The 56,644-nt window shown below is 68.0% G+C and carries 49 protein-coding genes and 14 pseudogenes (1 of these 63 cut by a window edge); 25 read left to right on the top strand and 38 right to left on the bottom strand.

Translation table 11 applies throughout. The features are described 5' to 3' along the window. From ACIHFB_RS45090 to ACIHFB_RS45065, 6 genes and pseudogenes are all read left to right on the top strand, one after another. On the top strand, positions 1-880 hold the 3' portion of the coding sequence (locus ACIHFB_RS45090; RefSeq protein WP_400129916.1) for a cytochrome P450. It extends 320 nt beyond the left edge of the window; the window shows 880 of its 1,200 coding nt (coding positions 321-1,200); the start codon falls outside the window, past its left edge; its stop codon occupies positions 878-880. Positions 881-892: 12 nt separating this feature from the next. Beyond that, positions 893-1,090: a ferredoxin gene (locus ACIHFB_RS45085; protein WP_365287989.1), complete on the top strand. Its 198-nt coding sequence runs from the start codon at positions 893-895 to the stop codon at positions 1,088-1,090. Then, positions 1,087-2,259, top strand: coding sequence for an FAD/NAD(P)-binding oxidoreductase (locus ACIHFB_RS45080; RefSeq protein WP_365287987.1), 1,173 nt, complete (start codon positions 1,087-1,089; stop codon positions 2,257-2,259). The genes ACIHFB_RS45085 and ACIHFB_RS45080 overlap by 4 nt, the downstream gene beginning before the upstream one ends. After that, positions 2,256-3,599 carry an MFS transporter gene (locus tag ACIHFB_RS45075; RefSeq protein WP_400129915.1) on the top strand — a complete coding sequence of 448 codons (1,344 nt, stop codon included), beginning with the start codon at positions 2,256-2,258 and terminating at the stop codon, positions 3,597-3,599. The genes ACIHFB_RS45080 and ACIHFB_RS45075 overlap by 4 nt, the downstream gene beginning before the upstream one ends. A 246-nt stretch (positions 3,600-3,845) precedes the next feature. Next, positions 3,846-5,159 carry a carboxylesterase family protein gene (locus ACIHFB_RS45070; RefSeq protein ID WP_400129914.1) on the top strand — a complete coding sequence of 438 codons (1,314 nt, stop codon included), beginning with the start codon at positions 3,846-3,848 and terminating at the stop codon, positions 5,157-5,159. Between the two features lie 98 nt (positions 5,160-5,257). Continuing rightward, positions 5,258-5,503, top strand: a pseudogene (locus ACIHFB_RS45065) (transposase family protein); the annotation flags it as partial. Positions 5,504-5,611: 108 nt separating this feature from the next. Here ACIHFB_RS45065 and ACIHFB_RS45060 read toward each other — a convergent pair. Further along, complete coding sequence (locus ACIHFB_RS45060; RefSeq protein WP_365288005.1) at positions 5,612-6,007, bottom strand: RidA family protein; 396 nt, start codon at positions 6,005-6,007, stop codon at positions 5,612-5,614. Positions 6,008-6,143: 136 nt separating this feature from the next. Between ACIHFB_RS45060 and ACIHFB_RS45055 the strand changes: the two genes are divergently transcribed. After that, on the top strand, positions 6,144-7,118 hold the full coding sequence (locus ACIHFB_RS45055) for a helix-turn-helix transcriptional regulator (protein ID WP_400129913.1): 975 nt from the start codon (positions 6,144-6,146) through the stop codon (positions 7,116-7,118). Positions 7,119-7,362: 244 nt separating this feature from the next. Here the strand turns inward: ACIHFB_RS45055 and ACIHFB_RS45050 are convergent, their stop codons facing one another. Continuing rightward, the gene (locus ACIHFB_RS45050) at positions 7,363-7,782 is read right to left on the bottom strand and encodes an NUDIX domain-containing protein (RefSeq protein WP_365287979.1); all 420 of its coding nucleotides are present in this window, start codon (positions 7,780-7,782) and stop codon (positions 7,363-7,365) included. A gap of 140 nt (positions 7,783-7,922) precedes the next feature. Between ACIHFB_RS45050 and ACIHFB_RS45045 the strand changes: the two are divergent. Further along, positions 7,923-8,117, top strand: a pseudogene (locus tag ACIHFB_RS45045) (hypothetical protein); the annotation flags it as partial. A 175-nt stretch (positions 8,118-8,292) separates the two neighbouring features. Here the strand turns inward: ACIHFB_RS45045 and ACIHFB_RS45040 are convergent. The 3 genes from ACIHFB_RS45040 to ACIHFB_RS45030 all read right to left on the bottom strand — a co-directional run bounded on the left by ACIHFB_RS45040 (position 8,293) and on the right by ACIHFB_RS45030 (position 10,223). Beyond that, a complete protein-coding gene (locus ACIHFB_RS45040; protein ID WP_365287977.1) occupies positions 8,293-8,832 on the bottom strand; it encodes a hypothetical protein in 540 nt (179 codons plus the stop codon). Positions 8,833-9,223: 391 nt separating this feature from the next. Continuing rightward, the gene (locus ACIHFB_RS45035; RefSeq protein ID WP_365287975.1) at positions 9,224-9,691 is read right to left on the bottom strand and encodes a hypothetical protein; all 468 of its coding nucleotides are present in this window, start codon (positions 9,689-9,691) and stop codon (positions 9,224-9,226) included. After that, a complete protein-coding gene (locus ACIHFB_RS45030; RefSeq protein WP_400129912.1) occupies positions 9,681-10,223 on the bottom strand; it encodes an RNA polymerase sigma factor in 543 nt (180 codons plus the stop codon). Before ACIHFB_RS45030 ends, ACIHFB_RS45035 begins: the two co-directional genes overlap by 11 nt. A gap of 795 nt (positions 10,224-11,018) precedes the next feature. Here ACIHFB_RS45030 and ACIHFB_RS45025 point away from each other — a divergent pair. Further along, positions 11,019-11,212: pseudogene (locus tag ACIHFB_RS45025) on the top strand (ATP-binding protein); the annotation flags it as partial. Here ACIHFB_RS45025 and ACIHFB_RS45020 read toward each other — a convergent pair. After that, the gene (locus ACIHFB_RS45020; protein ID WP_400129911.1) at positions 11,213-12,502 is read right to left on the bottom strand and encodes an MFS transporter; all 1,290 of its coding nucleotides are present in this window, start codon (positions 12,500-12,502) and stop codon (positions 11,213-11,215) included. It abuts the pseudogene before it with no gap. 144 nt (positions 12,503-12,646) lie between these two features. Further along, a pseudogene (locus ACIHFB_RS45015) lies at positions 12,647-13,862 on the bottom strand (IS701 family transposase). 111 nt (positions 13,863-13,973) lie between these two features. On the opposite strand from ACIHFB_RS45015, the gene ACIHFB_RS45010 reads away from it, so the two are divergent. Together ACIHFB_RS45010 and ACIHFB_RS45005 are read left to right on the top strand one after the other, a co-directional pair. Beyond that, entirely contained in the window at positions 13,974-14,378 is a 405-nt protein-coding gene (locus tag ACIHFB_RS45010; RefSeq protein WP_365287969.1) for a type II toxin-antitoxin system PemK/MazF family toxin, read from the top strand. Between the two features lie 1,121 nt (positions 14,379-15,499). Continuing rightward, positions 15,500-16,258: a hypothetical protein gene (locus tag ACIHFB_RS45005; protein ID WP_400129910.1), complete on the top strand. Its 759-nt coding sequence runs from the start codon at positions 15,500-15,502 to the stop codon at positions 16,256-16,258. On the opposite strand, the gene ACIHFB_RS45000 is transcribed toward ACIHFB_RS45005, so the two are convergent. Next, entirely contained in the window at positions 16,193-16,963 is a 771-nt protein-coding gene (locus ACIHFB_RS45000; protein ID WP_365287965.1) for a hypothetical protein, read from the bottom strand. The two genes, ACIHFB_RS45005 and ACIHFB_RS45000, sit on opposite strands and share 66 nt — an antisense overlap. A gap of 136 nt (positions 16,964-17,099) precedes the next feature. Between ACIHFB_RS45000 and ACIHFB_RS44995 the strand changes: the two are divergent. Together ACIHFB_RS44995 and ACIHFB_RS44990 are read left to right on the top strand one after the other, a co-directional pair. Then, positions 17,100-17,335, top strand: a pseudogene (locus ACIHFB_RS44995) (ISKra4 family transposase); the annotation flags it as partial. 340 nt (positions 17,336-17,675) lie between these two features. Then, positions 17,676-18,167, top strand: coding sequence for a nucleotidyltransferase domain-containing protein (locus tag ACIHFB_RS44990; protein ID WP_365288003.1), 492 nt, complete (start codon positions 17,676-17,678; stop codon positions 18,165-18,167). 85 nt (positions 18,168-18,252) lie between these two features. Here the strand turns inward: ACIHFB_RS44990 and ACIHFB_RS44985 are convergent, their stop codons facing one another. The 8 genes and pseudogenes from ACIHFB_RS44985 to ACIHFB_RS44950 all read right to left on the bottom strand — a co-directional run bounded on the left by ACIHFB_RS44985 (position 18,253) and on the right by ACIHFB_RS44950 (position 23,437). Beyond that, positions 18,253-18,957 carry a TniQ family protein gene (locus ACIHFB_RS44985; RefSeq protein WP_400129909.1) on the bottom strand — a complete coding sequence of 235 codons (705 nt, stop codon included), beginning with the start codon at positions 18,955-18,957 and terminating at the stop codon, positions 18,253-18,255. Then, positions 18,954-19,226 carry a hypothetical protein gene (locus ACIHFB_RS44980; protein ID WP_400129908.1) on the bottom strand — a complete coding sequence of 91 codons (273 nt, stop codon included), beginning with the start codon at positions 19,224-19,226 and terminating at the stop codon, positions 18,954-18,956. The genes ACIHFB_RS44985 and ACIHFB_RS44980 overlap by 4 nt, the downstream gene beginning before the upstream one ends. Before the next feature lie 15 nt (positions 19,227-19,241). Further along, positions 19,242-19,425 (bottom strand): annotated as a pseudogene (locus tag ACIHFB_RS44975) (transposase); the annotation flags it as partial. 251 nt (positions 19,426-19,676) lie between these two features. After that, positions 19,677-20,639 (bottom strand): hypothetical protein, encoded by a 963-nt coding sequence (locus tag ACIHFB_RS44970; protein WP_400129907.1) that lies wholly within the window; start codon positions 20,637-20,639, stop codon positions 19,677-19,679. A gap of 3 nt (positions 20,640-20,642) precedes the next feature. Beyond that, positions 20,643-21,212, bottom strand: coding sequence for a TerD family protein (locus ACIHFB_RS44965; RefSeq protein ID WP_365287957.1), 570 nt, complete (start codon positions 21,210-21,212; stop codon positions 20,643-20,645). A 99-nt stretch (positions 21,213-21,311) separates the two neighbouring features. Next, positions 21,312-21,739 (bottom strand): annotated as a pseudogene (locus ACIHFB_RS44960) (ISL3 family transposase); the annotation flags it as partial. A gap of 224 nt (positions 21,740-21,963) precedes the next feature. Further along, positions 21,964-22,533, bottom strand: a complete 570-nt coding sequence (locus ACIHFB_RS44955) for a hypothetical protein (RefSeq protein ID WP_365287955.1) — start codon at positions 22,531-22,533, stop codon at positions 21,964-21,966. Between the two features lie 220 nt (positions 22,534-22,753). Then, on the bottom strand, positions 22,754-23,437 hold the full coding sequence (locus ACIHFB_RS44950) for an NAD(P)-binding domain-containing protein (RefSeq protein WP_365287954.1): 684 nt from the start codon (positions 23,435-23,437) through the stop codon (positions 22,754-22,756). Positions 23,438-23,511: 74 nt separating this feature from the next. On the opposite strand from ACIHFB_RS44950, the gene ACIHFB_RS44945 reads away from it, so the two are divergent. Beyond that, positions 23,512-23,883 (top strand): helix-turn-helix domain-containing protein, encoded by a 372-nt coding sequence (locus ACIHFB_RS44945; protein ID WP_365287952.1) that lies wholly within the window; start codon positions 23,512-23,514, stop codon positions 23,881-23,883. On the opposite strand, the gene ACIHFB_RS44940 is transcribed toward ACIHFB_RS44945, so the two are convergent. The 4 genes and pseudogenes from ACIHFB_RS44940 to ACIHFB_RS44925 form a co-directional block, all read right to left on the bottom strand. Then, positions 23,875-24,486, bottom strand: a complete 612-nt coding sequence (locus ACIHFB_RS44940; protein WP_400129906.1) for an IS5 family transposase — start codon at positions 24,484-24,486, stop codon at positions 23,875-23,877. The two genes, ACIHFB_RS44945 and ACIHFB_RS44940, sit on opposite strands and share 9 nt — an antisense overlap. Next, a complete protein-coding gene (locus ACIHFB_RS44935) occupies positions 24,483-24,641 on the bottom strand; it encodes a transposase (RefSeq protein WP_400129905.1) in 159 nt (52 codons plus the stop codon). The genes ACIHFB_RS44940 and ACIHFB_RS44935 overlap by 4 nt, the downstream gene beginning before the upstream one ends. Positions 24,642-24,777: 136 nt before the next feature. Then, a pseudogene (locus ACIHFB_RS44930) lies at positions 24,778-26,096 on the bottom strand (IS701 family transposase). 91 nt (positions 26,097-26,187) lie between these two features. Beyond that, complete coding sequence (locus tag ACIHFB_RS44925; RefSeq protein WP_400129904.1) at positions 26,188-27,309, bottom strand: FAD-dependent oxidoreductase; 1,122 nt, start codon at positions 27,307-27,309, stop codon at positions 26,188-26,190. Positions 27,310-27,993: 684 nt separating this feature from the next. Between ACIHFB_RS44925 and ACIHFB_RS44920 the strand changes: the two genes are divergently transcribed. Then, positions 27,994-28,608: a helix-turn-helix domain-containing protein gene (locus ACIHFB_RS44920; RefSeq protein ID WP_400129903.1), complete on the top strand. Its 615-nt coding sequence runs from the start codon at positions 27,994-27,996 to the stop codon at positions 28,606-28,608. A gap of 354 nt (positions 28,609-28,962) precedes the next feature. Here ACIHFB_RS44920 and ligA read toward each other — a convergent pair whose 3' ends face one another. After that, positions 28,963-31,074 carry an NAD-dependent DNA ligase LigA gene (ligA, locus tag ACIHFB_RS44915; RefSeq protein ID WP_400129902.1) on the bottom strand — a complete coding sequence of 704 codons (2,112 nt, stop codon included), beginning with the start codon at positions 31,072-31,074 and terminating at the stop codon, positions 28,963-28,965. A gap of 411 nt (positions 31,075-31,485) precedes the next feature. Here ligA and ACIHFB_RS44910 point away from each other — a divergent pair, with 411 nt between their 5' ends. Further along, positions 31,486-31,851, top strand: coding sequence for a hypothetical protein (locus ACIHFB_RS44910; RefSeq protein WP_365287938.1), 366 nt, complete (start codon positions 31,486-31,488; stop codon positions 31,849-31,851). 58 nt (positions 31,852-31,909) lie between these two features. Here the strand turns inward: ACIHFB_RS44910 and ACIHFB_RS44905 are convergent. From ACIHFB_RS44905 to ACIHFB_RS44890, 4 genes and pseudogenes are all read right to left on the bottom strand, one after another. Next, positions 31,910-32,128, bottom strand: a pseudogene (locus ACIHFB_RS44905) (transposase family protein); the annotation flags it as partial. Positions 32,129-32,372: 244 nt separating this feature from the next. Then, positions 32,373-32,966 (bottom strand): cyclase family protein, encoded by a 594-nt coding sequence (locus ACIHFB_RS44900; protein ID WP_400129901.1) that lies wholly within the window; start codon positions 32,964-32,966, stop codon positions 32,373-32,375. Then, positions 32,858-33,187 (bottom strand): annotated as a pseudogene (locus ACIHFB_RS44895) (cyclase family protein); the annotation flags it as partial. The pseudogene ACIHFB_RS44895 and the gene ACIHFB_RS44900, both read right to left, overlap by 109 nt. Next, entirely contained in the window at positions 33,184-34,092 is a 909-nt protein-coding gene (locus ACIHFB_RS44890) for a DMT family transporter (RefSeq protein WP_400129900.1), read from the bottom strand. The pseudogene ACIHFB_RS44895 and the gene ACIHFB_RS44890, both read right to left, overlap by 4 nt. 179 nt (positions 34,093-34,271) lie before the next feature. Here ACIHFB_RS44890 and ACIHFB_RS44885 point away from each other — a divergent pair, with 179 nt between their 5' ends. The 3 genes and pseudogenes from ACIHFB_RS44885 to ACIHFB_RS44875 all read left to right on the top strand — a co-directional run bounded on the left by ACIHFB_RS44885 (position 34,272) and on the right by ACIHFB_RS44875 (position 36,201). After that, positions 34,272-35,294, top strand: a complete 1,023-nt coding sequence (locus ACIHFB_RS44885; RefSeq protein ID WP_365287932.1) for a LysR family transcriptional regulator — start codon at positions 34,272-34,274, stop codon at positions 35,292-35,294. 284 nt (positions 35,295-35,578) lie between these two features. After that, positions 35,579-35,674 (top strand): annotated as a pseudogene (locus tag ACIHFB_RS44880) (IS5/IS1182 family transposase); the annotation flags it as partial. A 200-nt stretch (positions 35,675-35,874) separates the two neighbouring features. Continuing rightward, on the top strand, positions 35,875-36,201 hold the full coding sequence (locus ACIHFB_RS44875) for a hypothetical protein (protein WP_400129899.1): 327 nt from the start codon (positions 35,875-35,877) through the stop codon (positions 36,199-36,201). A gap of 284 nt (positions 36,202-36,485) precedes the next feature. Here ACIHFB_RS44875 and ACIHFB_RS44870 read toward each other — a convergent pair whose 3' ends face one another. The 8 genes and pseudogenes from ACIHFB_RS44870 to ACIHFB_RS44835 form a co-directional block, all read right to left on the bottom strand. After that, entirely contained in the window at positions 36,486-37,499 is a 1,014-nt protein-coding gene (locus ACIHFB_RS44870) for a sugar phosphate isomerase/epimerase family protein (protein ID WP_400129898.1), read from the bottom strand. A 159-nt stretch (positions 37,500-37,658) separates the two neighbouring features. Beyond that, entirely contained in the window at positions 37,659-38,855 is a 1,197-nt protein-coding gene (locus tag ACIHFB_RS44865) for a Gfo/Idh/MocA family protein (RefSeq protein WP_400129897.1), read from the bottom strand. 28 nt (positions 38,856-38,883) lie between these two features. Beyond that, positions 38,884-39,498, bottom strand: coding sequence for an MFS transporter (locus ACIHFB_RS44860; RefSeq protein WP_400129896.1), 615 nt, complete (start codon positions 39,496-39,498; stop codon positions 38,884-38,886). A 109-nt stretch (positions 39,499-39,607) separates the two neighbouring features. After that, positions 39,608-40,195, bottom strand: a pseudogene (locus ACIHFB_RS44855) (PfkB family carbohydrate kinase); the annotation flags it as partial. Between the two features lie 243 nt (positions 40,196-40,438). Next, positions 40,439-41,296, bottom strand: a complete 858-nt coding sequence (locus tag ACIHFB_RS44850; RefSeq protein WP_400129895.1) for a sugar phosphate isomerase/epimerase family protein — start codon at positions 41,294-41,296, stop codon at positions 40,439-40,441. Positions 41,297-41,362: 66 nt separating this feature from the next. Beyond that, positions 41,363-42,283 (bottom strand): ATP-binding cassette domain-containing protein, encoded by a 921-nt coding sequence (locus ACIHFB_RS44845; protein ID WP_365287918.1) that lies wholly within the window; start codon positions 42,281-42,283, stop codon positions 41,363-41,365. A gap of 8 nt (positions 42,284-42,291) precedes the next feature. Then, positions 42,292-43,368, bottom strand: a complete 1,077-nt coding sequence (locus tag ACIHFB_RS44840; protein WP_365287916.1) for an ABC transporter permease — start codon at positions 43,366-43,368, stop codon at positions 42,292-42,294. Continuing rightward, positions 43,368-44,387 (bottom strand): sugar ABC transporter substrate-binding protein, encoded by a 1,020-nt coding sequence (locus ACIHFB_RS44835; protein WP_365287914.1) that lies wholly within the window; start codon positions 44,385-44,387, stop codon positions 43,368-43,370. Before ACIHFB_RS44835 ends, ACIHFB_RS44840 begins: the two co-directional genes overlap by 1 nt. A 266-nt stretch (positions 44,388-44,653) precedes the next feature. On the opposite strand from ACIHFB_RS44835, the gene ACIHFB_RS44830 reads away from it, so the two are divergent. The 3 genes and pseudogenes from ACIHFB_RS44830 to ACIHFB_RS44820 all read left to right on the top strand — a co-directional run bounded on the left by ACIHFB_RS44830 (position 44,654) and on the right by ACIHFB_RS44820 (position 47,552). Then, entirely contained in the window at positions 44,654-45,697 is a 1,044-nt protein-coding gene (locus tag ACIHFB_RS44830; protein ID WP_365287912.1) for a LacI family DNA-binding transcriptional regulator, read from the top strand. Then, a pseudogene (locus tag ACIHFB_RS44825) lies at positions 45,694-47,084 on the top strand (NF041680 family putative transposase). Before ACIHFB_RS44830 ends, ACIHFB_RS44825 begins: the two are co-directional and overlap by 4 nt. Positions 47,085-47,102: 18 nt before the next feature. Beyond that, positions 47,103-47,552, top strand: a complete 450-nt coding sequence (locus ACIHFB_RS44820) for a hypothetical protein (RefSeq protein ID WP_365287910.1) — start codon at positions 47,103-47,105, stop codon at positions 47,550-47,552. A gap of 282 nt (positions 47,553-47,834) precedes the next feature. Here the strand turns inward: ACIHFB_RS44820 and ACIHFB_RS44815 are convergent, their stop codons facing one another. Both ACIHFB_RS44815 and ACIHFB_RS44810 read right to left on the bottom strand, forming a co-directional pair. Beyond that, positions 47,835-48,071, bottom strand: a complete 237-nt coding sequence (locus tag ACIHFB_RS44815) for a hypothetical protein (RefSeq protein WP_365287908.1) — start codon at positions 48,069-48,071, stop codon at positions 47,835-47,837. A 266-nt stretch (positions 48,072-48,337) separates the two neighbouring features. Further along, positions 48,338-49,477, bottom strand: coding sequence for a helix-turn-helix domain-containing protein (locus ACIHFB_RS44810; RefSeq protein WP_365287906.1), 1,140 nt, complete (start codon positions 49,475-49,477; stop codon positions 48,338-48,340). 87 nt (positions 49,478-49,564) lie between these two features. Here ACIHFB_RS44810 and ACIHFB_RS44805 point away from each other — a divergent pair, with 87 nt between their 5' ends. Next, positions 49,565-50,623, top strand: a complete 1,059-nt coding sequence (locus ACIHFB_RS44805) for a ferredoxin reductase (protein ID WP_400129893.1) — start codon at positions 49,565-49,567, stop codon at positions 50,621-50,623. A gap of 7 nt (positions 50,624-50,630) precedes the next feature. Next, on the top strand, positions 50,631-51,749 hold the full coding sequence (locus tag ACIHFB_RS44800) for an acyl-CoA desaturase (protein ID WP_365287902.1): 1,119 nt from the start codon (positions 50,631-50,633) through the stop codon (positions 51,747-51,749). Positions 51,750-52,230: 481 nt separating this feature from the next. On the opposite strand, the gene ACIHFB_RS44795 is transcribed toward ACIHFB_RS44800, so the two are convergent. Next, a complete protein-coding gene (locus ACIHFB_RS44795) occupies positions 52,231-52,602 on the bottom strand; it encodes a DUF2255 family protein (protein ID WP_400129892.1) in 372 nt (123 codons plus the stop codon). Positions 52,603-53,511: 909 nt separating this feature from the next. On the opposite strand from ACIHFB_RS44795, the gene ACIHFB_RS44790 reads away from it, so the two are divergent. Further along, positions 53,512-53,889 (top strand): hypothetical protein, encoded by a 378-nt coding sequence (locus tag ACIHFB_RS44790; RefSeq protein ID WP_365288007.1) that lies wholly within the window; start codon positions 53,512-53,514, stop codon positions 53,887-53,889. Positions 53,890-53,941: 52 nt separating this feature from the next. Here the strand turns inward: ACIHFB_RS44790 and ACIHFB_RS44785 are convergent. Both ACIHFB_RS44785 and ACIHFB_RS44780 read right to left on the bottom strand, forming a co-directional pair. After that, positions 53,942-54,082, bottom strand: a pseudogene (locus ACIHFB_RS44785) (hypothetical protein); the annotation flags it as partial. 1,833 nt (positions 54,083-55,915) lie between these two features. Beyond that, complete coding sequence (locus ACIHFB_RS44780) at positions 55,916-56,350, bottom strand: hypothetical protein (protein WP_365287898.1); 435 nt, start codon at positions 56,348-56,350, stop codon at positions 55,916-55,918. Positions 56,351-56,644 lie beyond the last annotated feature (294 nt).

Genomic DNA, 56,644 nt, shown 5'->3' with positions numbered 1-56,644 from the left:
GCGGATGGAGGGGATGCGGCCGCGTATTCAGCAGATCGTGGACGGCCTGATCGACGACATGCTCGCCGGCCCCAAGCCCGTCGACCTGGTGACCGCCTTCGCGCCGCCGGTCCCGTCGCTGGTGATCTGCGATCTGCTCGGAGTGCCGTACTCCGCCCACGACTTCTTCCAGTCCCGCAGCACCAAGTTGGTCGCCCGCAACACGACGTCGGACCAAGCGGTCAAGGCCGGCGACGAGCTCAAGGCGTACCTGTTGGACCTGGTGGCGGCCAAGGAGAAGCAGCCGACCGACGACATGATCGGCCGACTGGTCACCGACCAGCTCGCCACCGGCGCGCTGACCCGCGACGAGATCGCCGCCATGGCGGTGCTGATGCTCAGCGCGGGCCACGAGACCACCGCCAACATGATTGCCCTGGGCACACTCGCGCTGCTGCGCGACCCCGCGCAGCTGGCCGAGATCCGCGACACCGACGCCCCGGATCTGATTGTCAATGCGGTTGAGGAACTGCTGCGGTACCTCAACATCACGACCGGCGGACGGCGGCGTGTGGCCACAGAGGACATCGAGGTCGCCGGCCGGCTGGTTCGCGCGGGCGAGGGCATCATCCTGGCCAACGAGGCCGGCAACCGCGACGAGGTTCAGTTCCCGGAGCCGGACCGACTGGACATCCACCGCCAGGCCCGGCACCACATCGCCTTCGGCTACGGCGTTCACCAGTGCCTCGGCCAGCCTCTGGCCCGCGTGGAGCTACAGGTCGTCTACAGCACGTTGTACCGCCGGATCCCGACGCTGGAACTGGCGATCCCCTTCGAGGAAGTCCCGTTCAAGCACGACAACTTCGTGTACGGCGTCCACTCGCTTCCCGTCACCTGGTAAGGATTTCCCGCCATGAAGGCTGCTGTCGATCAGGACAGGTGCGTCGGCTCCGGGCAGTGCGTGCTGATGGCCCCCGACGTGTTCGACCAGCGCGACGAGGACGGCATCGTCGTGCTGCGCAACGAGTTTCCGCCGGTCGAGCTGTACGACGACGTGCGCCGGGCGGCCCGGGTGTGCCCGGCACTGGCCATCGCGCTGGACGAGTCGTGATAGCCGTTGTCGGCGCGTCGGCCGCGGGACTCACCGCTGCCCGGACGCTCCGGTCCCAGGGCTACGACGGGCCGCTCACGGTCATCGGCGACGAGGATTCGATGCCGTACGACCGGCCGCCGCTGTCCAAGCAGATCCTGTCCGGAACGTGGGAACCGTCGAGGATCGCCCTGCCGTGCGCCGTGGAAGGCGTCGAATGGATGCTGGGGGTGCGAGCCACAGGTCTGGATGTCGAGAGCCGACGACTCACGCTGTCCCCCGGGGACGAGCTGGCCTACGACAAGCTGGTCATCGCCACCGGGGTCACGCCTCGGCGGCTGCCGTTCGGGCGGGAACTGGCCGGCGTGCACACGCTGCGGACCCTGCCGGACACGATGGCCTTCAAGGAGGACCTCGCGTCGGCCCGGTCGGTGGTGATCGTCGGAGCCGGCTTCATGGGCTGCGAGGTGGCCGCCGTGGCCTCGGGTACGGGCGCGGACGTCACCGTCGTCGATCCGCTGCCGACGCCCATGAACCGCCAGTTCGGACCCTGGCTCGGTGGCCTGGTCGCACGGCTGCACGCCGACCACGGCGTACGGATGCGGCTGGGCGTCGGGGTGACTGGGCTGTCGGGCACCTCTCGTGTCGACGGCGTGGAACTCGCCGACGGCACCGTACTGCCGGCCGACGCCGTACTCGTCGCCATCGGGTCCGTACCCAACACCGACTGGCTCGTGGGCAGTGGGCTGTCGCTGACCCACGGCGTCGACTGCGACTCGTTGTGCCGGGCCGCGCCGAACGTCGCCGCCGCCGGAGACGTCGCGTCGTGGCCGCATCCCGTGCACGGCGGGCGGACTCGGGTCGAGCACCGGATGAACGCCACCGAGCAGGGCACGGCCGCCGCCCGCGCCTTGCTCGGCAAGGGCGAGCCGTACGCGCCGGTCCCGTACTTCTGGACCGACCAGTACGACGTGAGGATCCAGGCGTACGGCGACTTCCCGGCAGGCGCCGTGCCGTCGTTGGCCGCCGGCGACATCCGTGCCGGCCGGTTCGCCGCCGTGTACGCGAGCGACGGCCGGATTACCGGCGTGCTCGGTTGGAACCTGCCCCGCGACACCCGCCGGTTGCGCGCCCGCATCGGTGAAGTCCTCGACCCGCTCAGCCCCGGCGACGAATGGGGGATGTCGTGAGCATCCACACGGACACACCCCGGAGCGTGCGCTCCCCTGGGTGGATCGCCGCTCTCCTCGGAATCCTCTACGGACTTGCCACGACCGGCACGTCCGCGGTCACGGTGAGCCTGCCCCGGCTGGCAGGTGACCTCGGCATCGGCGCAAGCGGTGCAGCCTGGACGATCAGCGTCTACACGGTGGTGCTCGCCATCGCGACCCCGCTGCACGGACGGCTGGCCGACGCGTACGGACTGCGGGTGCCGCTGTTCGTCGGGGTGATCGTGATGGCGGTCGGCGCGGTCGGATCCGCACTGGCCCCGAGCTTCCCGGTCCTGATCGTCGCCCGGGTCGTGCAGGGCTTCGGCGGGGCGAGCATCGCGGTGCTGGTCACCGCACTGGTCTCGGCGTTGTGGGACGGCCCGCGGCGCGGCGCTGCGCTCGGCCGGGTGGCTGGGGTGGGGGCCGCGTTCAGCGCACTGGGCCCCCTCATCGGCGGCGCGCTGGAGGACGTAGGCGGTTGGCGGCTGGCCATGACGCTGCCCGCACTGGGGCTGCTCGCCCTTCCGCACCTGGCCCGGCTCGCGCCGTCCGGCGGGTCCGGCGAACGCATCGACCGCACCGGTGCCGTGCTCATCGCGATGGCCGCGTCCGGACTCGTGCTGCTGCTCCAGTCGCCGTCGTCGGGCCTGATCACGGGGACCGTCGGCGCGGTGCTGCTCGCCGCGGGCGCACCGGCCGTCGTCGCCCGAGTGCGGGCGCGGCCACACGGGTTCCTGCCCCGCTCCGTCGTGACCAACCCGGTGGTGCTGCGCAGCTCGTTCGCGGCCGCCGCCATCCCGGCCGGCTGGTTCGCACTGCTCGTCGGAGTGCCCGGCGTGGCCGCGGGCTGGGGCTGGACACCGCTGGCCACCGGTCTGCTGATGCTCCCCGCCGCGGCCGTCGGGCTGGTGGCGCCGTGGTTCTGCCGAAGGGCGCTCGCCCGGCTGGGCGCACGGCGCGCCATCGCCGTCGCGTGCTCCATAGCGGCCCTGGCCCTGCTCGTCGCCGCGGCCGGAGCCGCCACAGACTCCCCGGCGTTGCTCGCGCTGGGCGTAGGGCTCATCGCGGTGGGGTTCGGGCTGGGACAGCCCGCCATGATGTCGGCCGTCAACGAGGCCGTGACCCCCGCCGATCGCGGCGTCGCCATCGGAGCCGCCACGCTGGTGTTCCTCATCGGCGCCAGCGTCGGCGCCGCCCTGGTCGGCGGTCTTGGGGGAGTGACGAGCCTGTCCACGGTATTCCTCGTGCTCACGGCCCTGCCGGTGATCGGACCGGCCGTCCTGCTGCTGGCCGGTCGCCGACGCGCCGCAATCGCATGACCGCACCGATGCCGAGACGGGCCCTGCCTCCGCCCACAGACGCCGCACGTGGCCGCCGGTGACATCGACACCAGCCGGTAGGCGGCGGTGTACGCGAGCGATTGCCGGATCACCGGCGCGCTCGGCCGGCACCTGCCCCGCGCGGACTGTGAGACGAGTCGCCGAGGAGCCCGATGCCCTTACTGCTCTGGACCACGCCCCGTGCCCTGCCCTACTGAACCGCCCTCAACGACAAGGAGCCAAACGATGATCACCGACAGGGGACCCGTTCTCGCCCGCCCGGAGTCCGGGCCCGTCACCGGCATCCGTGGAGCGGACGATGTGCTGCGGTTCCCCGGGATCCGCTACGGAACGGCCGAACGGTTCGCCCAGCCGGTCCGGGCCGACCGCCACGCCCACACCGTCGACGCGACCCGGCCGGGCCCGATCTGCCCGCAGTTGCCGTCCCGCCTGGAACCGGTCTACGGCCCGCAGTGGAACGAGCCGCCGCAGTCCGAGGACTGCCTCTACCTGGCGATCACGACACCGGATCTCACCGGGAGCCGACCGGTGATGGTCTGGGTGCACGGCGGCGGATACCTGACCGGTGGCGGCACCCTCCCCATGTACGACGGCGGGCGGCTCGCCGCCGACGGCGATGTCGTCGTCGTGTCCATCAACTACCGGCTGGGTGCCCTGGGCTACCTGGTCCACCAAGGGGTCAGCAACGGGAACCTCGGCCTGTACGACCAGATCCTCGCGCTGGAATGGGTGCACGACAACATCGCCGCGTTCGGCGGGGATCCGGCGAACATCACCGTCTTCGGCCAGTCCGCCGGCGCAAGCTCGGCCATCACGCTCCTGTCGGTCCCACGCAGCCGACGACTGATCCGACGGGTGATCGCACAGAGCGCACCGACTCTCGCGACGCTCCCCACCCGTGACGAGGCAGTCGCGGCCGGCCCCTACTTCGCCGAGGCAGCCGGTGGCGATCTGACGACACTCCCGGTGCAGCGGATCCTCGACGCCCAAGCCCGGACCGCACAGTGGAATGCAGACATGTCGATGAAGAGCGGGACGGTGCCGTTCCGGCCCGCGCTGATGGCTCCACTCGCCGACCCCGAGACGAACCGACGCACCTTCCAGTCCGAGCCCATGCCGGACCTTCTCATCGGCTACACCTCCGATGAGGGCAGGGCGTTCGCCCTCAGCGCCCCGTCCCCGGCACCCGAGGAAGCCGTCGCGGCGATGTCCCACAAGGTCTTCATCGGGCCGGCATACGCGATCGGACAACAGGTCCTCGACGTCGGCGGAGCGGCCTTCCTGTACGAGTTCGGCTGGGCACCGGCAGGAGGCCTCGGCGCCGTGCACGGCGCCGAGATGCCCTTCCTGCTGGGGACGCAGGAGGCGTGGGCCGGGAGCCCGGTGCTGGGCAGCACCGACTGGGCCACCGTCGAGGCCAAAGGCAAGCCTCTTCGACAGAGTTGGGCACATTTCGCGCGGTACGGATCGCCGAGCACCGCCGAAGTCGAATGGCCGCAATGGAGTGGCGACGAGATGTCCGTCCAGCGGATCAATTGAGGCACCCGTACACCGGAGGGCTCATACTCCCCGAATTCTCCCCACGTCGTTGGACGGCTTGTCGGAGGCGACTCGGTGGCGAGGTACGGCGATGTCAGATCGCCGGCGGCGGCTATCCAGGCACCTAAATCGTGATGCCGCACCGCCGCCGGGCCGGCGAGGAACTGCCCGGCTAAAAACGGCAATACAACCGCGCCCACCAGCAGATACGCGCTCGCGTCGAGCTCACCTTCGCCCGCATGAAGACCTGGAAGATCCTCCGCGACTGCCGTCTCAAAGGTGACGGCGTCCACCACGCCATGCTCGGCGTCGCTCGCCTGCACGACCTGAACGTCTCCAGATAGGTCGGCCATCACGCCGTGACCGGCCGACACTTACCCGAAGATCATTGCGGGGCAAGCCTTAGTCGTGCTGGTTGAACCGGCACGAGCAGTAGGGGTGGTGAGGTCGTATCACGCGACGGCGGTCCCCTCAAGCTCGACCATCTGGCCGATGATCGCCAGTCGCGTCACCCCGAGCATCGTGGAGGTCGGCGCCACCCCGGCGGCACCCAACCGAGCCGCCAGCGCGCCGTAGTGCTGAAAGAGCTGATCGACGTCGGTCGTGTAGACGTTGAGCCGGACGAGGTTCGCGAGAGACATGCCGGCCTCGGCGAGTACGGCCTCCAGGTTGTCGATGCTCAGCGTCAACTGCGCCGCCATGTCACCGTGATGCTTGGGCTTGCCTTCGCCGCTCATCGCGGTCTGCCCCGAGATGTACAGGGTCCGTGTGTGCCCGGAGACGACCTCACCCTGGTTGAATCCCATCTCCTGCGACCACGTGACCGGGTTGACCGCCGTTCGTTCCACTTCCACATCAGCTCCGTTCGATTCATCGGGAGTACGTACGTCCATCGGCGCGGTTGCCGCCAGCTTTGACGTCGCGTCAACGAGCCTCCCAACAAATCACGACACCCTCAGTCATGTATTCCGTTAAGGTTCTCGTATGCGTGCCGACCGGTTGGTCTCACTGGTGCTACTGCTGCGCCAGCGCGGTCGGCTGACGGCGGACACGCTGGCCCGCGAGCTGGAGGTATCCACCCGCACCGTGCTGCGCGACATCGAGGCGCTGTCCGTGGCTGGCGTCCCGGTCTACGCCGAACGCGGCCGACACGGCGGGTTCGCGCTGTTGCCCGGTTTCCGGACCGAGCTCACCGGACTGAACCACGACGAGGCCCTGGCCTTGCTGACCGCAGGATCGGGGCGCGGCGAGCAGGTATTCGGCCTCGGCTCGGCGCTCGCTTCGGTCATGCGGAAGGTGGTCGACACGCTGCCCGAAAGCCACCGGGTCGCCGCGAGCGACGCGGCCCAGCGATTTCTCGTCGACCCGGAGACCGACCTGCTCTCACGCCGACTGGTCACTGAGCAGGTACCCGGCACCGCAATGATCGAGGTCCGGCGCGCGGTGCTCGCCGGACACAAGCTGCGCATTCACTATGCGGCCGTGGACCAGACCCCGAAGTGGCGCACGGTGGACCCGATCGGCCTGGTCACCGTACGCGACCAGGGCTACTTGCTGGCGACGAGATCGGGCGCGGACCGCACCTACCGGCTGTCCCGGGTCCTGGCCGCCGAGGAGCTCCCCGAAACGGCACAGCGGCCAAGCCGGGTCGATCTGGACCGGATCTGGCGTGAGCGCTCCGCACAGTTCATCTCCGGCGGCGACCACATCACTGTGCTGCTACGGGTGAACCCGGCGCGGCGGGAGGACCTGCTGGACACCGTGCTGGCCGTCCGCGCAGAAGAACCCGACGCAGACGGACGGCTGCGACTGGAGGTGACCTTCCAGGATTCCCGGCACGCCGAATGGGCGCTGTGGCAGCTCGGCACGGACGCGGAAGCCCTGGCCCCGCAGTCGTTGCGCACCTCCCTGCGCAACCGCGCCGCCGCGATTGCCGCCCGCTACGGAGACGCACCCTGAAACGGACTTGACGACCTCTGACATCTTCGAGGCTCCGTCTGCCGAGTTCGAGGAGCGAGATGTACGTCGTGTCGTAGCCGAGGAGCCGCCCGAGTTCGGATCGGTTCATGCCGTGCACGGCGCGGTGGAAGCGCAGGATGGCCCCGAGGTCGCGGGCGGCGAGGACTGCCTCGGCCTGCGGGGTGGCCCAGCGCCACAGGGTGTGCGGCGTACGCCGCACGACCATGGCGTTGTCCATGGTCGGTCACATCCGTGCGTACCAGTCGGCGATGGACTGTTTGTATCCGTCCGGCATGGTCAGGCCGGGCACGTCATCGGCGGTGAACATGCCGAGCTGCTTGTGTTCGTGACTCACCACGGGGGTCACGTCCGGGGTGAGGACCAGGCAGCCGTAGGTGACGATCACGACGCGCCGGTCCGGCATGGTCACGGGCAGAGGCTGGTAGATCCACACGTCCAGGAGTGGGCCGGCCTTGACCGCCCAGCCGGTCTCCTCCCCGATCTCCCTCGCCAATGCCAACTCCGGTGTGCCGTCGGAGGGTTCGAGTCGGCCACCGGGCAGTTCCCACTCCTCGCGTTCGTTCTTCAGCAGCAGGACTCGCCGGCGGCTGTCCACGGCCACCCCTTTGACGGAGACGGGCCAGGTGGGAGGCGTGTACGCCATCGCTCTCCTCGAATTGCGCGTACGGCCGGGGGTGTTCGGAACGTAGCACGCAGCGTGTGGCTTGAGTCGGCCGTGGGCGAATTGCCCGAGTCGACAGTCTGTCGCTTTACCCACGCTCCGGCGGCGCCGAACAGTGAGACCAATCCATCGCCGCGTTCAACGAGCCGCTCGCCTTGCTGCCCACCGTGGATGCACCAGCCTTCTGCCGCACGGGTCTGTCAGCGGTCGGCCGGCTCTCCCAGCGTCACGGCATCCGCACCCTGCTCTGCCCGTCCGACTCCGGTGATACGGCCGCGCTGGTGATGCTTCCCCGCGATGCCGTCTCCGCGACAAAGCCAAGTTGAGCCACGTCGCCACCACGAAGCCCGGCAGTGCCGTAAACGAGGGCCTTCGACGCTCTCCCCGGTCCCTACTGCGGCCCCAGTGAGGGCACGTCGCAGGCCCACAGCGGCTCTGGCGACCCGATAAGGCTGGACTGTCCACGGCCGCCCAGCCAGACCGGACGAGTGGTCACCGGTCGCGCAGCCGGCTGACGAGCGTTTGCGCGGTGATCGTTGCGGTGAGCGCGTCCTGGATGGCACGGCCCTGGGTCCGGGCCTGCGCAAGGGCCGTCGTTCCGCCGGCACCCGCGGCGTCCGGCAGCGCTGTGGAGAACAGCCCGTCGAGATAGGAACTGACCGCGGCGACGGCCGCGTTGACCTCCCGCTCGAACACGGCACCAGGGCAGTCGATTTCGTACTTCAACGTGCGCAGCGCCTGGCAGTCGCTGGTCGTGGCGACCGTGTTCTGGTCGGCGAGCAGCTGAAGGTCTACGTGGATGCGGCGCAGGAGCTGTCCCAAATCGGTGAGGTCTGTTCGGCGGTTGTCACGGCGGCGCCAGCGGGCGACCAGTCTCCAGCCGGTGATGGCAAGGCCGATCGCGACGACGGCGCTCAGGAGGCCCACCAGGATGGGTGTGACTGAGGCGCCCGCAACGGCAAGGTAGTGGTGGCTGGCAACGATGGCCGAGCTGCTGTCGTGCAGCAGGTGGATGCTGCGCGGGCTGGTCACGTCCCCTCCTCTGGATCTTTGATTTGGCGGTGCGGTTCTACTGATGAAGACGACGAGCGATCCGTCATCCGCGGTGGCTGCATAGCCATCCGCGACAGGGCCAGGTGAAACGTCAGATATGAGAATGCGGCCCTCGCTTGCTAGGCGAGGGCCGCATCCCAGGGAGCTCTGCGACGGCCTGCAGTCACGTGCCGCGCCCCGTGTCGCGGGCCCGTATTTTTGCCGCAGCCTCATCCCACCGCTCTCCGGCAGCTAGGCCGGAGAATCGGGTGCTGTGCTCCCATAGGTTGCCTTTCGGCCGATTGCGCCGGCCGATGAAGAGCGTTGTGTCTGCCTGTGCTTGGTCTCCTCTCGAACAGTCGGTGGTGTGCACGTGGTTAACCGATCTGCCTCATGCAGACCGGCGAGACCTGGATTCCTGCCCTGTCCCGGTCTCGTGCGATGAGCTCTGCCACTCCTTCACGGTGAGTGCCGCGAGTGGATCCCCCGCCATGGCCGCGAGGAGCCACCAATCACGCGATTCCCCGGCCCCGTGTCCGAGATACTCGCTGAGTTCGGCGATCCTGCGCAGCAGACGCGGTTCTGTGTGAAGAGTGGTGTTGCTCTTGAGTTCTTCCAGCTCCAGTTCGAAGAACTCGGCGTGACGGGGATTGCCACAGTATCTGCGCCTTCCGCCCTTCTCCGGGCCGGCCTGTGGTGGGCGGCCGGCCCGGAGCGCGGAATCCCCAGCGCAGCCCTCCTGAGATGGCTTGATGCCGAGCCCCTCCAGCAGGTGCTGGACGAAGGCGTCGTCATCGAACCGGAGGGCTTCCCTGTTGAGGGATTCGGCGGCCAGGCGCAGACGCTTTTCAGCGTCCACCCTGGTCCTCCTTAGGTTCGTGGCCGATCATCTCGCGCAGGCGGGACAAAGCGGCCTCGTGGTATCTCCGGGCGGTGGTCTCTGCGAGGCCGAGTTCACGGCCTGCAGCGGCCATAGACAGCTGCCCGAAGTAGATGAGATGGATCAGGTCCTGCTGGATGTCTTCCAGCGTGGCCATGGCAGCCCGGAGATCGCGTTCCATGGCGCGGTAGGTGGCTTCCTCCGCGATGTCGCACGTATCCGGGATCTGGCCGTCCTTCTCGTCGTCCCAGGGGGTTTCCGCCACGCGGCGTTTGAGGGCGCGGTAGCGGTCCACCATGAGACGGCGGATCGTCGTGTGTACGTATCCGAGAGGGACGGCATCCTGATCCGTTCGATTCGGCCACGCCTTCCACACGTTGACGAAGGCGTCCTGAAGGATGTCTTGCGCGAGCTGCCTGTTCCGGCACTGGGAATAGGCGAATGCGTAGAACCGGGTGGCGTTCTCCCGGACAAACGCAGTGAATGCTCGCTCGGCGGTGTCCGTACTCAACAGACCTCGCCGATCTTCATGGTGCGCGGCGTCCGTTTCACGGCAGACGCGCAGGCCGAACCCTCCGCGACACGGCTCCTACGGGCCGTGCGCACCTTCGGCCCTTCCCCGCTGCCCCGCCGCGGCCGTAAAGCACCGTGACGGAACGCGGGTTGAGGCCCTTGCTGTCCTTTTCCAGGTGAGCAGATCTGGAGCAATGCCCACCCCTCTGGTCGGGGTCCTGGCAGGGGGACCGGTAACTGACCCGGCCCACCGGACGATGTCCGGGCAACACAGCGTGCTCATCTCTTTAGACGTCCCGCGGCAGCAAGTCCGCCACACCTGCCAGCAACATCAGGCACTTCTAGGGGCGGTACACGTCCGTGACCTGTACAAACACAAGGAAAAGAGTTATGGAAGTTCCAGCCTGGTGCCCCCGCGTCCCACCTTCGAACCACAGCCTCGACGATGCCCACGAGAGCGGCGAACTACGCCCTGCCGCAACACCCGTAGCGCAGACCCCGCACCTACACCCCGACCGGCGCCACGAGCCTGTCAGTGTGCGGATCTGGTTGCGCGTACGCGACGTGTTGGCGCCTTCGAAGGAGTGTGCGGCGGCCACGCAGTTCATGGCGGTCGTGGCCGGGAAGCCGAACAGGTACATGTGCTGGACCGGATCAGCGCTGTGGTGTGCCGTGTATCCCGACACTGGAAGACCCTGCACCGGCTCGTCCGGCTTACTTCTCGTGGCGAAGCCACACGCCGATCACGGCGACAGTGACGGTGCCGTGGAAGACGTGGGCCCTCTTGTCGTAGCGGGAGGAGAGGAACAGCGTCGCCATCGCCTCGAACGAGTTCGCGGGGTGGAGAAAACCTTCGCCGATCCGCGACTCTGAGCGGCCATCGTCGACCGCTTGACCTTCGGAGGGAACATCATCGAGACCGGCAGCGACTCCTACCGTCTCGCCGGCACCAGGGCCGCCCAGGCCCGAAATGCCACCGCGAGCTGATCAGTCCTTGCTCTCCCCGGCAGCGGCTTCTGCGCCGTGCCGTGTCAGGTTAGCTGTCGAGGGATCGAGTTCGTCGGCAGTACGGGCCTTCCGGGTGGGCGAGAACGTCAGCACGAGTGCCTGGATGACTGCTCCGGACAGTCCGGTCCACAGGGCGAAGCGATAGCTGACCTGGTCGGCGAGTACTCCGCCAAGTGGTGCCCCCACCGCTACCATTCCCCAGTTCATCGAGCGGATCGTCGCGTTCATCCGCCCGCGCAGCCGATCGGGTGTCACCGCCTGGCGGTAGCTCATCTCCACCGGGCTTTCTATGCCGATGGCCAGGGACACGATGAAGAATGCGAGCGACACGGAGGCAAGCGCCCACGGTCCACGCACGGCCAAGACCAGGGGCAGCCAGCCGATGGCGGCGAGCAGGCGGAAGGCGATCAGAGTGGCGCCGACGTCCAGTCTTCTGGCCACGCGCCCTGAGAGCGCACCGCCGAGGATCGCGCCGGCACTCGCAAAGGCGTAGGTGACCCCCAGACTGAATTCCCCGATCTTGAGGCTCTGCAGGGCGAAGACCACGAAGACCGTGCTCACTATGCTGTTGAAGAGGAGCATCGCGTGCGAGGTCAGGGCGATGGACGCCAGGGTGCGATGCCGGTAGACCCATGCCACGCCTTCGCGCAGCTCGCTGCCCAGGCTGCGCCGTGCGCCTCGATCGGGGACGGGGTCGGGCGCTTTCACTGAGGCGAGGAGCACGCCGGATATCAGATAGGTGAGGGCGTCCACCAGCACGGCCAGCGGCGCTCCCATGAATTTGATGAGTACCCCGGCGATCAGCGGACCGGTCGAGCCGGCCACCGCGTCGGCCTGTTGCACACGGGCGTATCCCGCGTTGAGCAGTTCTTTCGGTACCAGCTGTGGCACATACGACTGGTTCGCCGCCTCGAACAGCAAGGACAGCACTCCGAACACGAAGACGAACATGCACAGAGCGGGGATGGTGAGCCGATCCAGCGCATACAGCACCGGTATCGCACCGAGCAGGACTGCTCTGCCGAGATCCGTGGCGACCATCATCGGCCTGCGCCGCCAGCGGTCCACCACGACCCCGGCTACGAGTCCGAAGAGCAGATACGGAACCCAGCGGGCGGCGTTGACGATGCCTACCTCTGTGGCGGATGCTCTCAGCGCCACGGCGGTAAGGATCTGCAACGCCAGCCCCGTGACCTGAGAACCGAACGCAGACACAGCCGAGGCGGTCAAGAAGCGTACGTACCCAGGGACTTCCACCAGGCGCGGCATGATCGGACCGTATCAGCCAAGATCACTGGCAGACGATGTCGGAACAGGTCACCCAACGACGGCAGGCATACGCCAGTGTTGTCGGCTCTCATCGATATTTCCGAGCGATCTGATCGTTAGTACTACAGCCGTAGGTCGTGATCTTCATGCTTGAGCGGCTTGACGCCGGTAGTGGCTGGTCTGGGATCGGGCCTGGTGGCGGCGTCGCCAGACGGACCAGCGAAGTCGGTGGACAGGGTCAAAGACGGTCCGGTTGACGAGCGTGATGAACAGTCGTTGGATCTCGTCACAAGTGAGCGGCATCAGCTCGTGGGGCGAGGGATGACTCTCGTGTTCGTTCGCGCGGAGGACAGCGAGGAAGGCATGCGCGAGCATGGTCAGGGTGACCCAGCGGGACCAGGACGGGTAGCGGCGGACCTGCTGCTCGTCCAGGGCCGCCAGGCCCTTGCCGGACTGGAAGAACTCCTCGTCCCGCCACCTTGATCCAGCGACGCGCACCAGGGTGGTCAGCGGCACTGCGGCAGGCGAGTTCACCGGTGCTGCGGTTGCGGCGGATCAGCAGCTGCCGGCTCCCGGGCCGGGGATCGGTGAGGTCGATGACGGCCCAGTCGTAGAGGCGGTGGCCCTTGGCTCCGGCCCCTGCGGACAGCTTCTGCCAGGCCCTCTTGGGCACCTTCCTGGCCAACATGTCGGCGCGAAACCTCCCGGCGCCTGTGGTGACTTCGTGCGAGCAGGCCACCGCGAGGACGTAGCCGGCGCCGCGTTCCTCCAGCGCGGTGCGCAGCTTCGGGTTGCCGCCGTAGACCTCGTCTCCCGCGCCCCAGGTGGCCCGATGGCCGGCGTCGAGGAATCGGGTGACCATGCGAGCGGCCGGCTCCGGCTTGGTCGCGAACTCCGTATTGTCACCGAGGCCGGCGGCCCGGCAGCGGTCGGGATCGGAGGTCCAGGAACGCGGAACGTAGAGTTCCCGGTCTACTGCGGCGTACCCGCCGCGGCCGGGGTAGACCAGGTAGGCGGCGACCTGGGCGTTCGCGATCCTGCCCGCGGTTCCGGTGTACTGCCGCTGGACTCCAACGGTGTCGGTGCCCTTCTTCACGTCGCCGGTCTCGTCGACCACCAGCACCGCCTCGTCGTCGTGCAGATGCTCCACCACGTAGTCACCCGCCTCGTCGCGGACCTGGTCGGCATCCCACGTCGCCCTCCCGAGCAGGTGCTGCATGCCGTGCGGGGTCCTGTCCCCGGCCCACTCGGCGATGGTCCGGCAGTTCTTGCGCGGCAGGTCCGGCAACAGGCCGAGTACCAACTTCCGGGCCCGGCGTCGGGATTCGACTCGTGTGAAGCGTCCCGCTATCCGGCTCATCAGGCCCTCGAACGCCTCCTGTCGGCAGGCAGGGCCTACGCTGTGACACCCGTCTCTACACCGCGTCAGGTCGCGCAGCGTCCGCCTGCCGTCCTGTGTATCGGAGGGCTTGTGCAACGTGGCGAAGTCTGGTGGGTCCAGTTCGACGAGCGGAGGTTGGTCGTGCTGCTGTCAGGAGACGACGCGTCCGGGTTCCAGGTGATGCAGGTCGTCGCTCCGGCGGGCCTCGACATCAGCGGTCTGGGCATCGAAGTGACGGTCGGTGCCGGTGAAGGGCTGCCGCTCGAAGGCGTGCTGCGGCTCGCATTCCCGCGTCCAGGCTTCACCCCGTGCACGTGGCTGACCACCGTGTCCCGGGACGACCTGATAGAGCGGGCGGCCGTCCTGTCCTCCGGGAAGCTCAGCGAGATCGACGATGCCCTCCGACTCGCTGAACAAGCACAGGAGCGGACCCCGGCAACGACGGCGAAGCTCAGCGAGATAAGGGACGCCCTCCGTCGCGGTGAACTCGGGTAGACGGAGAAGGACCCGACGCCCGCGACGGCATGGGCGATCCCGGGCGAGATGATCCACGCTGGACACCTGCCGCCTCGACGCCCCTCACCATCGAGATCACGATCTACGGCTGGAGTACTAGCTGCCTGAACCAGATGGTGCGCGCGTGAGGAGGAAGGTATGTTCGTCCAAGGGATTTGGCTCCACCGCGTCTGCCGTGACGCCGGCGCGCTGGAGGAAGTCACTGCCGGCACGGATCGCCGTGCGGGACGTATGCGAGCATGTCTCGACGGTGGGCTCGACATCGTTTCCTCCCCTGCAGACGCCTCGCGGTCAGCTGTGGCCCAGGCAAGCACCTTGGCCCAGGATCCACCAGCCGCCGGGTCTTCCGGGCCCACGCGCTCCGCTTGAGGCCCGTCAAGCCTGCCGGAACGCTCCACTCCGGCAAATACGCGGCAATCCCACACGCCACAGCGGGTTCTCCAAGGTCAGTGTGCAGGTCAGCTGCCTACTCACTCGAAAGCGCGCTACTACTCTCTTCTAAGCACCTGCTCTGTCGGTTCACCCCGCGGGCCGCGGCGCCCCATTGGAAACCTTCTATCGCTGTGCACTCATACGGACGCGGGGGAACGCTGCAGACGACGTGGCGAAAGGGCCCATCGCAACGATGAGTTCTCTCAATACCCCACGCTTCATAGCGCGTTCGCCGCATTTTGGCGCCTACAAATCGAAAGTTGCCGGGCTGCGGCCTGTCTTCTCCCCGGCGGACAGACGGGTGCGGAAGGTGCGGGTCGCACGCTCGGCCGCCTTGCGCGTCGCCTCCCGCAGATGGCCGGGAGGTGTGCTTCTTCCTGGCGGGCACGCAGGTCCAGGTGGCCCTGCAGGAGCAGACGCGCCAGTTCCCTCGCCCCGTTCTCCGCATCCTGCTCCACCTGGTCATGAGGCAGGAGCAGTGCCTTCACCGGGTGGGCTACGTTCCTCAGCGCTGAAGTTGCCAAGGATCAACTACAAACCCGGCGCCGCGCAGGCCGCATGACATCATCGCCCCGCCGGGCGGCCGCGCCACGGGCCGCGTCCCGAGAAAGGGGCCAAGAGCCCGCGCGAAGTGGCTCACCGCTTCCGTCGAACACGACGCCGACCAGGTGTTTGCCTTCGCGTTCGACGAGGCAGAAGCCCGTGACCCGCAGCACCGCCGGTGCTGGGTGGTGCTGGTCGACGGCGCCGCCCATCAGCTGGAGTTGATCCAGAAGGAGGCCGACCGCCGGGGCATCACGATCCATATCGTCCTCGACATCGTGCACGTCATCGAGAAGCCGTGGGCGAGCGCACGGTGTCTCCACACTGCTGCCGATCCCGCCGCCGAGACCTGGATCGGCTTCAAAGCCGCCCGGATCCTGGCCGGTGACGCCCTGGGCGCCGTCCGTGACCTGCGCGACGAGGCCGCACGCCGCCGCCTCACCGACGGACAACGCACCACGATCGACAAGACCTGCCGCTACCTGGAGAACAACGCCGCCTTCGTGCACTACGACCAGGCCCTCGAAGCCGGCTGGCCCATCGCCAGCGGCATCGTCGAAGGAGCCGCACGCCATCTGGTGGCCGACCGCCTCGACATTACGGCAGCAGATGGAGCGTCCTCGGCGCCGAAGCCGGACTCACCCTCCGTGCCCTCATCAGCAACGGCGACTTCCCGCAGTACTGGATCTTCCATACTCAGCGAGAACGCGAACGCCTCCATCCCCACCCCGACCAGCACCACTACGAACTCAGAGCCTGACCCTCAAGCTCACTCAAAAGGAGCCGCGCCCATCGGCGGCTGGCACCTCACAGCTCGGTCAGACGCATTCTGCACACTCGGTCAATACGCGCAGCTCGCTGGCGATCAGATCGAAAGTGGCTGAGTACTGGGCGTAGTCTTTTGCTGGCGCGGTGAGTTGCACGGCGATGAAGCGGTTGCCCACCAGGGCGAAGCGCTTGAGCGTCTTGGTCATGACACCGGTGTCCGCGTCTTTTCCGCTGTACCGGAGCCTCCATCCTTCCACATCGGTTTGCGTCGGCTGGCTCCGTGACAGGTCGAACAGCACCAGCCCCGCCTCCTGGTCTTGGTCGATGCTGCCTCCGCCGTCCTCAATGAACGAGCGCTCCTGGGCGACCTGGTCCTCGAAACTTCCTGCGGCGTAGAGACTTCCGTAGGCGGCGACTCGGACGGCGGGGTTGTCCGGATCGACGTATGTGTTCCCGTCGCCGTTGGCGACGTCCCGACGTGACCATGCGGCCGGGTACTGAAATGAGAAGCCGTAGCGCGGATTGACCTGCTGCTTGAGTTGTTCTGTGGGGAAAGTGACCGGCGGGGAACTCTCCGCCGGCTCGCTGAAGAGCGGTGTGATCTGACCTGCCAGTCCGAGAATCGAGCTGAGCGCTGCCACGACGACCATGAGCGCTGCCAGGACGGCGACGACGGGATGCTGTTGAAGGTGTCGGAGCCAGTCGGGAGCTGCGCCGGACATGGCTTGGTCGTCGGGGGGAGGGGCAGGCCCAGTAACGGCGGCCTCACCGTTGGAGCCGTGCTGGCTGCCGGTGCCCTGGTCGTCATTGGTGTGCGCCACGATCCCTCCGAAACTTCGTGTGCGTACGATCCTCCGACGCATCTCACCGGTGCATCCACCCCTTTGCTGTGGTTTACCGCAAAAGGGCGACGGGTGCCGGCTCTTCCTCCGGGGGGGGTGAGCTGGGTCGTTACAGGCGCTGGGCCACGGCTGGCCCCTCGCCACCAGCGGCATCGAGGGAGCAGGACGCCACCTCATCGCCGACAGACTGGACATCACCGGCTCCCGCTGGAGCGCCCCGGCGCCGAAGCCGTCCTCACCCTCCGCGCCGTCATCAGCAACGGCGACTTCGGCGAGTACTGGAACTATCACGTCCACCACGAGCACGAACGCCTCTACTCCCACGCCGACCAGCGCGACTACCAACTCACCGGAGCAACGATCTCACTGCAGCAGTGTCCCGTCTCATTAGATCTTGCCGAGACGGGTCTGTTGACCTGCGGGGTGACAGGTTGGAGTGGGATTAGTGACAGGTCTGGCAGGCCGTCTCGACTGGCGGTTCACGGAGTCCGGGGACGCGTCTCGTCGATCAGGTCAGGGTCGGTGGGCCTTGAGCTGGGCTGCGTCGGGATGTTGAGACGCTGGCTTCCGGCCTTCTCATTGAAGGTGGCAGTTTCCTGGCTGGCTCGGGAGGCATGTTCTGACCGGGCTTGGCCGCCGTCGAGGAATTCGTTCGCTGTCCGAGGTGATCGCTTCTAGCCTGCGTCGCGTGATGACGGCTGAAGACGTGTTCTCTGTCCTGACTCTGCTGCGACGGGCAGGGGCAGATTTCTGGATCGGTGGAGGATGGGGGATCGATGCTCTGATCGGCGAACAAACCCGAGATCATCGCGACTTGGACCTGATGCATCGGCAAGACCAGGAAGCTGCTGTGGTGGCAGCTCTCTGTGAGGTGGGTTTCGTGGAGAGCCTGAGCTGGAGGCCCATCCGGTTCGTCGTCACGGCTCGGGATGGCCGAGAGATCGACCTTCATCCCCTCGTCTTTGGCGACGACGGCTCGGCGGTGCAGGCGTCCCCCGAACCGGAGCGTCCTTTCATCTATCCCTCCTCGTGCTTTGTGACGGGCACTATCGAGGGGACGGCTGTCCCGTGTCTGTCAGCCGAGCAGCAGGTCTACTTTCATCAGGGATACGAGCCCACGGACCGCGATCGGCGTGACATGGCTCAACTCCGCCGAGTCTTTGGGATCGCCACGCATTTCTGAGGAGCGATGCCAAGCCGCCGCGGCGCTTCGGCGGGCAGGTGGCTGTGGTCTCGCCAGTGCGGGGAGGCGAACAGGCCGGTGAGCACTACGACTTCGGGATAGGTGACCAGCTCGATCCGGGCGTCGGATGGGCGGTAGGGATCACCGAGCGGGTCCTCACCCAGCACGTCGAGTCGGCGGTCCCACCGCTGCCGAAGAGGTGGGCAGCTGGTTTCGGACGCGACCCAATGAGCGCGCGGTCGTGCGCAGCGATGTAGGCCAGGTCTGTGGAGGGTAGGGTGCCGCGGCGGACAAGCCGCTGATGTGGGCGGTTGGCGCAAAGCACTTCGGGCAGCCTCGTCAGATCGTACTGTTCGTCCCCGAGGAGCCAGCGGCGATGGCGATGGCAGACGCCTTGCTGGGGTGGGGTGCTGCGGACGACGAGGCCGCGGATGTGGCGGCGGGCCATGCAGAGCCGGCAGGCGGGACGCAGTCGGGGCTCGGTGACCTCCTCGGTGACCGAGTGGGGAAGCCGCAGACTGGGGTCGCCGATCGCGCCGAGCGGTGGCATCGCGTGGACCAGCAAGGACGCACTTCGACCGGTCAGGAAGGCGAGCCGGGACAGTGCGGCGGGGGTCCAGTAGCCGACTCGGTTGTCGACCCGGCCGTGCTGTCGCGACGGGCCGACCAGGGACGAGAGGTGTCCGATGGTGAGGTGGTTGGCATCGGCAAGCCTGTTCAGGTAGGAGCCGATTGTCTCGCCGTGAACGGGCGGCGGCGTGAGCGGCAGCGCCCGCAGCCGGGTGGTCACGCGGTCCGTTTCTCGATACGGGTCCGCCGCCGGTGTGCGCGCGGGAGGTTCTGCTGCTCGGTGCTCTCGTCCAGGTCGACCCGTTCCAGCGACGCCCGGGTGATCCTCTCGCTGCCGTCGAGGAGGGCGTCCAGGGCGGCTTCGCCGACGAGGTGGGACAGGCTTCTGATCATGCCGCCGGTGCGGTCGTGCAGGTAGGTGCTCAGCTTCAGCAACGTGCCCGGCCGGTGGGCATGCAGTCGCAGGGATTCCTCCAGCGTTGCGACCACGTCTAGAACCCAAGCTCACAGACGGGGCCAGTACCCACTGTTAGAGCCATTCACGGTCTTGCCCACGTCGTAGCGGGTTGCGGACAGCCGGTTCTTCGAGCCAAGTGGCCTTCCAGGTCCGGGCGTTGAGGGCACGGGCCGGACAGTGCAGGTGCGGGCGGAGATTCCGAAACCCCCGGCGGACTCTGGCCGGGGTGAGCGGCCACACGGGCGCGCGGATCGAAGACCCGGCTCCTGCTCATCAGACCCGAGCTGGCCGACGTGCTGTCCACAATGACGTTGATGTCGGAACCACCCCCGCGGGCGCGGGGAACAGACGACGCGGACCCAGCACTGGGGCGCGGGATCACCCCCACCGGTGCGGCGAGAGGAAGCAAGGGCGCCGAAGCAACTACCTGGTCGGTGGTCACGAACGTTGCTCTCCTGCAAGGGCACCCAGAGCGGCACCCTTCACGCCCCCGGGCCATGAACTGGCGGCTGCAGTGGACAGTTCGGACCTGGTGGCGCGGCCCGGTACGGTGCGAACGCGTGGTCTGCAGCATCCCGGTAGGGACGCCGGGACATCCGGGTAACGAGCTGCCACATAGCGCGTTCCTCGGACAGTTGCTGAGGCAGTACGAGCCCAAGCGCGTCGGCCAGTGGCTTGCGGCCCAAATTCACCACGGCCCGCACTGCGGCGGCCCACTCATCGGTGGCGTAAACCGCAGAGCGGTACCACAGGGGAATGAGCGCGCACAGCACGATGCTAGTGAAGATCAACAGGGTCCGTTCGGCCTCGGCTGACGCCAGAGCCGTAAGAGCAACGGCCGCCACGACCCCGTGGCCGTAGAGCAATGCCACGAAGAAATCCACGCTGGTACGTGCCGTCTCCACCTGGCGCCGCGCCTGCACTGGTGCAGCTGCGCTCAGTTCGTTCCACAGCACCTGAGAATCCAGGCAGTAGCGATTGTGGCCGTACTCTTCGAACCGACGGATCGCATTGCCGAGCCGAGTCGGGGCGAGCTGGTCGTCGTCCACCGGGTAGCGGACCAACTGCTCGTTTAAGAGTGCACGCTGTACCGGAGTACGGCCGTCAGGGCGAGCGATCAAAGCAGCGATCCCTTCTTTGCGGGTCCGCTGTCGCCGACATCCACGATTGAACGCTCTGCGCGGCCACAGCAGATAACCCTCCAGGATCCGGTAGAGGGGGGTCTGGAGAGCATTGAGCACGAAGCCGAAGAGAACGGCGGCACACAGGAGCAGCAAAGCTGTCTGGCTGGCCGTGTCGGGCCATACACGCTCGATGGCCGCGGTCTGCCGCAGACTGGGGGCCACAGCGAGGAAGAAGACCGCGAGATTGAGCGCGGCGGGTAGCACCCAGCCGACGACCAATGCCCATCCGCCCCCAAGGACGCCCTTGGCGATGTCACCCACGGATCAGGACTCCTGTGGCCAGTCGTCGTCCGGATCGTTCTCCGGTCCGGGAGATGTGTGCCCGACGGGGTGATGACCTATGCCCTCCTCGAAGCCGCCGTGGATGCCGGGGTGGAAGTCCCAACCGCCAGACGCGTCGCGTACGAACTCCCCGACAGCCGCGGCCGTCGCCCCCAGGACACCGCCGAAGTCGTCCTCGGACAGGACGGCGTAACCTTCGCGGATGCGCACGCGTGGGTTGAGTACGCTGACAAAGGTCCGGTGCACCGAACGCTGGTGGATGACGACGCCCACCACTACGCGCGTGTACCGGCCCTCCAGCCGGTCGAGCTCCAGCGTCATGACCTCGTCCCAGCCGAAGCCCTTGCCGTCGTTGCTGTCCCGGTTGAGATAGATGGTGCCGTCGGGAGAGCGACTGTCGAAGTGCACCACATAGGCGGGCTCGCCGTACGGGTCACTCGCCAGGTAGGTGGCGGCGACGATGCCCAGATCGGTGGGCGGCTGCCCCGTCGGACTCGGGTCCCACTTCAGTGCGACTTCGACTTTGCGGATCCCATTGCTGACACCGGTCACCAGGCTTCCCCTTTCCTGTGCACTGCCTCCGCCCCGAACTGCCGGACGGACAAGGCGGGTTGCCCATCCTGCCACGCGCGGCGTTGGTCAGGACGGTGGCCAGCGGTGGCGGCGCTTGAGGGCAACGTCGTCGACACCACGGACCCGTGGGCACCCGCAGCGCAGGTAGTTGCAGCCGCGTCAGCAGCGACAGGGAGGTCGAGCGGGAGATCGAGGCGTCAGGACACGCGAGAGGCGGGCGCCCGCCCGGCCCGCTAACTCCATGACGACAGCCACGAGCTGTCCGGCCTACCGGTTTGCGCGGCGCAGGTATCACTCCAGGAGTCCAGGGACCTGCTCGCGGAATGTCTGCCGCGGGCCCCCAAGCACCGGGCAGACCAGCCGCCGACCTGTACCGACACCCGTAGGCCGTCCGTCGGCACGTCTGCCACCGTGCGCCCGTGGGAGCCTTACGCCCTCGCGGTCGGCGTCCCACACATCGGACATGGCACCGGCTCCTCCTGGGTCCGCGCAGACAGGCGGATCACCTCACCCGCGTCTACCCACGACCGTTTGCGTTGGCGGGACCATCCCCACGGCTGCGGGGAGCATTACCACGCCAGACTCATGATCTGGTTACGCCGGGGCCCGCCCGGAGCGTCCGGGCGGGCGCCAGGCCCTTTTGCGTTTACGGCGGGAAGGCGAACAGGTCGTGTCCGTACGCGCGGATTCATGCCTCGTTACCGCACCCGTGCGCAGAGCGAAGGCCGCGTCAGTCGCAGTTACGAATCCGCGACACGATTGCCCAGTTCACGCCAGTGTCCCGCTTGCTGTACGCGGGAGGCAGCAGTTCGCTCCCAGTGTTTGTGTAGTACATCATCGGCCTAGTGCCCGTGGTCTGGTTGTTCACCCACGAACCCGTGCTGACCCATGGAATGGAATAGTGGCCGCACGAATACATGCCGATGTTGTCGCCGGTCCGGTTCTGGTACTTGTATGCGCAGAACCATCCGTAGCTCGTCCAGCCCGTGCACTCGTAGGCGTTGTACACCTGCGCCGACACGTCTCCCAGCGGGCGCGGACGGTTCTCACCCGGTACGGCGACATTCAGAACCGCACCGCCGAGGTCGATCTGATTGGGCGACACTTGGGCGCCCCGCCCGTCCAGCTCGACCAGGTAGTCGTTCACCTTCTGCTGCAGGCCGGTGGCCTGCACCGTGCTCAGCCCCGCCGCACGGGCATCCGCGACGAACGCCGAAGAGCCGGCTGCGCTCGCCGGTGAGGCAAGCCCGAGGGCTGCCAGCATGGCGACCACGAGAGCTGCGGTTGCGGCGAGTGTCATCAGCGCTCGCCTTGCCGACCTTACAGACCTACGCATGATCGGGTCCTTCCCCCAGAGAGGTTGCCCGGGCTCCGTGCCTTGTTCGGTCAAGGGGGCGGATGCCCCTCGGTGCCACGGACCGGTGTCCCCACCGTGTGGCACGAATGTGGGCAGAAACCTTGCGTAAACCTTGCTCCACAGGCCGACGTGGGTCAGCGCGTTCTCGGGCCGCTAAGAACTCCTAACGGAAAGCCTCTTCGGCGGTTTGGGGTTCCTCGTCTCTCGGTCCGGCGGCATAGGCCAGCGGGGGTGCGATGGCCTGGGCATCGGCTCCCTCGCCGACCCACAGCCCGATAAAGAGTGCCGCGGTCGCTTCCAGGAGTCCCGCTCGTTCGAGAGAGCCGCCGGCCACGGGTTCGCAGCCGACATGCCGCACCAACTGGTGCACAAGTGCGAGAGCCGTTTCGTCGTCGCCACAGACCGGAACAGCCAGTCGCCGCCCGTCGAAGATGGGCGGCGACATACGCCACACGTCCTCATGGCAGACATTGAACGCCTTGACCACATGAGATCCCGGTGCCGCCGCGGCCAATTGCTGTGCGGCTGAGAGGCCGCTCTGGGTCAGCAGCCGGAAGCCCGGACCGACCGGGTTGGAACAGTCGATCAGTACTTTGCCGTCCAGGACCGCCCGCAGTTCCCGCACCACGCTCGTCCCTGTACCGAAAGGCAGCGCGGCCAGCACCACCTGACCGAACTCCGCCGCCGCACGCAGACTGGCGGGCTTCGCGCTGCCCCCGAGGCGCGTCGCGAGCCGCTCCGCCTTGTGCACGTCCCGCCCTCCGATGGCCACGTCGTGCCCGGCCCGAACCCAGTGCGTGGCGAGCGCGTCAGCCATGTTGCCCGTGCCCAGTACGCCGATTCTCATCACTCATTTCCTCCCAGGACCTGCTTGGACCGTTTACGGCGACGTTAGAGGGCCTGTCGGGCACCATTTGGTACGTGACGACCGACGCTTTCCTCGCCGACTGCCGTGCCCGCCTGGCCTTCGACCTCCTGTCCAACACCTGGAACGCCGTCGTGCTCTGGGCCCTGCGAGACGGCCCCAGACGCCCGGTCGAATTACGCGAGCAGATCGGGGGGATCAGCTCCAAGGTCCTCACCGAGACACTGCGGCGCTTGCAGTCCAACGGACTGGTGGACCGGCAGGCACACCCCGGAGCGCCACCACGCGTTGAGTACCGACTCACCGCCCTGGGGCGGACTTTGCTGGCACCCATCGACGCTGTGGGAGCGTGGGCCTTCGAGCATGGCGATGAGGTACTGGCTGCGCAGGAAGTCGAATGCACCGTCACCCAGTCCCCATCAGAGTGAGCGCAGACGTCTCCAGCAGATGAGTGCGCAGCCGAGGGTGAGGAAGGCTTCGTGGATGTGGCCGCGGATCTCCCACCGGATCCGCAGGCGGCGGAACCAGCGCAGATGGGCAAAGGCGCCCTCCACGACCCAGCGTTGGGTGCCGAGCCCGGATCCGTGCTCGGTACCGCGGCGGGCGATCAGCCGCTTCACGCCGAGATCCCAGACCAGGCGGCGGTACTTGTCGTGGTCGCAGCCGAGGTCGGCCAGCACCACGTCCGGGCGGCGCCGGGGCCGGCCACGCTTGCCCCGCACGGGCGGCACGGCCCGGAGGAGCGGGATCAGCTGGGTGACGTCGTTGCGGTTGCCGCCGGTCAGAGTGGCGGCGAGCGAGATGCCAGTGGCGTCGGCGATCAGACAATGCTCGCTGCCCGTCCTGCCCCGGTTGACGGGGATTCGTCCAGTCTTGGGTCCTCCTTTAACGCCCGGATGCGGGAGCCGTCGACCGCCGCACGAGAAAAGTCCAGGGCGTTCGCACCGCGCACCTTGGCGAGCAGAACCTCGTGCAGCCCGGGGCCACACCCCGGCCCCGGTCCACTCGGCCAGGCGCCGCCAGCAGGTCATGCCCGAGCCGAAGCCGAGTCCTGCGGCAGGTGTTCCCAGGCGATCCCGGTGTGCAGCACGAACACGATGCCCTGGAACACCAGCCGGTCCGGATGACGCTTCCGTCCCGGATGGCGAGTTAGCCGTTCAACCTTCGGTAGCAGCGGCTCGATCACTGCCCACGGCTCGTCGTCAACTTCCCACGGTTTCGGCCGCGCCACCCCGACCCCCAGAACAACGATCCCGGAGTGATCCAACCACTTCGAAGATCATTTCGTTATAAGTTCTAATACTCCAGTGCGGTTTCGTGATCTATTCAGCGGGTTCGCTGGCGGCTCGTCGTCGGTAGTGGCTGCGTCGGGCTGTTGCCTGGTGGCGTCGGCGCCAGTCGGACCAGTGCAGCAGCCTGGCCGCGGTTACGGCTGGTGGGTTGAAGACAGCGGCGATCAGGTGGCGGATCTCCGGGACGGTCAGCTTGATCGGATCGCGGCTGCGGGCGGGGTGGTGCAGATCGGGGGACGGGTTGGGGGCCGAGGCGGCGGCGAGGGCGGTCAGGAAGGCCAGGGCGAGCATGGCGAGGGTGATGTGCCGGTGCCACGAGGTCCAGTGCCTGACTTGGTAGTGGTCGAGTCCGACCTGGCCTTTGGCGGCCTGGAAGCATTCCTCGACGCTCCAGCGGACGCCGGCGACGCGGACCAGCTCCGCAAGGGTGACCATGGCGAGTGACCAGCACAGGTAGAAGGCGAGTTCTCCGGTGGTGCGGTTGCGGCGGATCACCAGGTGACGGTGTTCGTCGGTGCCGATGTGGATCCAGGCCCAGTCGTAGTGGCGCCGGTGCCCGCGCTGTGCCGCTGCCAGGCAGTGGCGGGCAGGCGTCCGGCGGCGGTGTCCGCGCGGGTAGGGGTGCGGCCTGCGTTGATCCGCACCCGCATCGAGCAGGCGACGGCCATCACGTAGCCGGTGCTGCGCGCTTCCAGGGCGGCACGAAGCTGAGGGCCCTGTCCGTAGGCTTCGTCGCCAGTCACCCACCGTGCCTTCACTTTGGCGTCCAGCCAGGCGGCGATCATCTCCCAGGCCAGGCGGGGTTTGGTCGCGAACTGCACCTCCTTGGGTATCCCGGCTGCGTGGCGGCGCCCGGGATCACCGCACCAGGACTGCTCGGGCAGGTAGAGCCGGCGGTCGACCAGCGCCCGCCCCCGGCTGGTGGCGTAGGCGAGGAAACCCCGACCTGGGAGTTCCCAATGCGCCCGGCAGCGCCGGTGTACTGGCGTTGCACGCCCGCCGAGGCGTAGTCCTTCTTCACAAAGCCGGTCTCGTCCACGATCAGCCCCCCACCGTCGGTGCCGAGGTGTTCGACGGCATTGGCACGGACGTCGTCGCGGACGGCATCGGCGTCCCAGCGGGCGTAACGCAGCGGCCGCGGCATCGGCCCCGGCCGGGCCGGCCTCTTCGGCCAGCTGCCGGCAGTTCTTCCGCTCCGCCTTCGACAGCAGACCGAGCAGATGGGCACGGGCACTCACCCGGGGCTCGACTCGGCCGAAACAGCCCGCGATCCGGGCCCTGACTTGGTCGACGATCTCCCGCCAGCGGGCGGGGTCTACGCTGTGGCCCGCGGCCACCCGCGCGATCATCGTTTGTCCACACACCAACCGATGATCACGCCGTGGCCGTACCCGTTCCCAGGCGGGTACGGCCACAAGATCGCGAAACCGCACTGGAGCATTAGGAGCGATCGAACAGAGTGACTACGCTCTGCGGTGCCTCCCGGCCGAAGAAGACCTCCAGATTCTGCGCCGACCGGTCGGCGGCGTCGCCACCACGCAGGAACAGCCGCTCTTCGTAGGCGGTGAGCGCGGCCTCGATGTCGAGTTGCTCAACCAGCTCGCTCGCTAGGTCGGCGCCGTCGTACATGGCGAGGTTTGCGCCTTCGCCGGCAAAGGGCGACATCAGGTGCGCGGCGTCGCCGACGAGCGTGACGCCGGGCACCCTGTCCCATTCAAGCCCGACGGGAAGGGCGTAGATGGGTCGGAGCCACGGTTCCGCGTCGCTCTCTGTCACGAAGGCGGTGAGCAGCGGTGACCAGCCGTTGAACTCATCGGCGACGTGACGGAGGCCGGCAGACGGGTCGCCGAAGTCGATCGATCTCATCCACGTCTCGGGCTTGTTCAGCGCCACGTATCCGCGCACGTGCCCGTCGGCGTAGCGATGGGCGATGATGCCTTTGCCCGGCGCGACCGCCATCAACGTGCCGCTGCCGATCGCTGCCACGCTCGCCCGATGGTTCTGGCCGCCCGAGGTGAGGGCGGTCTCGAGGAAGCAGGTTCCGCTGTAGAGAGGCTCGGCGGGGGTGAGCAGCGGACGCACCTTCGACCAGGCACCGTCCGCGCCGATGACGATGTCGGCGCGCGTGGCGGAACCTTCCGTGAAGGTGAGGGCGTAGCCGCCTTCTGGACGGTGCCGGATCGAGGCGAGCTTGTGACCCCACCTGATCGTCCCGGGCGCGAGCGAGTCGATGAGCAGGCGCCTGAGTTCGCCACGATCCACCTCTGGACGGGCTGAACCGAGGTCCGCAGGCATGTCGAGAAGGATCGTGCCGTGGCGGTCGACCACGCGCTTGGCATCCTCGCCCGGTCGGACCAGAGTGAGGAACTCGTCGTAGAGACCAGCTGCGCGAAGCGCGACCTGTCCGGTCTCTTCGTGGATGTCAAGCAGGCCGCCCTGCGCGCGGGTCGTCGCCGAAGCCTCACCCTCGTAGATCGTCGCGGCGACGCCGTGAGCCTGAAGTACCCGGGCGAGCGTCAGCCCGCCCAGTCCCGCTCCGACGATGGCGATGGTCTTCTGCATGCTGCGCTCCTCTGTAGCGCCGACACGCGTCGGCGACGGTCAGCGCCGGGAGCGGACGGGATGTCCGGTCTCGGCAAGGAGACGCTCACCGATCAGAACCATCTGCATCGATGTACGAGCGATGCCCGGCGGGTGGAACCGCGGGACATCGTTTTTCGCGACTCCGTGACTATAGCCCGGCATCCACCTCGCAGTGACCGGGGCCGCTCACGCTTTGACGCACCGCGCCCGCCACGTTCATCCCCGACAGCCGCCTCGATCGGCTCGGCGGTGTCGTTGGGCGTGGTTGTGCGAGTGCTACCCGAAGTGACGGCACTGACTCGCCGCCCGGGCCGTTTCCCGCCCGGCGGGCACGCTGAGCCAGGGCGCTCGGCAGGCGAGTGAAGATCACCCGCTTGCCGTGTCCACGGCCAGGCTGCTGCACTGGTACACCTGGCGCCGACACCACTAGGCGACAGCCCGTCGCAGCCACTGCCGACGAACCCTCGACGAGCCTACTGGATAGATCACGAAACCAGACTGGAGTACTAGTACTCCAGCAGCACTTTGACGTTTTCCCTGTTCAGGGGCGGATTGGGTGAGTGTATTGGGCTGGTTGTCGGGACCGTGCTCTCTTTCCCGCGTCGCCCCTCGATCGTGTGCAGTCGTCGCTGATAGTGGCAGCGGCCCGGGCAGCCTCCCGGCGTGAGCTTCATCCGTGCGGTGAAGTCGGAAGCCGGACTGACGTACGAGGACCTGGCCCTGCTGGGCAAGGCGTCGCGCGCCACCTACCAGCGCGCCGCCTCGGGCAGGACTCTTCCCCGGCTGGAGACTGTGCAGGAGATCCTGACGCTCTGCGGCAGGAAGAACCTGGTCGCCGATTCGGAGAGGGCAACGCAGCTCTGGCGGAACGCCCGGTGTGCTCTGCGGGGAACCCAGAACCTCCCCCTGCCCCGTCCTCAGTTCATCGCGGATGAAGCAGGCATGAGCCGGGCGCTGCGGGACCTGCACCAGTGGGCCGGCTCCCCGTCCGCAGGAGCGATCGAAGCCATGTCCGGGCCTCATCGGGTGCCGCATACCACGGCCCACCGCATCATCCAGGGATACGCCCTGCCCAGGAGCGAGCGAGTGCTCAAGTCCTTCCTTCTCGCCTGTGCTGCTCCGCCGAACACCTGGAGTGCGTGGAGCGACGCCTTTGACCGAGTCGCCACCGCCCGGACACGGCGTCAGACTGTCGGCCGCACGTACGAACTGGTTCATCGGCTGCACCTGTTCAAGGCCGTGAGGAAGCTGACTGCCGGCACAGATCATCCCCTCTGAGCAGCAGGGACGCTCTGTCGTTCTCGCCCGGGTCGCGCACGACGCTTTCGTCGCTGTACGGCCCGCGAGTAGCAATCCAGCGACACACTCCAAGAGGACCGATCACAGGCAAAGCCCCGGCTGGACGGGGGAGACCTGCCGGGGCCGTGTGTGGTGGGCGTGCGGAGGGTGGTCGCCTCTCGGCGGGGGGCTCCATGGGGCTTCAGCCGGACGACCGTCCCCATGGGCTGTGGGTGAGGCCCGAGGACAGTGTCCCCTGCGCAGCCAAATGCAGGTGAACGGTCAGCCGTCTTGGGTTGTTCCGTGTGCTGCCCGGGTTCTGCTGCGAGGTGGGGCACCCCGGCTTCCAGGGGGTTACTTGAGGAAATCGGCGATGAGGGTGGCGAATTCGTCGGGGCCGGCCAGCCGGATGCCGAGGGTTTCGGCCTTGGCCCGTTTGGATCCGGCGCCGTCTCCGGCGACGACCAGGGTGGTTTTCTTGGAGACGCTGGAGGAGGAGCGGCCGCCCGCGCGTTCGATGAGTTCGTTCATCTGATTGCGGCTGAGGTTCTCCAGTACGCCGGTCATCGCGCCGGTCACGACCACCGTCATTCCGGCCAGGGGCCCGCCCGCCGCGTCCGCACTGCCCGTGCTGCTGTCGGCGTCGGCGCCGGCGTCGGCGCCGACGGCAGTGGCTGCGGGGTCGGGTGGGGTGGCGCCGGGTTCGGTCATGTTGACCCCGGCTGTGGTGAGTTTGTCGATGAGTGGGGCGAGTTCGGCGAGTTCGGCGACGATGGACGGGGCTTTCTCGGTGCCGATGCCCTCGACCTGCTGCATCGCTTCCGCGTCGGCGGCGCGGATGTTGTCCATCGTGGCGAAGTGCCGGGCGATCCGGCGGGACATGGAGCGTCCGGTGCCGCGGACCCCGAGCGCACACAGCACCCGCGACAGCGGCTGGTCCTTGGCCGCGGCGATCGCGGTGAGGAGGCTGTCGGTGCTGGTGGCGCCCATCCGTTCCAGGCCCAGGAGTTGGTCGCGGGTGAGGGTGAACAGGTCGGCGAGGTCGGTGACCAGGCCGGTGTCGACCAGCTGGATGACGCGGGTGTGGCCGAGGCCTTCGATGTCGAGCTGGTCGCGGCCGGCGGCGTAGGAGAGGGCGGCGACCAGGTGGCAGTTGCGGCCGTTTTCGCAGCGCCAGCGCTGCTCGCTGGTGTCGATGCCGGCCCCGCAGCGCGGGCATACCTCGGGGAAGACGATGGGCTGTTCGTCGCCGGTGCGCAGGTGGGCGACGGGGGCTTCGATGCGGGGGATGACGTCGCCGGCCCGGTGGACCATGACGTGGTCGCCCAGGCGCAGGTCGCGGCGGGTGATGTCGGCCGGGTTGTGCAGGGTGGCGTAGGTGATGGTGGAGCCGTCGATCTCGACCGGCTCCAGCACGGCGCGTGGGGCGATGATGCCGGTACGGCCGACGTTCCACTCCACATCGAGCAGCCGGGTGATCTTCTCGACGGCGGGGAGTTTGTAGGCGATCGCCCAGCGCGGGGTGCGAGAACCCGATCCTGCGGCCTGCTGGTCGGCGGCCAGGTCGGCCTTGATGACGATCCCGTCGATCCCGAACGGCAACTCGGCCCGCAGTGCGGCAATCTCCTGCACCCGGGCCAGCACCTGCTGGACCGTGTCGGCGGTGATGCCGGGCACGGCGGTAGTAGCGGTGGTGTTCACCCCGAGCTCGCCGACCTGGGTCATGAGGTCGCTGTGCGCGCGCTCGCCCAGCCGTGCGGCGAGCGCTGCCTCGGTGTCGGCCAGAGGCAGCAGGCCGTAGCCGAAGAACGTCATCGGAACGGTGTAGCTGCGCTCCTTGGCGCGCAGGGTGCCCGCGGCGGCGCCGCGCGGGTTGGCGAACGGCTGCCCGCCGTGCGCGGTGCGCACCTCGTTGGCGTGCTCGAACTGGGCGGTGGTCATCAGGACTTCGCCGCGCACCTCCGTCGTGACCGGCTCCGCCAGCTGATCCGGCAGGCCCTCGATGGTGCCGATCGCGTGCGAGACGTCCTCCCCGGCCGTCCCGTCGCCTCGCGTGATCAGCCGGGTGAGGCGGCCGCGGGTGTAGCGGGCGGCGATCGCCAGCCCGTCCAGCTTCGGCTCGACACTGAACTGCTCGACGTCGTGGCCGATCCGCCGGGCCAGCGATGCGGTCCAGGCGGTGAACTCCTGAGGCGAGAACACGTTGTCCAGGCTGAGCATCGCCACCGTGTGCGGGACATCCCCCTCCACGGCGCCGCCGGCGACCTTCCCGGTCGGCGAGTCGGGCAGCACCTGATCGGGATGGTCGGCCTCCCACGCGGCGATGCCGCGCACCAGCCGGTCGTAGGCGTCGTCGTCCAGCACCGAGGTGCCGCCCTGGTAGTAGGCGGCCGACGCTTTCACCGCGTCCTCGATCGCCTGCGCGTAGGCGGCGGCATCCACGATCACTGCAGCTGGTGTTGTCATGCCCGTCATCCTGCCTGCCACCACTGACAACGTCCCCGGCACTGGGGCGCCGGGCTGCACGACCCGCAGGGAGGGCAGAGCGGACCATCGGCCAGTCCGGGAAACCGGTTCACGATCACGGCCGCCCTTGCCGTAATGGGCGCGGTGTCGACAAAGCGGCACAGGGGACGACCGATTGGTTGTAGCGGCATGTTTGAAAGTGCTGTGCCGGTGGGCATTTCCGACTCCTGCCGGAGCACCATCTCTCCTCGTCGCAAGGGAGTGTCCTGCAGGATGGTGCAGGAATCTTCCGTGTGGGAATGCTCCCGATCCGCTGACGGAGGGGGCCAGGTGCTAGCCACAGTCACAGCAATCGGGGGCTTCGTAGGTCTGATCGTCTCGTTGCTCTTCCTCGGTGTGCAGACGCGGTCCATGTCCAAGCAGGTCCGTATGGCGATGGACCTGAATGGCACGAATGGGATGGACCAGTGTCTGAACAGTCTGCGTGACATCTATTTCAAGATGATGGAATACCCCGGGCTTCGGAAGCACTTCTATGAGGACGTGCCATGCCCCAGCGATGAGGTGGAGTGCGAGCGTGTACAGCTCATGGCCGAAGCGATGGCGGACGTGCTGGAGACGGGCCTCATGGCAACGCGCCGTATCCCAGAGACGGAGTCGTTCGACGACTGGCGGGACTACTGCCGTTTCATCCTTGAGCGCAGTCCGGTGTTGCGCGACCTGACGGATGAACACCCCATGTGGTGGCCCGAACTCCGCCAAGTTCGTGCTTCCTGAAGCGTGTTGCACAGGGCCGGGTGTGGGCAGGTCAGAGCGCGTGAGCAGGGTGGTCTGCTCATGACGCGAGGGCGAGGTTGTGGATGCGGGCGACGGCCTGGACCGCGTGATGAAGGCCGTCGCCGCGCTGCCGGCAGTCGCGGAGGATCTTGTAGTTCTTCATCCGGCCGACGACATGTTCCACCCGGGCGCGGACCTTGCGATGCTCGGGGTTGTCGTCCTCCTCCGCCTGCAACAGAGCCCGCCCCGGACGTTTGCGGTGCGGCACCGCCATCCCGCGAGCGGCGGGGACGTGGCGCTGCGGGCGGCGGCGACGGGTGGGCTCGACGCGGTGGTTCGGCTGACCTCTGCCCAACTGACGCTTCACGGGCAGTCGCTCGACCGGCCGGAGGCATCGGGGGGGTACCGCACTCCCGACGACAGGAGGCTCCCGTCCTGCGGGCATGACAAGCTTGTCATGTCCGTTCGCGGCTGGCTCAACTGCCGTACATACGAGACCGATTCAGGCGTACATGGCCGTTTCAGGGTGCCGGGTGCCGGGTGCCGGGTGCAGGGTGCAGGGCGAACACTCTTGCCGGGAAGCCCGAGCCGCCGTACGGCTTCGGCCAGGTCGCGACGATCAGGGCGCCCGCCTCCGGGACCCGGTCCAGGTTGGCCAGGAGTTCGATCTGCCAGCGGTCCCGCTGAAGGGCGTACAGCTCACGGCTGTAGTCGCCCGTGGAGCCGGGCAGGCCGGGGTCCGTGTCGGTCTGCTCGTGGCCGATCGCGGTGACGTCCGCGTCCTCGAACAGGTACCGCAGGACGTCCGGCGACCAGCCCGGCGTACGGCTGATGCCCGCCTCGTCGCGGTTGGCCATCGCCACCGGATCCGGCAAGCGCCGGCTCCACCCGGTGCGCAGCGCGACGAACGACCCTGCCGGTACACGGCCGTTGCGGCGCCGGGGCGCTCCCAGCCCTGCACGTCGTCGAGGGTGGGCACGGCGTCCGGGTCGGCCTCGACCCGCCCCGTGATGTCGAGGACCACCAGCGGGAGGATCATCTCCTCCACCGGAATCAGGTCCAGGGTGCGCCCGCCGGCCACGAAGTGCGAGGGCGGGTCGACATGGGTGCCCCACTGGCCCACCAACGTGTGGCGGTGCACGGTGAATCCGTCGCCGCGTTCGGTGTCGAAGAGGGTCTCGCGGCCTTCGTCGGGGAAGCCCGCGAAGTGCGGCTGGCCGGGGTGGAAGGCGTGGGTGAGGTCCGTACGGACGGTCTTGGCTGCCAGTTCGCGGTACGCAGCCCACAACCCGGGCTCAGGGAGCCCGGGTTGTGGGTCGGGAGCGGAAGGAGTCATCGTGCGGGTGCCATCACGGCGGGTGCGGATCCGGGCTCCTCAACGGCCGGCGCCGGCTTCAGGGCGCCCTTGCGGCGGGTCAGGCCGACGCCGACGAGGACGACGACCATGCCGGCCGCGACCCGGAGGCCGACGCTCTCACCCAGGAAGACCGCGCCGAGCGCCACGGAGACCACGGGCAGCAGGTAGCCGACCACGGCGGCCTGGGTGGCGCCCTCGGCCGCGATGATCCGGTAGGTGAGGTGGAAGGTGACGCCGGTGCTGAAGACCCCGAGGACCAGGACCGCGACCAGGGCCGTCGTGCTGAGGCGGATCGCGTCCAGGCCGCCGACCGGCACGGCCATGGCGGTCAGCCCGGTCGCCGCGACCAGCTGGGCGGCGGAGAGGGAGAGGGTCGGGATGCCCCGGCCGACCAGGGTGCGGCCCATGTAGACGAAGGCGACGGCGTAGCTGGCCGCGGCGCCGAGGATCGCGAGGGCGCCCCAGCCGAGCGAGCCCGACCGCTCCCAGGGCGCGAAGATGACCACGACCCCGCCGAAGCCGAGCAGCAGCCCGGCCAGCCGGACCGGGCGCAGACCGTGCTCGGTGCCCAGGGCGAGCCCGAGGGCGAGGGAGAAGAACGGGGTCGTCGCGTTCAGTACGCCGGCCAGGCCCGAGTCGACGGTCTGCTGGCCGATGCTGAAGAGGGCGAACGGCAGGGCGTTGCAGAGGAAGGCGGCTATGACGATGTGTCGCCAGACCATGAGGCCGGTCGGCAGGCGCCGCCCGGTGGCGTACAGCGCGCCGGTGAGCACGACTGCCCCCAGCACACAGCGGGCGAGTGTGACCTGGAGCGGGGACAGCCCCCGTAGCGCCAGTTCGATCCACAGGAAGGTCGATCCCCACAGCAGGGCGAGCACGGCCACTCGTGCTGCACCCCTCAGACTCTGCGTGCTGCCACTGTTCACGATGGTGTCTCCGTATCTGCGTCTGGATCCGCGTCTGGTCCGTGGCTGGCTCGGTCCGGCATCCCTGTTATGAAGGTGCCCCAGCCAAGCTTTGAGGACAAGCAAATGGTTCTACACCTTTTGTTAAGCTGTACTGCATGCTTGATGTGAGGCGCCTCCAGGTCCTGCGCGCGGTGGTCACCAGCGGCACGGTGACGGCTGCCGCGGCCCATCTCGGTTACACCCCTTCCGCCGTCAGCCAGCAGGTGGCGGCTCTGGAGAAACAGGCGGGTACGGCGCTCCTGGAGCGGGTCGGCCGGGGGGTCAGGCCCACTGCTGCGGGTCTGCTGCTCACCGAGCACGCGGGTCTGATCAGCGCGGCCGTCTCCCAGGCGGAGACGGCCCTGGCCGATCTGCGGGCCGGGCGGACCGGCCGCCTCTCGGTCCGCTACTTCGCTACGGCGGGCTCCACGCTGGTCGCGCCCGCGCTGGCCCGGCTCCGGCTCGACCACCCCGGCGTACGGATCGACCTCGAACTCGCCGACCCCGAGGACCCGTTCCACGAGGTGGTCAAGGGGCGGGCCGACCTGGCCGTGGTCGTACAGGCCCGGGACAGGACCGGCGACGGCTCCATCCGTTTCGTCCATCTCCTGGACGACCCGTACGCCGCCGTACTGCCCGCCGACCACCCGCTCGCCGAGCGGCAGGTGATCAACCTGAACGAGCTCGCCGGCGAACAGTGGGTGGGCAGCGAGCCGCCAGGACCCTGTCTCGAACCGGTGCTCGACTCCTGTGCGGCGGCGGGCTTCAGCCCCGACTTCGTCATCCAGACCGAGGACTACGCGACCGCGCAGGGCTTCGTGGCGGCCGGCCTCGGCATCGGTCTGATGCCTCGGCTGGGACTGCGTACCCCGCACCCGGGCGTGGTCGTGCGCGAGGTCCGCAATCCCGAGCCGGTGCGCGTCATCTCTGCCGCGGCCCGCCGCACCGCACCGGAGCAGCCCGCGCTGCGCGGCCTGGTGGACGCACTGCGGGAGGCGGCCGGCACAGTCGGCACAGGTGCCGCAGCCAACACAATCGATGCAGCCGGCACAGTCGGTACGGCCGGCGCGGGCGGGCGGTCCGATGTGCGGCGCGAGCCTGCCACCGCCGGTCCGGCCGATGTGTCCCGGTCGCGATGAGCGGGGCGGCGGGCGACGGGTCGGCGGTGGCGGCGCATGTCAGACGGCCCAGGGGCGCGGAGGTCGCCCTCTCAGAGACAGTCCAACCAGCGATAGCACCACAGCTGTTGCACTAGCTAGAGTTCGACCACGAGTGGCTGAGCTGCACAAACCCGAGGTGCACACCACTACGACAGCCTCACTTCCCCAGAGAATCGGCCGCGACGCCCGCGGCGTCACCGAACTCAGCCAGCTGCCGGCCCTGGCGTACTTACGGGCTGTCCAGCGCGGCCGCCGTCGCGCCGAACCGCCGGGCGGTAGCAACGAGGTTCGCCAAGCGGGCCCATGTCTTTTACGGCACCGTGACCGTTGCCGCCATTCGCCTGTGGCTCCGCGCCTGACCCGCCGGACACGGCCCAGGGGCAACTCGCACCTCGGGGAGTATGCACACCTACGGCACGTGCCGGTATCGCTTCCGCAAGCCCCCAAGATCACCCCTACACGCCGAGACGACTCCTCGAAGGCTCCTACCTTCCAGGTCATGCTCCGGAACGGATCGCCGACCGCTGGTGGGCGTCCGTCGAGCAGAGAGACCTTCTTCATGCGACGTCGCCATACCGTCGGTGCCGTCCGCGGTGCCCTCGCCCTCGTCCTGACCATTCCCACGTCGGCCAGCGCGGTCCCTGGCGACCTCTTCTACAAGTACGGTGACCCGGAAAGCCCGAAGCTGGGAGACTTCGAGCAGCCGGCCTTTGGCGAGTGCCTCAACGTCCCCGAGGCCGAGGGCAAGAACGACACCGCCTTCGCACCCGACAGCACCATGCAGGACCACGACGCCCTCGTCTACACCGAAGAGGACTGCCAAGGAACGATGACGAAGGTTCCCCCGGTGACCACGCTCGGGCCCGAAGTCAAGTTCAGTCGGTGATCATCGAGACGGCCGCCTGAACCCCCCACTCCGCCCCGGTACGAGCCCTCGCTGCCCGCGCCGAGGCGGAGCCATGTCACGATGTGAGCCGACCGATACGCCTCGCACCGGGATCTGACGGTTGACCCGTCAGACAGGCCCTAGCTAGGTGACGTCGCGGGCGCAATCGAGAGCGTGCCCGTGGTCGCCCGTTGCGGCAATGCGCGCGGTCGCCCGGCCGATGCCGGTGCGTGCACCCGTGACGAGGACGGCCTGTCCCCGGTCGGAGTACTTGGCCCGGGCGATCACGATCGCAGGGACTCCTGGAGCGCCGCGTCGGCCGACTTGAGTACCTCGGCAGCCACGGCGACACCCTCGACGGGACCGAGCTCGGTGTCCTCGTGCTCGATGTTGACCAGCATGTCCGGGTCGACCTCGTGGAGGGCGCGCAGGAACTCGGTCCAGTAGGCGACGTCGTGGCCCTTGCCGAGGGCGACGAAGTCCCATGCGGACTCCTTGGGCCATTCGTTGGCCCATTCGTCGCCGCCGAGGTTGGTACGCGGCTCGTCCGGCGACAGGCGTCGGAAACTGTTGTCGAGCACCCCGTTGAGGGCGGCGTACTCCGGATTGACGCGGACGTCCTTGGCGGCGGCGTGGAAGACCAGCTCCCCGAGGTGGCGTACGACCGCGACGGGGTCCATCTGCTGCCAGAACAGGTGGGAGGCGTCCAGTTCCACACCGACGTGCGTGACGCCGGTGAGTTCGATGAGCTTGTGTATGTCGGCGGAGTTGAACACGACGTTCTGCGGGTGCAGTTCGAGGGCGACCTTGACGTCGTGGTCACGGGCGAGCCGGTCGGTCTCGCGCCAGAAGTCCGCGGCGACCTTCCACTGGTGGTCAAGGACGTCCAGGGCCGCGGAGTTCCATGCGTTGACGATCCAGTTCGGGCGGGTCGCGCCGGGCTCGCCACCCGGCAGCCCGGACATGGTCACGAGGCGGTGCTGTCCAAGCCGCTCGGCCAGGCGAATGGACCGGCGGATGTCCTCCGCGTGCTTCTGACCGATGGCCGGGTTCGGGTGCAGCGGGTTGCCATTGGCGTTCAGCCCGGCGATGGAGACCCCGGTGCCCTCGAAGAGGGCGAGGAAGTCGTCCCGCGCGGTGTCACTGACGAGGATGTCGTCGAACGTCGGTACGTGCACCGCCGGCAGGAAGCCACCGGTGTTGATTTCCAGGCCGGTCAGCCCCAGGTCGGCGACGACTTTGATCGCTTCCGGTAGCGGCCGGTCGTGCAGGATCGCATTGTAGAGGCCAAGCTTCATGGTCTGCTTCCTCAGTTCTTCTCAGAGGCCAGTGGTGCCGACGGGCACGAGTGCGGCACGGGGCTCCTGCGGACACCTCGGCAGCCGGTTCTCTCAGCGAACGTGCCCCGTTGCTCGTGCTCGTGGCGCCAGGCTTACGTGTTCTGTCTGTATGGACGGTCAGGTGACGGACGGAACGGCGGTGACCGCACCGTTGTTGCGGGACGAGGCGACGACAGCCTGGATGATCTCCAGCGTCCGCAGACCCTCGGCGAAGGTGGCACAGGCCGGCAGCGGCTCGGCGACCCCGGCGATCTGGTCGAGGAACGCGCGGGCCTGGTAGGTGAAGTTGTCGGCGTTGCTGGCACCCACACCCGGCGCCTCCATCGGGACGCCGCCCGCAAAGTACGGCAGCTGCGGGCCGGCGATGATCTGCCGGGCGCCACGGGTACGGGCCTCGGGCTGGGCGTCGTCGAAGAGGTACTCGGCGGGCCGATGCTGGTCGAAGGCGGCCCGGCCGCCGACGCCCAGGATGTCGAAGGAGAGCCCGTTGGGCAGGCCGAAGCCGGTGCGCGTCACCGAGAAGGTGCCGACGAGACCGGACTCGAAGCGGGCGGTGAAGGTCGCCGTGTCCTCGTTCTCGACCTCGCCCATCTCGTCGGAGACGGGCGCGGCGTTGTGTCCGACGATCGCGCCGAGTGGCACCGGCCGCTTGGGGATCTGCGTCGACAGCGTGGCACCGGACACGGAGACGATGGGTCCGGCGACGTACTCGGCGGCGTCGATGACGTGCGAGCCGACGTCCCCGAGCGCACCGGAACCCGGGCCGCCCTTGAACCGCCAGCCAAGCGGCCCGTTCGGGTCGGTCGCGTAGTCGCACCAGTAGCGGCCGCTGAACAGGGTCAGGTCGCCCAGTTCGTTGCGCTGGACGTGGTCGCGGATGGCGGAGATGGCGGGGGAGCGGCGGAAGGTGTAGCCGACCGCGGTCACGACCTCGGCGCCCCGTTCCAACTCGGCCATCGCACGGGCGTCTTCGAGCGAACCGGCCAGCGGCTTCTCGCACAGCACGTGCTTGCCGGCGGCGACCAGCGCCTCGGTGATCGGACGATGCAGAGCATTTCCTACGACGATGCTGACCGCGTCGATCGTCGAGTCCTCGACGACGGCCTCCCAGCTCGGCACCGCCTTCTCGTACCCGTAGCGGCGAGCGGCGTCGTCGCCGAGCGCGACGTTGGCGTCGGCTATCGCGGCCAGCCGGATGGGTGGAAGCCCGGCCCCGAAGACCGTGTTGGCGTTGCGGTATCCGGCGGCGTGGCTGCGGCCGGCCATGCCGGCGCCGATCACCGCGACGGAGAGGGGTTTGGCGGACATGGCCATGGGGGTGCCTTTCGAGAAGAAGGAGTGATCAGGCGGCGTACTGCCGTCGGAAGTGGGTCTCGATGTCTTCCATCGAGCGGCCCCGGGTCTCCGGAACAGTGCGGATGTAGAAGACGAGCGTGGCGGCGTTGACCGCTGCGAAGAGCAGGAACGTGACCCCGCCGATCGCGTTGATCAGCGGCGGGAACACCAGCGTGACCACGAAGTTGGCCATCCAGGTGCCGAACACCGCCGTACCCATCGCGAAGCCGCGCAGCCGCAGAGGGAAGATCTCCGAGAGCATCAGCCAGAACACGGTCGCGATGCAGCCCTGCATGAACAGCAGAAAGGTCAGCATGGATGCCAGTGCGAGGTAGCTGTGGACGGCCGACTCGGGCAGGGCCAGGAAGCAGAACGCGATCAGGACCAGCGAGACGGTGACGCCAACCTGCCCGGTGAGCAGCATCGGGCGCCGGCCGTACCGGCCGAGGAGCCACATGCCGGTCGAGACCGCGAGTATGGCCACGACGCCGTTGGCGATGGTGGCGGTGAGGGCGGCCTGGGTGCCGAGGCCGGTGTCCAGCAGGATCGTCGGCGCGAAGTACATGATCGAGTTCACGCCGGTCAGCTGGGTGAGGGCGGCCAGCCCGAACCCGAACGTCACGATGCGCCGTACCCAGGTCCCGCCGGCCTGCCCGCGGCTCTCCGGCGTCGGCGGTGACCCGGCGCTTGATCTCGGCGAACTCCTCGTCGACGACCTGCGCGTCGCGGATCCTGCCCAGGGTGGAGCGGGCGTCGTCGAACCGGCGGCGGGAAGCCGGCCAGCGCGGAGACTCGGGCACGAACAGCATCCCGAACCACAGCAGCGCGGCGGGGACCGTGGCGATCACTAGCATCCAGCGCCACACACCGCCCTCGCCCACGGTCCTGGCGATGACCGCGTTCGAGGTGTAGGCCAGCAACTGGCCCGTCACGATCATCAGTTCGTTCTGGGTCACCAGCCGGCCGCGGCGGTCGGCCGGAGCCAGTTGGGCGATGAAGACCGGCACCGTTGGGAAGTCGTCCGGCGGGAAGATCTCGCAGAATGTCACCGGCGTCGGCGCGATGTCCGACGCGCCCACGAAACGGGCGTCCACGCCGTAGCCGGTCAGTGCCGTGCGCACGAATTGCCCGAAGGGGTCCTGACCGGTCTTGGTGATCACGGCGGAAGCATGGCCATAACGGGCAGCCGCCACGGCCACGTTGGTCGGGCTGCCGCCCAGGTATTTGCCGAACGACGTGACCTCCGCCAGGCCCACGCCGGTCTGGAGTGGATATACATCCACTCCCACGCGGCCCATGGTCAGCACTTCGAACGGCATAACAGCTGGTTCCCCTTCGCTTTAAAGCGCTTTAAAGACGTCTTGACGAGCACGATGCCCTGCGAGCAAATGTCATGTCAATAGATTGTTTGGGCAAGGCTTCCCAGGTGGCCGGGACTGCCGCTGCAAGGGGCTGTCACGCGGGGAGAGCGAGGCCCCGCCGGAGACGTGCGCGTGCGGCAGGGCCACGATCCCTCGGTGCCCTGCCCCCACCGGCTACCCGATCCTTCAGCCCCGCTCCACTCAGGACGAGGCGGCCAGGTACTTGCGGATCTTCTCGCGCATGAACACCGAGGACTCCTTGGCCCGTTCCTCCCAGGCGAACACGCAGGCGGTGAGAGTGCCGTCGAAGCCGTTCGCCCTCAGCTCACGGAAGAGCTCGTCGAAGTCGACCTCGCCCTCGCCCATGTCCAGGTGCTGGTGGATGCGGGCGGCTGTGCCGGGCGGGTTGAGGATGTAGCGGTTGCCCGAGGAGGCCGTGTGATTGAAGGCGTCGGCCAGGTGGACGTGGGTGAGCAGGTCGCCCGCGTACCCGATGATGCCGGGGGCGTCGTTGCCGATGTGGAAGGTGTGCGGGGCGCAGTAGAGGAAGGAGACGTTGGGGTGGTTGATGCCCCGGATCAGGTTGACCGCGTCGTATCCGTTCTCGATGAAGTCGTCCGGATGCGGTTCCAGGGCCAGCTTGATGCCTTCGCGCTCGAACACCGGCAGCAGTTCGTCCAATGACTTCCAGAACTGCGCCTCACTGCGGTCGGGATCCTCCGGGCGCCCGTTGAACTCCGAGATCATGCTGTCCACGCCGAGGTCGGCGGCGATCTGGATCGAGCGCTTCCAGTACCGCACGGCGGCCTGCCTCTCGTCCTCGTCTGGGCCGGACCAGCGGAACAGCGGCAGCATGGAGGAGATGCCGACGCCCGCCGAGTCCAGCGCCTTGCGGAACCTGCGCACCGACGCGTCGTCCACACGCGGGTGACGGAAGAAGGGGACGAAGTCCTCTCGGGGGGACAGCTCGATCCACTCGTAGCCCAACTCGGCTACCAAGGCCGGGAGTTCGAGGAGGGGGACGTGACGAATCATGTACGGGTCGAGGGCGATCTTCATGGGGGAATGCCTTCGGATCAGGGGGAGTGGGTGGAGTGACGCTGTATGCGTGCGCTGACGCCGCCGTCAGGAAGGCGAGACCTCGGACGAGGCCGCCAGCGGTGCGATGAGGTCTTCCTCCTCGGGAAGTCCCTCCACGTCGACGCCGCGGACCTGGGACAACTCGTGTTTGAGGGCGGCGAGTTCGGCGCCGCCGGCCATGTGGTTGGTCAGTTCCTCGAGGCTGACTTCGCTGCGGGAGGCGGAGAGTTCGAGGGTGCCCAGGCGCAGCACGCTGAAGTGGTCGCCGACCATGTAGGCGTGGTGCGGGTTGTGGGTGATGAAGATGACGCCGAGACCGCGGTCGCGGGCGGCTGCGATGTACTTCAGGACCACGCCGGACTGCTTGACGCCGAGGGCGGCGGTGGGTTCGTCGAGGATCAGGACGCGGGCGCCGAAGTAGACGGCGCGGGCGATCGCCACGCACTGCCGCTGGCCACCGGAGAGGGTGCCGATGGGCTGTTCCAGGTCATCGAGGATGATGCCCATGTTGCGCAGTTCCTCGTCGGCGGTCTTCTTCATCTGCTCGATGTCGAGGCGGCGGACCGGCCAAGGGCCGCGGGTCATTTCGGAGCCGAGGAAGAAGTTGCGCCACACCGGCATCAGCGGGACCACGGCGAGGTCCTGGTAGACCGTCGCGATACCGCGGTCCAGCGCGTCACGAGGGGTGGTGAAGCGGACCGGTTCGCCGTCCACGAGGAACTCTCCCTCAGTGTGCTGGTGCAGCCCGGAGACGATTTTGATCAGCGTGGACTTGCCGGCGCCGTTGTCGCCCAGCACGCAGGTGACCTTGCCGGGGCAGACGGCCAGGCTCACGCCGTGCAGGGCACGGATGTTGCCGTAGGACTTGCCCGCGGCCTGCAGCTCGACGACGGGGGCGTCGTCCTGCTCGGAGACGGTGTACGCGAGGATCTCGCCGTGGGCACCGGCGTTGGTGGTGGATGTCATGGGGTCGGTCACCTCCTGGTCGCCGCGCGGCTGACCCACAGATTGATGAGCGTGGCGCCGAGCAGCATCACGCCGAGGAAGGCTTTGAACCAGTCGGGGTTCCAGCCGGCGTAGACGATGCCCTGCTGGACCATGCCGAACATGAACGCGCCGAAGACCGGGCCGATCGCGGAACCGGAGCCGCCGGTCAGCAGGCAGCCGCCGATGACGGCCGCGGCGATGTAGATCAGCTCCTGGCCGACGCCCTCGCCCGACTGGACGGTGTTGAAGGAGAACAGCTGGTGCATGCCCACGAACCAGGCGCTGAAGCCGACCAGCATGAAGAGGGAGATCTTCGTGAACGTCACGGGTACACCCACGGCCCGGGCGCTGTCCTTGTTGCCGCCGACCGCGAAGATCCAGTTGCCGTACCTGGTGCGCAGCAGGATCCAGGTGGCGATCCCCGCAAACAGCAGCCACCAGAACACGGTGATCTTCACCTGGACGCCGCCGATGTCGAACGAGGACGCGAAGATCTTGTGTGCCGTCTCGAAGCCGTCCATGTTGCTGATGTCGTCGGTGGCGACGTTCCCGGTGACCAGCTTGGTCACCGCGAGGTTGACGCCCTGGAGGATCAGGAAGGTGCCCAGCGTGACCAGGAAGCTCGGCAGGCCTGTCTTCATCAGCAGCCAGCCGTTGAAGAAGCCGACTCCCAGCGAGACGAGCAGGGCGACGATCACGCCGGCCCAGACGTTCATGGTCAGCTGATAGCTCAGCATGGCCGCGGTGAGCGCCGAGGTGATCACCCCGACACCGGCCGACAGGTCGAACTCCCCGCCGATCATCAGCAGCGCCACCGGCAGTGCCATGATCCCGATGGTGGAGGACTGGTACAGGATGTTGGCCATCGCACCGCCGTCGCGCACCGGCGGCGCGGCCACGAGGAAGAACACCCAGACCGCGAGGGCGCCGAGGAAGACGCCTATCTCGGGGCGGGCCAACAGACGTATGACCAGGGGACGTTCAGCGGTCCGGCCGTCGGTCTGCTTCGGGCCGGAAGCCGGCGGTGAAGTCACCGCCGGCTCGGCATGCTGGGTCGTGCTCATCACCGGGTGCCCTTCGCGGCGAACTTGGCGACGGTCTCGACGTTCGACTTGTCGACGAAGGCCGGGCCGGTCAGCACGGGCTGCTCACCGCCGCCGCTGAAGTTGCCGTTGGCCTTGTACAGCCACAGGGAGTCGACGGCCAGGTAGCCCTGCAGGTAAGGCTGCTGGTCGACCGCGAACTGGATGGTGCCCTTCTCGATGGCGGAGACGAGGTCCTTGTTGAGGTCGAAGGTGGCGATCTTCGCCTTGCTGCTGCCCTCGGACACGGCCTGGACGGCGGTCAGGGCGATCGGGGCGCCGAGCGTGACCACCTCGTCGATGGAGCTGTCCTGCTTGAGCTTGGCGGTGATCGTCGACTTCACGGAGGGCATGTCGGTGCCGTTGACGTAGAGGATGTCCGTCTTGCCGCTGAAGGTCTTCTTCACGCCGGCGCAGCGCTCTTCGAGGTTGACGTCGCCCTGGGCCTGGATCACGCACAGGGCGTGCTTGGCGCCGGTGCCGTTGAGCTTGCTGCCGAGGGCCTGACCGGAGACGGCCTCGTCCTGGCCGAAGAAGGACAGCAGGCCCTGCTGCTTCCAGACGCTCAAGCCCGCGTTGAGGCCGACGACCGGGATGCCGGCCTTCTTCGCCTCGGCGACCACGGCCTTGAGGGCGTCCGGCTTGGCCAGGGTGACGGCGATGCCGTCGACCTTCTGGTCGATCGCGTTCTGCACCAGGTTGGCCTGGTCGCCGGCGTTCTCGTCGTTCGAGTAGATCAGCTTGACGTTGTCCTTGGCCGCCGCGGCCTCGGCGCCCTTGCGGATGGTGTCCCAGAAGGTGTCGCCGGAGGGCGCGTGGGTGACCATCGCGATCGTCATACGAGGTGTGCCGGCCTTGCCCGCGGAGACGTTGCCGGTGTCCTCTTCGGCCTTCTTGCCGCCGGAGCTGCTGGAACAGCCCGCGAGTGTCAGGGCGGCCGCCGCGGCCAGGGCCACGACGGGGACGATTCTGGCGGGACGGGGAAGGGGCGTGCGCTTCATACTTCGTGCACCTCACTGTGCAGGAGGGGTGGATCGGCGGCTACTGGCTCATTCCTGTGCTCGCGTCGCGCAGGTGGGGCGCGGATTGTTCGCGGTTGCGTTGCGGTGTTTCGTGGCCGAGTCGAGGGCGAGCACCTTGTGGGCGTCGGGGCTGACTTGGTTGGAACATCAGGACAATTTAAAGCGCTTTAAGTTCTGGTACTATCGGCTTGTTTCGCGAGCGTGTCAAGGGTGCTGCGCGAGCAGATTGCGGCGGGGAGGCACAGGTGGACGAGGGCGACGTCGCGGGTCACCGGAATGGCGCGCACAAGCGCCCCAGGCTGGAGGACGTGGCCGCGCGGGTGGGCGTCTCCACCGCCTCGGTGTCCCTGGTGCTGCGCGGTGTGCCCGGCCCGAGCGAGCGGACCCGGCAGCGTGTCCTGAAGGCGGCCGCCGATCTCGGTTACCAGGTGGACCGCACCGCCAGCACGCTGGCGAGCAGGCGCAGCCGGTTGCTCGGCGTCATGGTCGACATCCACAGCCCGTTCCAGGCCGAACTGGTCGAGCACCTGCACACCGCCGCCGAGGAGGTCGGCTACGACCTCGTCCTGAGCACCATCACCCGCACCCGCGACGAGCACACCGCGGTGGAGACCCTGCTGGCCTTCCGCAGCGAGGCCCTGATCCTGCTCGGCCCGACCTCTCCCGCCAGCACGCTCGCCACTCTGGACAACAAGGCCCCCGTCATCGCGGTCGGTCGCCGTATCGCCGACGCCGCCCTCGATGTCGTACGCACCGCGGACGACGACGGTGTGGGCCAGATCGTCGACTACCTGGTCGATCTGGGACACAGCGAGATCGTCCACGTCGACGGCGGCAAGGGTGTGATCGCCACCGACCGGCGCCGCGGCTACCGCACGGCCATGCGCCGCCGCGGCCTCGAGGCCCACATCCGGGTGCTGCGCGGCGACCACACCGAGGCGGCCGGCGAACAGGCGGCATACCAGATCATCGAGGGCGGCGACCTGCCCACGGCCGTCGTCGCCTTCAACGACCAGTGCGCCATCGGCGTCCTCACCGCCCTCGCCCGGGCGGGCGTCGCCGTCCCGGGACAGGTCTCCGTGGTCGGTTACGACGACGACACGCTCTCCCGGCTGAGCTGCTTCAACCTGACCACCGTCAGTCAGAGCGCTCGAGAACAGGCCCGGTACGCGGTGACCGCGGCTGTCGAACGCCTCGACCAGGACCGCACCGAGCCCCGCGAGGTCGTCCTCGCCCCGCACCTCGTCCTGCGCGGCACCACGGCCGAACCCGCCCGACGAGAGCTGTGACGTCAGAGCCGACGAGGGCCGACGCGCTGTTCGAGCTCACGGACGCACTGTTGTGCACGGACGGGCCGGTGCGGACGTTGGTCGGGCTGGCGTTGGCACCCGAGCACCGACGTGGGCACGGCGCACTGTATGGCGGTCGCAACCAGGGCCCTATCGACATTGCCCGCCTTCGGCGCGCACTGGTCGGGTTGCCGCTGCCGCGCGCCGCCGATGGCCGCCTGGTCCTGGCCGCGGACGTCAGCCCGTGGCTGCGGCCCGATGCCGCCACCTCGCCGGACCGCTCGTTCTGTCACACCTATGGGCGTGGCGAGCAGAAGCATCTGATGATCCCCGGCTGGCCCTACTCGGTGATCGCCGCCCTGGAGACCGGCCGCACCTCGTGGACCGCGATCCTGGACGCACAACGCCCGGGCCCTGGCACGGGTGTCGCTACCGTCACCGCTGGGCAGGTCCGCGACCTGGTCACCCGTCTGATCGATGCCGGGCAGTGGGACGAGGGCGACCCGGTGATCTGGGTCGTGGTCGACGCCGGCTACGACGTCCCGCGCCTGGCGTATCTCCTGCGGGACCTTCCTGTGGAAGTGCTGGGGCGGTTGCGCTCGGACCGGGTCATGCGCCGCCCGGCCCCGCCGCGGTGGCACGGCATCAACGGCCGCCCGCCCAAGCACGGCGGCGAGTTCGTCTTCAAGGACCCCGTAACCTGGGGTGGCACCGTCGCCACCACAACCACCACGACGAGGCGTTACGGGATCGCCGTCGCGAAGGCGTGGGACAGACTTCACCCGCGGCTGACGCGCCGGGTGCGTGGCTGGGGCACGAGGGCGAACTGCCGATCATCGCCGGCACCGTTATCCGCCTGCAGGTCGAGCACCTGCCCAGTGGCGGCGACCCCAAGCCTCTGTGGCTGTGGTGGTCGCGCACGGGCGCCACAGCGGTCGAGATCGACCTGGTCTGGCAGGTTTTCCTGCGCAGATTCGATCCCCAGCACACCTTCCGGATGATCAAGCAGGTGCTCGCCTGGACCGCTCCCAAGCTCCGGGATCCCGAGGCCGCCGACCGATGGACCTGGCTCGTCATCGCCGCTCAGACCCAACTCCGTCTCGACCGACCCCTCGCCGCAGACCTGCGCCGGCCCTGGGAACGACCTGTGCCCTCGAACAAGCTCACCCCCGCCCGCGTCCGGCGGGGGTTCAGAAACCTGTGCACGATCACCCTCACCCCGGCCCGAGTACAAGAACCCACCAAACCAGGCCCGGGACGCCCGCTCGGCTCGAAGAACGGCCGTCCGGCAGCGCGACACGATGTCGGACGCGTCCTTGCCGCCGGCGAGGCGTACAGCCGCCCGGCCCACCACCAGACAGGCACCAAACCCCGCCGTACCGCATAAAAGCCGTGGTCCTGCCGTTTGCCGTCCGACCTGGTTGCTGGGACCAAAAACGGCGAGGTCCGGACCATTGATGTCGGACAGGGCGAATATGTAGTCGTGAACCTTGCTACATGCGGTCCCGCGTTCCTGGTGGACTACTTCGTCATGGAGATCGGCATCCGGCAGGCCTGGCCCTTCGTCACTTTCGCCAACAACCAGGAAGGAGCTGACCTCGCAGAAGTACGGCTGTACATCGACGGCGCCTTCACAGTGGAATCAGCCGGCTCTCCTCTCGACGGTGCCGAGCATGACGACATCCAGCTGTGGCTGCTTCGATTGGCCAAAGTGCTCAACCTGACAGTGGAGGAGGCCGTCATGAGGGAAGACACCACGTTGTTCCTCCGGTTCGACGGTGATCTCTGCCTACAGATCTCGGGCAGTCCAGCGACCTGGACAACCGCTGACGTCTGGTGGTTCGGCACCAGCTGATGGTGGCACTAGCCCACGCCGCTCAACGCGCAGGATCAACAAACGGCTCCTCCACGCCATCGGCGCGTCGGCCGGCTCGTTTGGCCCGGCGGACGGCCGGGCCATAAACGTCAAGCTCACCCGCGCCGCCGCCTTCGCTGTCCTGACTCTCGCCGCCACGCTGACGGCCGCGTTCGCCCAACTCCTCACCTGATCGCTCGGGTGTGATGGTGATGGGGTGCGGAGCGCGTCTACTGGCGGCGCCAGTGATCGTGAACCTGTTGTACGTCGGCTTCGAGTACGTCACGCAGGTCGTCGTCGCCCGCGGGAACATCCAGCCCGAGCGCGCCCGGCGATCTTGCGGTAGGACGTCGTCATGTCCGGGTCGCTTGCGGCGACCAGGGACGACAGGAGTGCCTGGTCGGCGGGAGTGGCCTGGTCGACGAGGGTGAGGACCTGGACTCGGTGGGCGAGTGTCATCTGGGGCAGTGCGGAGCCGAGTTGCTGCTTGAGCCGGGACCAGGTGGCGGCCCAGGTCACCGACCGGATGCTCGGTGGGCGCGTCGACGAGCGGGCCGGTGCGCATCGTCCGCCGGATCGAGTCGAGCCGTATCCGCCCCCGCGCCTGGCAGAGACAGCGCCTCCGACGGGCTTCCCGAGGCCTTGCCCGGTCTCCACATCACCCCCCGGTCTCAACTGGCTGATACTGCTCTTCCCCTGGCCGCATGAGGCAGCTGATGGCACCGAGAGCGAGGCACGATTCCTGGGCTGCTCGCGGACGCGGGCGTGGACGGTCGAAGTACGCGTCAGCTGACCCGAAGGCCGAGCGCCAGCGTCAGTTCAAGGACCCGCTGTGGCGATGCGAGATCCGGAAACAGCTCCCGCAGCTGTGACATCCGGTACCGGACTGTCTGGGGATGGACGAACAACTCCGCCGCCACCTCCTCCCGCCTGCCCTGGTGCAGCAGCCATGCCCGCAACGTTTCTTCCAGCCGCCGTGCGGTCGCGACAGGCAAGGTCTGCAACGGTGCGAGGGCTCGGGCACGCAGGTCTGCGAACGCGTCCGCGTCAGCGCTCAGCACCAGCTCGGGCAGGTGGTCCTCGGTGTCGCGAATATCAGGAGAAAGGGAGCGCGCGCGTACGGCTCGTGCGTACGAGGCGGACGCACGAGTCCATGGCCGGGCCGGGCCGACCACGGCGGTGCGGTCGGTCAGCTGCCGCAAGAGATGTGATCGGTCGGCATCGGGGACGAGCAGCACACCGGTGGCGTCCGGGAGATCGTCGAGGACGAGGGTGCCCGGGTCGAGCGTGCGGTAGGCGGGCCGGGCCTGGTCGGCGGGCAGCAGGACTGCGGTCAGTGAAACCGGAGGCTGCCACCCGGCCCGTTGAACAGAGGCCAGCAGCACGTCCGGGCTCGCGCCGGCGAGGAGGTCGCGGGCCAGGTGTTCCAGGTGGCGCTCCTGGGCCCGGCCCCGGGCGGCCAGTTCGTCGGCGTGGCCCGCGGCGCTCGCGGCGGAGAGCTCGTCGATATAGGCGAAGGTCAGCTCGGCGAACTTGGCGACCTCGGCGGCGGGCAGACCCGCGGGTACGGCACCCGCCGCCAGGCATCGCCAGGCCACGCGGGCGCCGACGCGGTAGGCGCTGAGCAGAGAGTCCATCGAACGGCCGTCGCGCACCTCGCCGCGGCCCAGCTCGTAGGCTGCGTCACCGGCGTCGCCGCCTGTTGCGTTCCCGCTCGCGAGGTCCAGGTAGTGCCCCAGGGCGGTGCGGACGGCTCGGCGGATGGTGCCGCCCATGCGACCCGAAAGGGCATTGGCGTAGGAAGGGACCTCGTCGATGATCGCCTCGACGACCTCGTCGGCGGTGCTCTTCAGCGCGGCCCGAAGTGCGGTGACCGTCGTCTCGTCCAGGGCCAGCTCGCTGGCCCTCCGGATTGCATGGCTCACGTTTTTGTTCCCTACGAACAATTCAGCCGACCAGATTTACGTCCTTCGGTCAGGACTTTACGTCTTCAGGCGCAGCAAGCTGGAGCCATGACGAGTGCAGCCCTCCGCACCAGGGCGTGGAAACTGCTGGAGATGGTCACGACGCCGCTGCTGCCGTCGGACTACCTCGACCTGGTCAGCCCGCTGCGTGCGGGCGCCGATCTGCGTGGGCGCATCGAGGCCGTGCACCCCGAGACGGGTGACGCCGCGACCATCGTGATCAGGCCGGGACGGGGCTGGCGCGGCCACACGGCCGGTCAGTACGTGCGGATCGGGGTCGACGTCGACGGCGTACGCCTGTGGCGTGCCTACTCCCTCACCTCGCCGACCAACCGCCCAGATGGCCGCGTCACGATCACCGTGAAGGCGATCGAGGACGGCAAGGTCAGCAACCACCTGGTCCGCCGGGCCAAACCGGGCACGCTGATCCAGCTCGACCACCCGACCGGTGACTTCGTGCTGCCGCAGGCCAAGCCCGCCAAGGTGCTCTACCTGACGGCCGGCAGCGGCATCACGCCCGTGATGGGCATGCTGCGCGACACCGAGTTCGACGACGTCGTCATGGTCCACTGCGCGCCACAGCCACAGGACGTGATCTTCCGCAACGAACTGCACGACCTGGTCGCGGACAAGAAGCTGCGGCTCACCGAGGTGCACACCGACACCGACGGCAAGCTCGACATCGCCCGCCTCGACGAACTCGTACCCGACTGGGCCGAACGCGAGACCTGGGCCTGCGGGCCCGCGGGCCTGCTCGACGCCGCCGAGGAGCACTGGACCGAGCACGGTGTCCAAGAGCGCCTGCACACCGAACGCTTCCGCCCCAGCATCGTGGTCGCCGGCGACGGTGGCGGCGAGGTCACGTTCATCGCCACCGGCAAGACCGTCGACGCGGACGGCGCCACGCCGTTGCTGGACGTCGGCGAGGAGGCCGGCGTGCTCATGCCCTCCGGGTGCCGCATGGGCATCTGCTTCGGCTGCGTCACGCCGCTCAAGGCGGGCGCCGTCCGCGACCTGCGCACCGGCGAGATCACCGAGGCCGAGCCGGGCGTCCTCATCCAGACCTGCGTGTCCGCCGCGGCGGGCCCCTGCGACATCGAACGGTAGGAGCACCTTGACCGCCATCGACCCCACCGCCCACCTGACCGCGGAGCAGATCGAGGAGCTCGGCCACGAGCTGGACGCGATCCGCGACGAGGTGATCGCCGGCCGCGGCGAGAAGGACGCCGCCTACATCCGCAAGGTCATCTCGGCGCAGCGCACGCTCGAACTGGCCAGCAGGGGCGTGCTGCTGTTCTCGATCTTCCCGCCCGCGTGGCTGCTCGGCACCGCCGGGCTGTCCGTGGCGAAGATCATGGACAACATGGAGATCGGCCACAACATCCTGCACGGCCAGTGGGACTGGATGCGGGACCCGAAGATCCACTCCACCACCTGGGAGTGGGACCACGTCTCGCCGGCCGACCAGTGGAAGCACTCGCACAACGAGCTGCACCACACGTACACCAACGTGATCGGCAAGGACAACGACCTCGGCTACGGCATCATGCGCGTCGACGAGGACCAGAAGTGGCACCCGTTCCACCTCGGCCAGCCGCTGTGGAACTTCCTCAACGCCTGCTTCTTCGAGTACGGCATCGCAGCCTACGACCTGGAGCTCGGCAAGAACCTGCACAAGCGCCGCCGCAACAACCCGGAGTTCCGCGCGCGGGCCAAGGCCGTGGGCCGCAAGATCCGCAAGCAGGTCCTCAAGGACTACGTGATCCACCCGCTGCTGTCGGGCCCGTCGTTCCTCCCCACGCTCGCCGCCACGTTCACCGCGAACCTGGTCCGCAACATCTGGACCCACTCGGTGATCATGTGCGGTCACTTCCCCGAGGGCGTGCAGGTCTTCGAGCGCCGGTCGATCAAGGGCGAGACGCGCGGCCAGTGGTACCTGCGCCAGATGATGGGATCGGCGAACATCAGCGGCAGCAAGGCCATGCACTTCATGACCGGCAACCTGTCGCACCAGATCGAGCACCACCTGTTCCCGGACCTGCCGAGCAACCGGTACGCCGAGGTCGCGGTGAAGGTGCGTGCGCTGTTCGAAAAGTACGAGCTGGAGTACGTCACCGGGCCGCTGCCCAAGCAGGTGTTCTCCGCGTGGCACAAGGTCTTCCGGCTCTCACTGCCGAACAAGAAGCCCAAGGTCAAGACGCCGGACCGCGAGCAGGAGCTCGTCGCGGCCTGATTTCCCGGTATTGGTTCAGATCCTTCGGCCGTACCGGCGGCACCGCCGGGTTCCGCGAGCTCCGTTGCGGACGGTGGGCGGCCCGCGGCATCAGACCGGTCGAGCACTGCCATTGGATCAACAACACCCCGGCAGCTCTCCAAGCAGGCTCGGTTCGTCGCACACAGATCAGCGATCACGGCACTGCCCCCGTCCCTCTTCGAGTACCTCGCTGGCTCCGGATGCGTCCACCATCCCGGAGCCGAAGCGCGGGCGCCTTCTCCGTGCCCTTGGACCACTAACGCCGGTGATTTGCCAGCAGATGAGGAACTGTTGATGAGACAGATGTGGTGGCTCACATAGACGGCGAGGCTGTGATCTACGCCCACGGGAAGATCGATTCCGCGGCAACGCAGTCGCGTGCCCTGCCCACCCCGGCCCGGGCACACCGTCTGCCGTCCGGGCCGCGTCCATGAACACGTCCGCGGGCGGTTGGCGGGGGTCAGCGCGGTTCGAGGCGCAGGGTGGAGGCGCGGGCCCCTTCGGTCAGGACGTGCTCGACGATGCTCGGGTAGTGCCCGTACTTCTCGCGGTAGGCCGCGTCCACGCCGGCGTATTCGTCGGGGTCGGCTGAGCGGAAGGTGACGTCTTGGCCGACGCCGCCGGCTTCGATACGGCCCTGCCGTCGGGACTGTGTACCCCGGTACCAGGGGCCGTCGCTGCCCTTGACCGACCGGACGTACAGCTGACCGCCGGAGCGGACCACCCACATGGTCACCGGATCCCGCAGCGTGCCGTTGGCCTGTTCGGAGGCAAGGTCCAGTTCCTCGGCGGCGGTGATCTTCTCCAGGCCCGTGCTGTTCCAGTCGGCCATTGTTCTTCCCTTCCGGTATGCAGGGCCCAAGGCCAGGACGGCCAGGGGGCAGGTGTCGTGGGTGCTGGCTTTCGAACATGAGGCGACACGATCAACCCTGCACCTTGTCGGCCGCCGGAGGCAGGCCGAGGTGTTCCAGGGGGCAAATCTGCCGCACCCTTTCTGACCTGGGCTTACGAGGGCCAAAGCGGCTGTGACCTGCTAGGACGGGTTGCAGAGGCGATCGGAGGCAGTCAGAGGCTGTGCCTCTGCAAGCTGCTTCTGGGAGACCCGAGTTGACCGGACGGATCAGGAGCGGCGACCTCGACGGCGCTCCGCTCCTGCCTTGGTCGAGTTGCGATGGGGACGCCTGCCTCCAGCGCGGGGCCATGCATACGAATGCCTCCAGGACGGCAATCCTGGAGGCATCGCTGGCACCGATTTGGAGGTCGGTTCCGGGCATCACCCGTGGTTTTAGCGGGCCTGGGTGGCGCTCTTGTCTTTGCGAGACGACCTCACCGTGCCACACCACAGTCATCAGGCAGAACCACAGCGGCAGACCCCTCACCCGTTCGGCCGACTGGGCCTTCACCACCTCCGTCCGGCTGCGGCAGAACTGGTCCTGCTCGGGGATCTCACCGGCCGGTACGCGACGGGCAGTTACAGCAGGCTCGGTTCCGACGGCCGCACCGTGGCCGTGCGCCAGGACCGGCAGGGCGCGGCCGAGCACGGACACCGCGTCACAGCGGCCATCGCCTGCCATGTCGCTCGCGCCGGCGGCACCATCGACGAGCTGACCCAGCTGCTGCTGCACCCCGACCACGAGGGTGGCCAGCACGCCCGGCACATCGCCCTGCGCTCGGGGCAGGCGCCCTGGACTACATCCGCCGGGTGTGGGCCAGCGCGACGGCGGTGGTCGTTGGAACGCGAGTGCTGGACTCACGTCACCACGCCTACGAGGTTCTCGCCGCGCTGCGGGACCGCATCGAGACCACGCCCTGGCGCGGTGAGCGGGGACGGACCGCGCTGCGGGTGCTGCGGGCCCATCTGAACTTCGCCGAGATTGCCGGTGGCCCGCTGCACCACGCCAGTGAGTGGCAGACCGCGGAGGAAGCAGGGGTCTCGCGGACGACGCTGCGCGCGGTCTACGACACCGTCCTCAAGCCAGGGGGCCGGCTGCGCCGGCTGCGGGTCGGACACGGCAGGGAGGGCTCCACCTGGCACCTCGACCACGGCAGCACCGGGAGCCGCCGTGGCTCCGCTTCACTGTCTCGTTTCTGGACCACTCAGTACCCCCCTGGCACTTGAGGAGTGGACCTAACGTGCAACGGCCACAGTCCCTGCTGCCACATACGAACCGGCGTACCCGCAATACGATCACCACCGGCTGATCACCGATGGGAAGGTCGGCAGGAAACCGCAGATAGGAGCCGTGCTTCCGCTCCGACCAGCGGCCGAAGTCCGGACATTGAGCTTCGGATGCGGTTGCTTGCGCCTCCATTCGCAGCACTCCGTTGACTCGCACGACCCTCGTGGTCACCACGCCCGAGACGAGCGGGAACAGCAGCTTCGTCAGGGGCATCCGCACGTCATTCATACCGCCTGAGAGTGCGGATACTGGTGGCGCCCCGGACGGCGCAGACGCAGAGCATCGGGTGCACTCCCGATCCCACCGCACGCCCGCGCATGAGCCCCTGATCTCAACGACCAGACACGGAAGGCTAGTTCAACCACTCAGCGTCACCCTCCACACAACGAGGGACAGAGCCAGCTTTCGAAGTTCACCGACACACGCGGGAGCGGCAACTGACCTGCCGCTGCTGTCCGGATTGTGCGAGCGTCTCGGTACGGAAACGCTAGGGAGGGAACAGTGGCGAGTCCTGGATCGGGGGGAAGCTCGGCGAGCACGCCGGAGCCACAGCCAAGGTGGTGGCGCCGGATCCCTCTGACGAACATCGGAACCGCAGTTGGCGCCGTCGGGGTCATAGGCAGTCTCATCTTCACGGGATGGGCCACCTTGAATGACGCAGCTGTGTCCAGAGACCAGCTGAAGCAGTCACGTGAAGCCGCCGAACAAGCGACACGCAGCCAGGCCATGCGGATCACGTACTGGCAGGATGCGAGTTGGGTCGACGGCGCCATGCGGGTGCATCTGCTGAACAGATCACCCGACCCCGTCAGCGACGTGCACGTGACGTTCAACGGCTTCGGGAAAACGGATGTGTTAGGGGCTCACCTATGGGGCTTCACAATCCCACCGTGCACGGAATCCATCTACCGAGCTGAGAAGTTGCGCTACCTCCATGGGAGCCCCGGACACTCGATCAAGGAAGGCAACGTTCGGTGGCAGGTGCAGTCCCTCAGCTTTACAGATAGTGACGGGAAAGTGTGGAAGCGAATTCCGACGGAGCTCGATCGCCTTGATAAGCCTCCCCATGCTCCGAACAGCTATGGAGTCGCCTATCTGGGACAGCCAGAGTTGAAGCAGGCCGCGAACTGCGGAGGCAACGGGTAAGTGGGGCACCATCGTCCACGCCCCGCTCCCGACCTCCCCCGCAGCCGTCGCAGACCGCAGCAGTCCGGCGGGGCGGGTCGCCCGCCCCGCCATGATGGGCTCGCGCTCGTGGGGCCGGCGGTGGATCGCACGAGCTGCCGTGTTGACGTGGCCGTGTCGCGCACCGGTCGGGTTCGTTCTGTTAGCGACACGACGCGTGCATGTGTGTCGGCGGCCCGATCTGCCTGTCCGCCCGGCTGCGGATCGGGTCGCGCCCTTTCGGTGAGGGCGGTGAAGGCGGCCTCGGGCGTAATGTCCATGAGCTCCCAGGTCGCCGCGCCCCGCCGCCCTCGGCCGCCCTGGATCTCTGACCACGCAGGCACGGAGCCGCTTACCAAGCGGGAAGTCGGCGGGCGGCTTCGTCGTGTTCAGACCTGCAAGTTGGTGTGCGGCAACTGAGCGCTTCAGTCGGCGAGTGGAGCGGGCGGCGTCGACGGCTTGGTCAGCTGGGTGGCATAGGTGTTGGCATAAGCGGAGAGCAAAACAGCATCACCAACCGGGCTGTACCGGTACCTTGCTCAACCGCCAAATCACATGCTCAGTCATAATCTGGCGGCGCCTGCGTATCAGTTGGGACGCATCAGCTTCAGGCGCGTGGCCCAGCTGCGGGCCGGGCCCCGCCCAGTGCCCACTAGGCGGTGGCATGTCCGCCGTCTATCGTCTGGACGGCACGGTTGGCGCACGCAGCGGCTGACCGCGACGGTCTTCACCCGCAAGGTGGTCAAGGGCGATGAACTGTGTGTACGGCGCGCGGCATAGTTGGTTCTTGTTCGTTGCCGGCTATGAGTCGCAGAGCTGGAAGGCGATCTCTTGTGGCCGGGGCCCGAACCCTAGCCGTACCTGAGCTCCGACGCGCGCCAGATTCAGCGGCACCGCACTGACTCTCTCGCGGACGTGGAACCCTTCACTCATCTCGACGATGGCAATGGCACGATGTTTGCCCACGCTACGCCCGACGACGGTGACGTGTTGGATGACGCCGATGCCACCACTGCGCTCCTCGGCCAAGTCGGTGGAGCCGCAGGCAGGGCACAACAGGCAGTGGATGACTGAGGTCTGGCACCAACGGCAGCGCTGGAAATACAGAACGCCATCCCGGATTCCGCCTGTTGGGATGGGACACGGGCGGTCCGGATCAGTCTGTGGTGTGCCTGGCAAGGCGCTGCCCCGTTCGACGAGGCCGCTGGCTGTGGGTTCGATCACTGAGTGGGACATGGCAAACTCCTCTGACCGCTGCCGGGGCAGCGCCATAGGTCCGGCGAGGGGGAAGCGAGGGTGGTCCTGGTCACGGGTGACGGATCAGGGTCCTTTTGGGTGAGTCGCACGAGGAACAACTCTCATGGTCATCTGCTCGATCTCAGCGAGAGGATCCCGTCCTGGGTCCGCGACCCAGGACAGCTGAGCTGATCCGTGGTCAGTCCTTGATCTCGCAGATCGCGGCGCCGGAGGTGATGGACGAGCCGACCTCGGCGGACAGGCCCTTGATGGTGCCCGCCTTGTGGGCGTTGA

The sequence above is a fragment of the Streptomyces sp. NPDC051963 genome (assembly GCF_044593495.1).
Taxonomy (GTDB): Bacteria; Actinomycetota; Actinomycetes; order Streptomycetales; family Streptomycetaceae; genus Streptomyces.
Note: the sequence above shows the minus strand (reverse complement) of the source record. Positions and strands in the feature narration are given on the sequence as shown.

Bases quoted from the DNA above. Each gene is read 5' to 3' on its own strand.
- ACIHFB_RS45085 (WP_365287989.1), top strand. From the start codon at position 893: ATGAAGGCTGCTGTCGATCAGGACAGGTGCGTCGGCTCCGGGCAGTGC.
- ACIHFB_RS45070 (WP_400129914.1), top strand. From the start codon at position 3,846: ATGATCACCGACAGGGGACCCGTTCTCGCCCGCCCGGAGTCCGGGCCC.
- ACIHFB_RS45055 (WP_400129913.1), top strand. From the start codon at position 6,144: ATGCGTGCCGACCGGTTGGTCTCACTGGTGCTACTGCTGCGCCAGCGC.
- ACIHFB_RS45050 (WP_365287979.1), bottom strand. From the start codon at position 7,782: ATGGCGTACACGCCTCCCACCTGGCCCGTCTCCGTCAAAGGGGTGGCC.
- ACIHFB_RS45020 (WP_400129911.1), bottom strand. From the start codon at position 12,502: ATGCCGCGCCTGGTGGAAGTCCCTGGGTACGTACGCTTCTTGACCGCC.
- ACIHFB_RS44990 (WP_365288003.1), top strand. From the start codon at position 17,676: ATGACGGCTGAAGACGTGTTCTCTGTCCTGACTCTGCTGCGACGGGCA.
- ACIHFB_RS44955 (WP_365287955.1), bottom strand. From the start codon at position 22,533: ATGACACTCGCCGCAACCGCAGCTCTCGTGGTCGCCATGCTGGCAGCC.
- ACIHFB_RS44950 (WP_365287954.1), bottom strand. From the start codon at position 23,437: ATGAGAATCGGCGTACTGGGCACGGGCAACATGGCTGACGCGCTCGCC.
- ACIHFB_RS44940 (WP_400129906.1), bottom strand. From the start codon at position 24,486: ATGACCTGCTGGCGGCGCCTGGCCGAGTGGACCGGGGCCGGGGTGTGG.
- ACIHFB_RS44925 (WP_400129904.1), bottom strand. From the start codon at position 27,309: ATGCAGAAGACCATCGCCATCGTCGGAGCGGGACTGGGCGGGCTGACG.
- ligA (WP_400129902.1), bottom strand. From the start codon at position 31,074: ATGACAACACCAGCTGCAGTGATCGTGGATGCCGCCGCCTACGCGCAG.
- ACIHFB_RS44910 (WP_365287938.1), top strand. From the start codon at position 31,486: ATGTCCAAGCAGGTCCGTATGGCGATGGACCTGAATGGCACGAATGGG.
- ACIHFB_RS44885 (WP_365287932.1), top strand. From the start codon at position 34,272: ATGCTTGATGTGAGGCGCCTCCAGGTCCTGCGCGCGGTGGTCACCAGC.
- ACIHFB_RS44875 (WP_400129899.1), top strand. From the start codon at position 35,875: ATGCGACGTCGCCATACCGTCGGTGCCGTCCGCGGTGCCCTCGCCCTC.
- ACIHFB_RS44870 (WP_400129898.1), bottom strand. From the start codon at position 37,499: ATGAAGCTTGGCCTCTACAATGCGATCCTGCACGACCGGCCGCTACCG.
- ACIHFB_RS44865 (WP_400129897.1), bottom strand. From the start codon at position 38,855: ATGGCCATGTCCGCCAAACCCCTCTCCGTCGCGGTGATCGGCGCCGGC.
- ACIHFB_RS44850 (WP_400129895.1), bottom strand. From the start codon at position 41,296: ATGAAGATCGCCCTCGACCCGTACATGATTCGTCACGTCCCCCTCCTC.
- ACIHFB_RS44845 (WP_365287918.1), bottom strand. From the start codon at position 42,283: ATGACATCCACCACCAACGCCGGTGCCCACGGCGAGATCCTCGCGTAC.
- ACIHFB_RS44840 (WP_365287916.1), bottom strand. From the start codon at position 43,368: ATGAGCACGACCCAGCATGCCGAGCCGGCGGTGACTTCACCGCCGGCT.
- ACIHFB_RS44835 (WP_365287914.1), bottom strand. From the start codon at position 44,387: ATGAAGCGCACGCCCCTTCCCCGTCCCGCCAGAATCGTCCCCGTCGTG.
- ACIHFB_RS44805 (WP_400129893.1), top strand. From the start codon at position 49,565: ATGACGAGTGCAGCCCTCCGCACCAGGGCGTGGAAACTGCTGGAGATG.
- ACIHFB_RS44795 (WP_400129892.1), bottom strand. From the start codon at position 52,602: ATGGCCGACTGGAACAGCACGGGCCTGGAGAAGATCACCGCCGCCGAG.
- ACIHFB_RS44780 (WP_365287898.1), bottom strand. From the start codon at position 56,350: ATGTCCCACTCAGTGATCGAACCCACAGCCAGCGGCCTCGTCGAACGG.